We start from the raw sequence: 57,671 nt of genomic DNA on the forward strand, positions 1-57,671 counted from the left end.
CGCCGATGGTACTGCAGGGGGGACCCTGTGGGAGAGTAGGACGCCGCCGAACAATTCTTGAAAAGGGTTGGACCCCGAACTTCGGTTCGGGGTCCAACCCTTTTTTGTTCTGCGTCACTTGAAGTTCACGTTGCGCAACGAGCATCGTTCCCATGGGTACTGCTGCACTGCTCAGGGCCGCCGGTGTCGGAGTCGGTGACGAGGTGATCGTGTCCGCCTTCGGGAACGTGGAAGTTGCCGAAGCCGTCACTCTTGCAGGTGCGTTGCCGGTGTTCGCCGAGATAGATCCGGCGACCTACTGCCTCGCGCCGGCCGCTGTGGAAGCGGTCATAACCTCACGTACGGCGGCCGTCGTCGCCGTGCATCGCTTCGGCAGGCACGCCGACATCGCGCGGTTGCACGCTCTCGGACAGCGACACGGCCTGCTCGTGCTGGAACACGGGGAGTCCGAGGCTCCGTACGACGAGGTCGCCCGGCGCAGGGAGCGGGCCGCCTACCTCGACGCGAAGCTGCGGGGTGTGCGGACGCCCGACGGAGGCGCCGGGCACACCTACCAGCAGTACGTCGTGCGGATCCCCGGAAACGGACGACCTGACCGGGACGCCTTCGCACGAGCCGTGCGGGCCAAGGGAGTCGAGTGCAGGGTGCCGGTGAAGACACCTGTGCACCGGCTGCCGGAGTTCCGGCGGTGCGTGTCTCTGCCCGAGACCGAACGGGCTGCCGACGAGACGCTCGCCCTGCCCGTGGACGCCTCGTTGACCAAGCGGGACATGCAGCGCGTCGCGTCGGCGTGCAACGCGCTGGGCGGACTGCTGCAGCCGGCTGTTTGAACCGCGGCCGAGGACCAGTGGTTGGGAGCACGGGGCTGCTCAGGGTATGATCTACTCCGTTGCCAGGCGGGAAACCGCAGACGGCAACAGGCCCCTATAGCTCAGTCGGTAGAGCGTCTCCATGGTAAGGAGAAGGTCAACGGTTCGATTCCGTTTGGGGGCTCCGAACAGAAAGGCCCCGCCCTCCCGGGCGGGGCCTTTCCCATGTCCAGATCTGATCCAGCTCACTCCCGGTGAAGTCCCGGGACGCGCATGGCGAGGATCGCCATGTCGTCGGAGGGGGCGTCGGAGGCGAAGCGTTCCACTGCGCGCATGATGCGGGCGGCCACCGCGCCGGCGGTCAGGCCCGTACAGGTCGTCAGGACGTCGGCGAGACCGTCGTCGCCGAGCATGCGCGTGCCCTCACGGCGCTCGGTGACACCGTCGGTGACGCACAGCAGGACATCGCCCGGATCGAGCGTGACCGCCTGCTCGTACAGCTCCAGGTCCTCCAGGACACCGAGGAGGGGCTGGGGATCGGCCGCCGGTTCGACGGTGCCGTCCTGGCGCAGGCGCAACGGCAGCGGGTGGCCTGCGCACACCACCTTCAGGTCCGCGCTGCCGTCCTCCCGCGGGCGCAGCTCGCCGTAGAGCAGGGTGAGGAAGCGACTGCGGGCGCCCTCGTCGAGGATGGCGGAGTTCAGGCGCTCGAGGACCGCAGGACCGCTGAGGCCCTCGCGGGCCAGCAGCCTCAGCGCGTGCCGGGCCAGGCCGGTGACGGCCGCGGCGTTCGGGCCCGTACCGCAGACGTCGCCGATGGCGAAGCCGTAGGTGCCGTCGCTGATCGGGAACAGGTCGTAGAAGTCCCCACCGACCTCGTTGCCCTCGCCGGCCGCGCGGTAGATGACCTCGACCTCGACGCCGTCGATGTCGGGGAGCTCCGGCGGCAGGAGGCTGCGCTGGAGTGCCTGGCTGATGGCCGTGCGCTCGGAGTAGAGGCGGGCGTTGTCCAGGGCCAGAGCGGCCCTGCGGGAGAGGTCCTCGGCGAGTTCCAGGATCTCCTGGCGGAAGTGTTCGTCGGTCGGCTTGCCGAGCGTCAGCATGCCGATGACGCGGTTACGGGCGACCAGCGGGAGGACCACCGTCTCGCCACCGACCGCGGAGGCCGTGGTGAGGGTGGGGCCGATGCCGGAGGTGATCTGGCTGCCCGGACCGCTGGACAGACCCAGGCTGCGCATGGACGAGCGCAGGGCCGCCTGATGGGCCACCTCGCCGGGCGCCGACCAGACGCGGGCGCCGGGGGCGGGGACCGGATCGGGCGGGGCGATCTTCGAGAGCAGGGACTTGATGCCGTCGATGAGTTCCTCGTCCTCGTGCAGCACGTAGGAGAGGTACGGTTCGGATGCCTGGTCGGCGATCGTGTAGACGGCGCACCAGGTGGCCAGGGTGGGGACGGTCATCTGGGCCATGAGGGCCAGGGTCTGGTCGCGGTCCAGGGTGCCGGCCAGCAGGTCGGACGCCTCGACGAGGAAACTCAGCGAGCCCCGGCGCAGTCGCTCCAGCTCGCCCAGGCGGGCCGACTCGACGGCCAGGGCGATGCGGTCGGCGGCGAACTGGAGGCGTAGCGCCTCCTCGTTGGAGTACCGGCCGGCCCCCTCCGCGGCGACGCCGAGGGAGCCCGTGAGACGGCCCTCGACCTTGAGCGGGACCGTGACGACCGAGCGCATCCCGGTGCCGCTGAGGAGCGGGACCGCGCCGGGCAGGGAGGCGAGGTCGTCGTGGACGGCCGGCATGCGGGCGGAGCCGTAGCGCCCGGAGCCGGCCTCCACCGGGACGCGGGCGAAGCGTTGACGGGCAGAGGGCAGGCCGGTGGAGGCGCGTACCTCGAGTTCCGTCTCGTCATCGGTGGCGAGGAGCAGGAAGGCGGAGTCACCGTCGAGCATGTCGCGGGCGCGTTCCACCGTGCGCTGGAGGAGGCCGTCGAGGTCGTCCGGGGCGGGCGAGCCGATGAACACCTCGAAGGGGTCGGTGCTCTGGCTCTCGGAGGAGCCGGCCGAGTCGGCGGAGGTGACTCGCAACGGAGTCTGCAGGACCGCCCGTTCGTGGTCCCTGACGAGGAGGCACACGGTTGACGGATCGCCGTCCGTGTCGCGGACACGCAGGTGCGAGGCGTAGACGGAGATCACCCGGCCGCCGGCGTCCCGCACGCCGTAGCTGCCTTCCCAGCGGGAGAGTTGAAGCGCCTCCGCGATGCCGGTGCCGGTGCCGGGGGTGTGCGGCCAGGCGGCGAGGTCGGTGAGCGGCTTGCCGGTGACCTGGTCGGCCGTGTAACCGAAGAGTTCCTCCGCGTCTTCGTTCCAGGAGGAGATCGCGCCGATCCGGTCGATCTGCACGACGGCGACGCGGACCCGGGCGTCGGCGATCGGGAGGAGTTCGGACGGCAGCGCCGGCCCGGCCGAGCGGGCGCCCACCGGTCGGTCGGGGACGTCGAGTTGGAACCAGACGGTCTTGTGGGCGGGGGCGTACTCGACGCCCCAGCGGTTGGCCAGGGCCGCGCAGAGCTGAAGGCCGCGTCCGCCCTCGCGGTCGGGGCTGCCCATGACGGCGGCCGGGCCCTGAAGCGGGACCTCACGCTCCGGATACCGGTCGGTCACCTCGATCCGTACGCCGTCGTCGCAGCGCAGGCACAGCAGGTCGGCCCAGGTGCCGGCGTGGACCACGGCATTGGTCACGAGCTCACTGGTGAGGACCACGGCGTCGTCGATGATGTCGGCGAACCCCCATCCTTGGAGGGTGTCGCGGACGAAGGAGCGGGCACTCGCGACCGAGCGCCCGACGGGCTCGAAGCTGGCGGCCGCGCGCGCGGTGATCACAGAACTCCTCGACCGGTTCTCGACGGGCATGATTTCATGGCCGACCGGCTCGTGCCGCTGGTGCGGCAGGCCGCTCTTCGGCCGAGGGTCCGGGGGCTGTTCCCCCGGGATCAGTCCGGTGGTCATGTGTGCGGCCGCCCTCCGATGCCCGCTCGTCTCCGTGCCATCGCCCAGACCGGACGGACCGGTGTGGCTGGACAGCCGGATGCAAGGTTACTTACCTTCGCGGTCCGAGCGGATGCCGGTCTGCTGTGTTTCCGTCGGGAGGTGTCCGACGTCCAAAGGGCGTGCGGACGGTGTGTGAAGCTGCCGAACTGTTATGGCCTGGCTCGGCGGGGGTGAAACACTGGGCAGGCTGGTTGTTGCGAAGGCCGGACAGGGCGGGTGTCCTCCGGGCCGGGTGGGCGGCGGTCCGGGGTAGAGCTCTGGCAGGCAGGGCAGGTATCGCAGTGGTCACGCATATGCACGAGTAAGCAGAGCAGGCAGAAGCAGTCAGCAGTCACAGGTACACCGTGCGGTGGTACCCGAGCACAGCAGTAACGGTCGACCCCCGCGGGAGGGACACAGTGGAGTCTGGCGCAGCGACGCGGGGCACGAACACGCGCGCGAAAGGTGGACAGCCCCCTGGTAAGCAGGGCAGGTCCCGGGGCGGGACCACCATGGTGGACACCGCGGCCCTGAACCGCCTGATGACCGCCCTGGTGGCGATGCGGGACGGGAATTTCCGCAAGCGGCTCACGGTGTCCGGCGACGGCGCGATGGCGGAGATCGCGGCGGTCTTCAACGAGGTGGCCGACCGCAACCTCCATCTGACGGGTGAGCTGGCGCGGGTGCGGCGCACGGTGGGGCGTGAGGGGAAACTCACCGAGCGCCTGGAGACGGGTGCCTGTGAGGGCTCCTGGTCCAGCGCGATCGACAACTCGAACGCGCTGGTGGACGATCTGGTGCGGCCCGTCTCCGAGGTCAGCCGGGTGCTGTCGGCGGTGGCCGACGGTGATCTGTCACCGCGGATGGAGCTGCGGTCACAGCTGGGCGACGGACAGGGGCAGCCGCTGCGCGGCGAGTTCCTGAAGGTCGGACGTACCGTCAACAATCTGGTCGACCAGTTGTCGACCTTCACCGACGAGGTCACGCGGGTGGCCAGCGAGGTCGGCACCGAGGGCAAGCTGGGCGGTCAGGCCCGGGTGCGGGGCATGTCCGGTTCGTGGAAGGGCCTCACGGACTCGGTCAACACCATGGCGGAGCGGCTGACGGCGCAGGTGCGCGACATCGCGCTGGTGACGACGGCGGTCGCCCGGGGCGATCTGTCCCGCAAGGTCACCGTGCATGTCGAAGGCGAGATGCTGGAGCTGAAGAACACCGTCAACACGATGGTGGACCAGCTCTCGGCGTTCTCCTCCGAGGTGACCCGCGTCGCGCGCGAGGTGGGCACCGAAGGTGCGCTGGGTGGACAGGCGCAGGTGTCCGGCGTGGACGGCGTGTGGAAGGAGCTCACCGACTCCGTCAACACCATGGCCGGGAACCTGACGGCCCAGGTGCGCGGGATCGCGGAGGTGACGACCGCGGTCGCCAATGGTGATCTGTCGCGGAAGGTGACCGTTCCGGCACGTGGCGAGGTCGCGCAGCTGGCCGAGACGATCAACCAGATGACCGAGACGCTGAAGATCTTCGCGGATGAGGTCACCCGCGTCGCCAACGAGGTCGGCGCCGAGGGACAGCTGGGCGGCCAGGCGAACGTGCCCGGTGCCGCCGGTACCTGGAAGGACCTGACGGACTCCGTCAACACGGTGTTCCGGAACCTGACCACGCAGGTGCGGGACATCGCCGCGGTGACGACGGCGGTGGCCAACGGTGATCTGTCGCAGAAGGTCACCGTGGACGTGGCCGGCGAGATGCTGGAGCTGAAGAACACCGTCAACACGATGGTGGACCAGCTGTCCGCCTTCGGCGCCGAGGTCACCCGCGTGGCACGTGAGATCGGTGTCGAGGGCGAGCTGGGCGGCCAGGCGCAGGTGCCGGGGGCGGCGGGGACCTGGAAGGACCTCACCGACTCCGTCAACACCGCGTTCCGCAACCTCACCGGTCAGGTGAGGAACATCGCCCAGGTCACGACGGCGGTGGCCAACGGCGACCTGTCGCAGAAGGTCACTGTGGACGTGTCCGGCGAGATGCTCCAGCTGAAGAACACCGTCAACACGATGGTGGACCAGCTGTCGAGCTTCGCCGATCAGGTCACGCGTATGGCCCGGGACGTGGGCACGGAGGGGCGGCTGGGCGGTCAGGCCAGGGTGGACGGCGTATCGGGCACCTGGAAGGAGCTCACCGACTCGGTCAACTCGATGGCGTCCAATCTGACCGGCCAGGTGCGCAACATCGCCCAGGTCACGACGGCGGTCGCCCGGGGTGACCTGTCGCAGAAGATCGACGTCGACGCGCGCGGGGAGATCCTCGAGCTGAAGAACACCATCAACACGATGGTGGACCAGCTGTCGTCGTTCGCCGATCAGGTCACCCGGGTGGCGCGTGAGGTGGGCACGGAGGGCCGGCTCGGCGGCCAGGCCCAGGTGCCCGGCGTCGCCGGCGTGTGGCGCGACCTCACCGACTCGGTGAACGGCATGGCCGGCAACCTCACCGCGCAGGTGCGCAACATCGCCCAGGTGGCGACCGCGGTGGCCCGGGGCGACCTGTCGCAGAAGATCACCGTGGACGCCCGTGGGGAGATCCTCGAGCTCAAGAACACGCTGAACACGATGGTGGACCAGCTGTCGTCGTTCGCCGAGGAGGTCACCCGGGTGGCCCGCGAGGTGGGTACGGAGGGGATTCTCGGCGGTCAGGCCGAGGTGCAGGGCGTCTCCGGCACCTGGAAGGACCTCACCCAGTCGGTGAACGGCATGGCGAACAACCTGACCCTCCAGGTGCGCAACATCGCCGAGGTCACCACCGCGGTCGCCAAGGGCGATCTGTCGAAGAAGATCACCGTCGACGCCAAGGGCGAGATCCTCGAACTCGTCACCACCGTCAACACGATGGTGGACCAGCTGTCGTCGTTCGCCGAGCAGGTGACCCGGGTGGCCCGCGAGGTGGGCACGGAGGGGATCCTCGGCGGCCAGGCGCACGTGCCCGGGGTCACGGGCATCTGGAAGGACCTGAGCGACAACGTCAACCTGATGGCCAAGAACCTGACCACGCAGGTGCGGAACATCTCCGAGGTCTCGGCCGCGGTCGCCAGCGGTGATCTGACGCGGCAGGTCACCATCGAGGCGCGCGGCGAGCTGGCACAGCTCGCCGACACCATCAACATCATGGTGAGGACGCTGAGTTCGTTCGCCGAACAGGTCACCAAGGTGGCCCGCGAGGTGGGTACGGACGGCATCCTCGGTGGCCAGGCGCACGTACCGGGTGTGGCCGGTACGTGGAAGGACCTCACCGAGTCGGTGAACGGGATGGCGTCCAATCTGACCGGCCAGGTGCGCAACATCGCCATGGTGACCACGGCCATCGCCAAGGGCGACCTGACGAAGAAGATCGACATCGACGCGCGCGGGGAGATCCTCGAGCTGAAGACCACCATCAACACGATGGTGGACCAGCTGTCGTCGTTCGCCGAGGAGGTCACGCGGGTGGCCCGCGAGGTGGGCACCGAGGGCCAGCTCGGCGGGCAGGCACGCGTGCGTGACGTCGACGGAACCTGGCGGGACCTGACCGAGTCCGTGAACGAGATGGCGGGGAACCTGACCCGGCAGGTGCGTGCCATCGCACGCGTGACGACCGCGGTGACCCGGGGAGACCTGAACCTGAAGATCGATGTGGACGCTTCGGGGGAGATCAAGGAACTCCAGGACTCCACCAACAAGATGATCACCAACCTGCGCGACACCACGATCGCCAACAAGGAGCAGGACTGGCTGAAGGGCAACCTGGCCCGGATCTCCGCGCTGATGCAGGGCCGCCGGGACCTGGAGGACGTGGCCTCGCTGATCATGAGTGAGCTGACGCCCGTGGTCTCCGCGCAGCACGGCGCGTTCTTCCTCTCCCTGCCCCTGGTCGACGGGGAGGACGTGAGCGTTGCCGACGAAGACCAGTACGAGCTGCGCATGCTCGGTTCGTACGGCTACTCGCTGGGCTCCATGCCGACGTCGTTCCGGCCCGGTGAGGGGCTCATCGGGACGGCCGCCATGGAGAAGCGCACGATCCTGGTGGCGAACGCGCCCAGCGGTTACCTGAAGATCTCCTCGGGGCTGGGGGAGGCGCCGCCCGCCCAGGTGATCGTGCTTCCGGTGCTGTTCGAGGGGACCGTGCTGGGCGTCATCGAGCTGGCCTCGTTCACCCCGTTCACGCACATCCAGAAGGACTTCCTCAACCAGATCGCCGAGATGATCGCGACCAGCGTCAACACCATCTCGGTGAACACCAAGACGGAGTCGCTGCTGACGCAGTCGCAGGAGCTGACCGAGCAACTCCGGGAACGTTCGGCCGAGTTGGAGCAGCGGCAGAAGGCACTCCAGGCGTCCAACGCCGAGCTGGAGGAGAAGGCCGAGCTGCTGGCCCGTCAGAACCGCGACATCGAGGTCAAGAACACCGAGATCGAGGAGGCGCGGCAGGTCCTGGAGGAGCGCGCCGAGCAACTCGCGGTCTCCATGCGCTACAAGAGCGAGTTCCTGGCCAACATGTCGCACGAGCTGCGCACCCCGCTCAACTCGCTGCTGATCCTGGCCAAGCTGCTCGCCGACAACCCCGAGGGGAATCTCTCCCCGAAACAGGTCGAGTTCGCCGAGACCATCCACGGCGCGGGCTCCGACCTGCTGCAGCTGATCAACGACATCCTCGACCTGTCGAAGGTCGAGGCGGGCAAGATGGATGTCTCCCCGACGCGCATCGCGCTCGTCCAGCTCGTGGACTACGTGGAGGCCACCTTCCGTCCGCTGACCGCGGAGAAGGGCCTGGACCTGTCGGTGCGGGTCTCCCCGGAGCTGCAGGCCACGCTGCACACCGACGAGCAGCGGCTGCTGCAGGTGCTGCGCAACCTGCTGTCCAACGCGGTGAAGTTCACCGACTCCGGGTCCGTCGAGCTGGTCATCCGGCCGGCCCGCGACGATGTCCCGCAGGCCATCAGGGAGCAGCTGCTGGAGGCCGGTTCGCTGACCGACCCGGACGCCGACCTGATCGCGTTCTCGGTGTCCGACACGGGTATCGGGATCGCCGCCAGCAAGATGCGGGTGATCTTCGAGGCGTTCAAGCAGGCGGACGGCACGACCAGCCGCAAGTACGGGGGCACGGGGCTCGGGCTGTCCATCTCCAGGGAGATCGCCCAACTGCTCGGTGGCGAGATCCACGCGCAGAGTGAGCCGGGCCGCGGCTCGACGTTCACGCTGTACCTCCCGCTGCATCCGAGCGAGTTGCCGCCGCACGGCTACCCGCAGTCCATGCCGGCCCTGAAGAGCGGCGGCACTGCCGGGTCGGCCGATTCCCCCGGTGCGGCGGTGGAGGCACCGGCCGGGGTGACGTCGTACCGGGAGACCCAGAACGGTCCGGCCGCTCTGTTCCGGCGGCGCCGCAGGCCCCTGCCCGAGCTGGAGCAGCGGCCCGCGCCGCAGCAGCCGGAACAGTGGCCGGGCACGCCGGGCACGGAGCTGGAGCAGGATCCGGCGCCCCGGCCGCAGCGCACCATCCGGTTCGGCGGGCAGAAGGTGCTGATCGTCGACGACGACATCCGCAATGTGTTCGCGCTGACCAGCGTCCTCGAACAGCACGGCCTGTCCGTGCTGTACGCGGAGAACGGCCGCGAGGGCATCGAGGTGCTGGAACAGCACGACGACGTGGCGGTCGTCCTGATGGACATCATGATGCCCGAGATGGACGGATACGCGACGACGACGGCGATCCGTCGGATGCCGCAGTTCGCGGGGCTCCCGATCATCGCGCTCACCGCGAAGGCGATGAAGGGCGACCGGGAGAAGGCGATCGAGTCGGGGGCCTCCGACTATGTGACGAAGCCGGTCGACCCCGATCACCTGCTGTCGGTGATGCAGCAGTGGATGCGGGGGGTGTGACCGGGGTGCCCCGGGAGAGGGGGCGTGAGGGTGGCGCCCCGGGGCGTGCGATGGTGGAGGGGGCTTCGCCGTTCGCGTGGAACTGCTGACGCGGCGTGCGTGAAGTCGTGTAGAAGTACGGGATTCGGGGAACCTTCTGGTCTCGCTCCGCGTTTCTGCTATGTGCACAGTGACATCACGGTGACAGGGTGTGGTGACGGGCGGGGTGCGGCTACGATGACCGGCACAAGGACGGGCGGCGCAAGGGAGTCGTCCCCTGGGGCGGCACCCGCCGGTGCCCACCCAGGACCTGCGGACAGGGGAGGCCCCAAGCCGGGGCGAGGAGGGCGGGCCATGGTGCAGAAGGCCAAGATCCTCCTGGTCGATGACCGGCCGGAGAATCTGCTGGCGCTGGAGGCGATCCTCTCGGCGCTCGATCAGACGCTGGTACGGGCATCGTCCGGGGAAGAAGCACTCAAGGCACTGCTCACGGATGACTTCGCGGTCATCCTGCTGGACGTCCAGATGCCGGGCATGGACGGCTTCGAGACCGCGGCGCACATCAAGCGGCGGGAGCGGACGCGGGACATCCCGATCATCTTTCTCACCGCGATCAACCACGGCCCGCACCACACGTTCCGCGGGTACGCGGCGGGTGCGGTCGACTACATCTCCAAGCCGTTCGACCCGTGGGTGCTGCGCGCGAAGGTCTCGGTGTTCGTCGACCTGTACATGAAGAACTGTCAGCTGAGGGAGCAGGCGGCGTTGCTGCGGCTCCAGTTGGAGGGCGACGAGAAGGAGGCCGGGGAGCAGAAGGAGTCGGCCGGCCTGCTCGCCGAACTCTCCGCGCGGCTCGCGGCCGTCGAGGAACAGGCCGAGGCCCTGTCCAAGCAGCTCAACGACGAATCGACCGACGCGGCCGCAGTGGCCACGGCGGCCCATCTGGAGCGCAAGCTCACGGGGTTGCGAAGGGCGCTGGACGCACTGGAACCGGGTACGGGCGGCGCGTCACCGGTGCCGTCGCAGAACTGACCGACGGCGTGCGGGCCTTGCGGCTCATCCGGCACGGTTTTGGGTCGAATCCGCGTCAGTTCGGCGCCTCCGCGGCGGCGACACGAACGGGTGAAGCAGCTGGCACGCGTGTCCACCGGCGTCTCCACCGGTAACCTCACCCCCATGGCCTCACGTCCCTCCGCAGCCAAGAAGCCACCCGCGAAGAAGGCGGCTGCTTCCGCGAAGGCTCCGGCGAAGAAGGCCGCTGCCAAGAAGCCGCCCGCCAAGAGGCCGCCCGCCAAGAAGGCTCCGGCCAAGAGGGCCGCGGTGAAGAAGCCCGTGCCCCCGCCGGCTCCCAGTCCGACCGGCGGCGTCTACCGGCTCGTGCGCGCCCTGTGGCTGGGCCTGGCGCACGCCGTCGGAGCGGTCTTCCGGGGCATAGGGCGGGGCGCCAGGAACCTCGACCCCGCCCACCGCAAGGACGGCCTCGCGCTGCTCCTGCTCGGCATCGGACTCATCGTCGCCGCAGGCACCTGGGCCGACCTCGAAGGGCCCGTCGGCGACCTCGTGGAGATCCTGGTCACCGGCACGTTCGGTCGGCTCGACCTGCTGGTGCCGATCCTGGTCGCGGTCGTCGCGGTGCGCCTCATCCGGCACCCGGAGAAGCCGGAGGCCAACGGCCGTATCGTGATCGGCCTGTCCGCGCTCCTCATCGGTGTGCTCGGCCAGATCCACATCGCCTGCGGCTCGCCCGCCCGCAGCGACGGCATGCACGCCATAAGGGACGCCGGAGGACTCATCGGCTGGGGCGCGGCCACGCCGCTGTCGTACACCATGACCGATGTGCTCGCCGTGCCCCTGCTGGTGCTGCTCACCGTCTTCGGACTGTTGGTCGTCACAGCCACCCCGGTCACCGCCGTTCCGCAGCGGCTGCGGCTGCTCGGTACCAAGCTGGGACTCGTTCACGACCGTGAGCCGGAAGAGTTCGGCGAGGACGACGAGCGCTACGAGGAGCAGTGGCGCGAGGCGCTGCCCGCGAGCCGCCGAGGACGCGGACGGGCGCCCCAGGAGTACGGCCCCGACCTCGCGGAGCAGGAGGCGCTGTCCCGGCGCCGTGGCCGGCCGCGCAGGTCCGCGGTGCCCCAGCCCGACATGAACCGGCCGATGGACGCCGTGGACGTGGCCGCCGCGGCCGCCGCCGCCCTCGACGGCGCCGTCCTGCACGGGATGCCGCCCTCACCGATCGTCGCCGACCTGACCCAGGGCGTGCGTACGGGCGACCGTGAGCCGACCACCCCGACACCGGTGCCCGCCGCCCGCCCCCAGCAGGACGAGCCGAGGCCGGGCGTCAGGCAGAACGCGCCGAAGCGGGGCGGACGGGCCGGGCAGGACCGGGAGCGGGCGGACTCCGGCGTCCTGGACCTCACCAAGACCCCGTCCGAGCCCCGCGACCTCCCCCCGCGCGCGGAGCAGCTCCAGTTGTCCGGCGACATCACCTACTCCCTGCCGGCCCTCGACCTCCTCACGCGCGGCGGCCCCGGCAAGTCGCGCAGCGCCGCCAACGACGCCGTCGTCGACTCGCTCACCACCGTCTTCACTGAGTTCAAGGTCGACGCCCGCGTCACGGGCTTCACGCGCGGGCCCACGGTCACCCGCTATGAGGTGGAACTCGGCCCGGCCGTGAAGGTCGAGCGGATCACCGCGCTGACGAAGAATATCGCGTACGCCGTCGCCAGCGCCGATGTACGCATCATCAGCCCCATCCCCGGCAAGTCCGCGGTCGGCATCGAGATCCCGAACACCGACCGGGAGATGGTCAACCTCGGTGACGTACTGCGGCTCGCGGAGTCCGCCGAGGACGACGACCCGATGCTGGTCGCCTTCGGAAAGGACGTCGAGGGCGGCTACGTCATGCACTCGCTGGCGAAGATGCCGCACATGCTGGTCGCCGGCGCCACCGGTTCCGGCAAGTCGTCCTGCATCAACTGCCTGATCACGTCGATCATGATGCGGGCGACGCCGGAGGACGTCCGGATGATCCTGGTCGACCCCAAGCGCGTGGAGCTCACCGCCTACGAGGGCATCCCGCACCTGATCACGCCGATCATCACCAACCCCAAGCGGGCCGCCGAGGCCCTCCAGTGGGTCGTCCGCGAGATGGACCTCCGCTACGACGACCTGGCCGCCTACGGGTACCGGCACATCGACGACTTCAACCGCGCGGTGCGCGAGGGCAAGGCCAAATCGCCCGAGGGCAGCGAGCGGGAACTCCAGCCGTACCCGTACCTGCTGGTGATCGTCGACGAGCTGGCCGACCTGATGATGGTCGCCCCGCGGGACGTCGAGGACTCCATCGTGCGGATCACGCAGCTCGCGCGGGCGGCCGGCATCCACCTGGTGCTCGCCACGCAGCGGCCCTCGGTCGACGTCGTCACCGGTCTGATCAAGGCGAACGTGCCCTCCCGGCTCGCGTTCGCCACCTCCTCCCTCGCGGACTCGCGGGTCATCCTCGACCAGCCCGGCGCCGAGAAGCTGATCGGCAAGGGAGACGGCCTCTTCCTGCCGATGGGGGCGAACAAACCGACCCGTATGCAGGGCGCGTTCGTGACCGAGGAGGAGGTCGCCGTCGTCGTCCAGCACTGCAAGGACCAGATGACGCCCGTCTTCCGGGACGACGTCGTCGTCGGGACCAAGCAGAAGAAGGAGATCGACGAGGACATCGGCGACGACCTGGACCTGCTGTGCCAGGCGGCCGAACTGGTCGTCTCCACCCAGTTCGGTTCGACGTCCATGCTCCAGCGCAAGCTGCGGGTGGGCTTCGCGAAGGCGGGCCGGCTCATGGACCTCATGGAGTCCCGGAACATCGTCGGACCGAGCGAAGGTTCGAAGGCTCGTGACGTTCTTGTGAAGGCGGACGAGCTGGATGGCGTGCTCGCCGTGATCCGGGGGGAGTCTGAGGGGTAGGGATTCGGGACACAGTCGTCGCTCCGGCACACCCAGATGGCCGATCGTGACCCACCCGTAAGGGAGCAGTGCGCAACCGTTTCCCCCGGTCGCACGTCAAGTTGAGGGAAACGGCAAGCAGTAGTGCCATCATCGGTATGTCGGGCCATTCAGATGGCGTACAAAGTCCGACCGTCCGGTTGCCCCACCCTTTTGTCACCCCCCTAGACTGAACCTCCAGCACAGGTGGCTACACGCTCGAAAGGCGCCCCCGTGTCCATCGGCAACTCTCCTGAAGACGAGCGTCCGTTCGACGACGTATCCGATGTATCCGACGTGTTCGACGGTGCCTCCGAGGGAGCCCGTCCCTCCGTCGGACGTGCGCTGAAGCAGGCGCGCATCGCCGCCGGCCTCACCGTCGACGACGTCACCACCGCCACCCGGGTCCGTATCGCCATCGTGCACGCCATCGAGGCGGACGACTTCGAGTCCTGCGGCGGCGACGTCTACGCGCGCGGGCACATCCGAACCCTGGCCCGGGCCGTGCACCTCGACCCCGCCCCGCTGATCACCCAGTACGACGCCGAGCACGGAGGCCGTCCGGCACCCACCCCGGCCGCCCCCCTGTTCGAGGCGGAGCGCATCCGTCCCGAGCGGCGCGGGCCCAACTGGACCGCCGCCATGGTGGCCGCGATCGTCGTCGTCATCGGCTTCGTCGGGTTCACGATGGTCAACGGCGGCGACGGCGACAAGGCGAACGTCGCCGACGGCGACGCCACTCCGAGTGTGTCCGAATCGTCCACCCCCAAGTCCGGGAAGCCCGCCGCCCCCGAGCCGGAACCCTCCGACAGCGCCATCGCGGCCGCCCCGCAGGACAAGGTGATCGTCAAGGTGAGCGCCCCCGACGGGCGCAGCTGGATCTCCGCCAAGGACCACAGCGGCCGGCTGCTCTTCGACGGACTGCTCGCGCAAGGCGACTCCAAGACCTTCGAGGACAGCTCGAAGATCAACCTCGTGCTCGGTGACGCCGGCGTGATCGACCTCTTCGTCAACGGCAAGAAGATCGAGGACGACTGGCAGCCGGGCGCCGTGGAGCGCCTGACCTACACCAAGGGCGACCCGCAGGCCGGATAGCGGGACCGCACCCGGAAGGGCGCCTCGCCGACGGGGCCGGCCAAGATCGGTCAACCCCGTCGACGTGGGGTGTCAGCGGGACGAAGTAGTCTTGAGCCCATGCCTGATCGCCGCACCGTCGCACTCGTCACCCTTGGCTGCGCCCGTAACGAGGTGGACTCGGAGGAGCTCGCAGGCCGTTTGGAGGCGGACGGCTGGCAGCTCGTGGAGGATGCCGAGGACGCGGACGTCGCCGTCGTGAACACCTGCGGTTTCGTCGAAGCCGCCAAGAAGGACTCCGTCGACGCCCTCCTGGAGGCCAACGACCTCAAGGGCCACGGGAGAACGCAGGCCGTGGTGGCGGTGGGCTGCATGGCCGAGCGGTACGGCAAGGAACTCGCCGAGGCGCTTCCCGAGGCCGACGGCGTGCTCGGCTTCGACGACTACACCGATATCTCGGACCGCCTCCAGACCATTCTGAACGGCGGCATCCACGCCTCCCACACCCCGCGTGACCGGCGCAAGCTGCTGCCCATCAGCCCCGCCGAGCGGCAGGAGTCCGCCGCGTCCGTCGCACTCCCGGGACACGGTCCGGTGGACCTGCCCGCGGGTCTCGCCCCGGCTTCCGGCCCCCGCGCGCCTCTGCGGCGCCGGCTGGAGGGCACCCCGGTCGCCTCGGTGAAGCTCGCCTCCGGCTGCGACCGGCGCTGCTCCTTCTGCGCCATCCCGTCCTTCCGTGGCTCCTTCATCTCACGCCGCCCGAGCGACGTGCTGGGCGAGACGCGATGGCTGGCCGAACAGGGCGTGAAGGAGGTCATGCTGGTCTCCGAGAACAACACCTCCTACGGCAAGGACCTCGGCGACATCCGCCTCCTGGAGTCCCTGCTGCCCGAGCTCGCCGAGGTCGACGGCATCGAGCGGGTCCGCGTCAGCTACCTCCAGCCCGCCGAGATGCGCCCCGGCCTGATCGACGTGCTGACCTCCACACCCGGGGTCGTCCCGTACTTCGACCTGTCCTTCCAGCACTCCGCGCCCGACGTGCTGCGCGCGATGCGCCGCTTCGGCGACACGGACCGCTTCCTGGAGCTCCTCGACACCATCCGGAGCAAGGCGCCCGAGGCCGGTGTGCGCTCCAACTTCATCGTCGGCTTCCCCGGCGAGTCGGAGTCCGACCTCGCCGAGCTCGAGCGGTTCCTGACCCACGCGCGGCTGGACGCCATCGGTGTCTTCGGCTACTCCGACGAGGAGGGCACCGAAGCGGCGACGTACGGGCACAAGCTGGACGAGGACGTCGTGGCCGAGCGGCTGGCGCGGGTTTCCCGGATGGCCGAGGAACTCGTCTCGCAGCGCGCCGAGGAGCGGGTCGGCGAGACGGTGCGCGTGCTGGTGGAGTCCGTCGACGAGGAAGAGGGGGTGTACGGCCGGGCAGCGCACCAGGCTCCCGAGACCGACGGCCAGGTCCTGCTCACGAGCGGCAGGGGTCTGCGCCCGGGCCGTATGGTCGAGGCGAAGGTCGTCGGCACGGAAGGTGTCGACCTGGTGGCCGAGCCGCTGTTCCAGGGTTCGCCCGCGCTGAGCGAGGAGACGGGCAGATGACGGGTGTCCCGGCATCCGCGGCGGGAGGCCCCTCCGGCGCGAGGAGGGCGGCGGCGAGTCCGGCCGACCGTTCGCGGCCCGGCGGGACTCCGGGCGGTGAAGCCTCCCGGACCCGGACCCCGGCTTCCCAAGGCGCGACCGAGGGTGCCGCGGGCGGCATTCCTGGCAGCACGTCGCACAGTGCTTCCCACGACGTTTCGAGTGGCGACGGCCGTGACGGCGACGGCCGTGACGGCGACGGCCGTGACGGCGACGGCCGTGACGGCGACGGCCGTGACGGCGACGGCCGTGACGGCGACGGGCACCCGGCGCGGGGCAAGAAGATCGCGGCGGCAGCTGTCAACCAGGCCAGTGTCTGGAACATCGCCAACCTGCTCACCATGCTCCGGCTGGTCCTCGTTCCGGCCTTCGTCGCCCTGATGCTGGCCGACGGGGGATACGACCCGGCCTGGCGCTCGTTCGCCTGGGCCGCCTTCGCCGTCGCCATGATCACCGACCTGTTCGACGGTCATCTGGCGCGCACCTACAACCTGGTCACCGATTTCGGAAAGATCGCCGATCCCATCGCCGACAAGGCGATCATGGGAGCGGCGCTGATCTGTCTGTCCGCGCTGGAAGATCTCCCCTGGTGGGTCACCGGAGTCGTCCTCGGCCGGGAACTCGGCATTACGCTCCTGCGTTTCCTGGTCATTCGCTACGGCGTTATTCCGGCGAGCCGCGGGGGCAAGCTCAAGACCCTCACCCAGGGCGTGGCCGTCGGCATGTACGTGCTGGCGCTGACGGGGTGGCTGGCGACTCTGCGGTTCTGGGTGATGGCGGCGGCTGTCGTGCTCACGGTCGTGACCGGGCTCGACTATGTGAGACAGGCCATCGTGCTGCGCCGACAGGGAATCGCGGAGCGGAAGGCCGCGTTGGAAGAGACGAAGGCGTGAGTTCTCCGGCCGCCGAAGTGGTGCGACTACTCACCGTGAGGGGTATGACGCTGGCCGTCGCGGAATCGCTGACCGGAGGTCTGGTGGCCGCGGAGATCACCTCTGTCCCCGGGGCGTCCAAGGCATTCCGGGGCTCGGTCACGGCATACGCCACCGATCTCAAGCATGAACTGCTCGGCGTCGACGTCACCCTGCTGGCGCGGAGCGGAGCGGTGGATCCGCAGGTGGCGGCGGAGATGGCGGCCGGTGTCCGCAAGGCACTGGGCGCGGACTGGGGGATCGCGACCACGGGAGTCGCCGGCCCGGATCCCCAGGACGGACAGCCCGTCGGGACCGTCTACGTGGCCGTGCACGGGCCGTCGGCGACGGCTTCGGGCTCTGCCAGCGGCAGAAAAGTGGAGCGCCTGCGGTTGAACGGCGACCGGGCGGAAATTCGTATGGAGAGTGTACGGAGCGTACTCGCACTGCTTCTTGGAGAGCTTGCGGGCGAACAGACCGGGAATGAGCGGGCACAGGATACGGAACAGAACGGGGGGTTTTGATGCTTACAGCCCAGAGTGAACACGACATCGCTCCCCGCACGGCCGCAGCGCAAGGCGGTACGGTGGGGCGAGAAGGATCCCGATACACGGCCCGAGGAGGGAGCCACCGATGATTCTGCTCCGTCGCCTGCTGGGTGACGTGCTGCGTCGGCAGCGCCAGCGCCAGGGCCGTACTCTGCGCGAAGTCTCCTCGTCCGCCCGAGTCTCACTCGGCTATCTCTCCGAGGTGGAGCGGGGGCAGAAGGAGGCTTCCTCCGAGCTGCTCTCCGCGATCTGCGACGCGCTGGACGTACGGATGTCCGAGCTCATGCGGGAAGTGAGCGACGAGCTCGCCCTCGCCGAGCTGGCCCGGTCGGCTGCAGCGACCCCCAGTGAACCCGTACCCGCGCCGGTTCGTCCGATGCTGGGTTCCGTCTCGGTGGCCGGTGTGCCACCGGAACGGGTGACCATCAAGGCGCCCGCCGAAGCGGTGGACGTCGTCGCCGCCTGACGCGGTGTGACAGTGTGACAGGCCCCGGCCGGGGCTCTTCCGGGAGATCCGGAGGGGCGTCGCCGGGGTTTTCGCTTGCCCGCGTTCCGGGGCCGCGCCTTTTCGGTTGCCGCGTGTGTGTGCATTTGCCGGTCCGAGGCGTGACCGCCATGGTTGAGGGAACGAGGGACCATGCGGGGGATCAGCCACGGAGGTGCGGATGTACGTCGTGAAGAGCCCATTGTCCGACGAGAACCTGAAGACTGTGTCCGAGGCGCTCCAAGGAGCCCTTGTCGACCTGGTGGACCTCAGCCTGGTGGCGAAGCAGATCCACTGGAACGTGGTCGGGCAGCGCTTCCGTTCCGTGCACCTGCAGCTCGACGAGGTGGTGACCCTCGCGCGGAGGCACACCGACACCGTGGCGGAGCGCGCCGCAGCGCTGGGCGTCTCACCCGACGGGCGCGCCGCGACGGTGGCCGTCGGCAGCGGCATCGGGGTGACGCCCGAGGGCTGGGTCGACGACACGGCCGCGGTGGGTGCCATGGTGGACGCACTGGGCGCGGTGATCGCGCGGATGCGCGAGCGGGTCGACGCGACCGGTGAGGCGGACCCGGTGAGCCAGGACCTCCTCATCGCGGTGACGGGGGATCTCGAGAAGCAGCACTGGATGTTCCAGGCCGAGAACGGGTGACGTGGCCCCGGGCGCTGCCCTGAGCGGCAGCGAGCCGGGCCGGGTGGACGTGCGGCACGCGGGGGCCGCGGGAGCACAGGTGCGGCGATCGGTGCGGGGCGCGGTGCGCCCGTGTGCCGTCGGTGCGCCCTGGCCGCCCGGATGAGCGGCCTCATAGCGCCCGGCCGGAGGGGGAGGCCATGAGGGCGCAGGCGGTCCGCTGGGGTGCTCGGGGTGTTGCGCTGGGGCTCGGGATCCTGTGCTGGTGGGCCGTGGCGAGGCTGCTGCTCGTCCCCGACGCCGGAGTGCTGGAGGCAGCGGTCGCGGCCGGCGGCTGGGGACTGAGCCTGCTTCCGGTGCACTGCATGCCGAAGGGCCGCGCAGAAGCCGCCCTTGCGGACGGGCGGTGGCGGTGGGCCTGGAAAGCGGGCAGCGGTACTTCGGCCGCCGGCACCTCGGCGGCGGTCACTTCGCCGGGGGCCGTCCCCACGGCATCACCGCGTCCCCGTTCGGGCAAAGAATCCGGTCAGTGGTGAAGGCCGCCCCATCCGAGGCCAGGTGCAGGACGGTCCGTGCGACGTCCTTTGACCCGCTGATCCGCCCCAAGGGCGACAGCCGGGCCATCCGGGTCGGCGCGGCCTCGGCGCGGGACTGTCCCTTGTCGTCGTGGGGGCCGGTCATGGGCGTGCGGAGCGGGCCGGGGTGCCGGTGTCCATGGCGCCCGAGGCCATGGTGACGATGCTGTCGCCGGTGCCACGGGCGATCATCAGGCGGGCCGCCGACCGGCAGGCGTCCGGCACTCCCTTGAAGTTCACGTCCAGCACGCGGTCGAGGTCCTCGTCCCGGGTCTCGAGGACGGGGCTGCCGCGCATGATCCCCGCGACCGCGGCCAGCACGTCCGGACGACCCGGACGCGGGCGGTGCCGTCCACGCGGCGGCCCGTATCGCGGTCCGCGCAGTGCACGGTGGCCCCGCCTCGGCCGGCAGCAGTGCGCAGGCATGGCCGACGATGCCACTGACCGGCGGCACCGGTGACGAAGGCGGTGCGACCGGTGAGGTCGGACGGCGCGAGAGCCATTCGGGGAACGTACGAGCAGACCTGACGGGCCGCCGGTTCAGGAGCCGGGGGGCGGGGCCGGGCCCTGCTGGCAGACGGGGCACCAGTAGGTGGGGCGGTCGCGGGAGCCGTCGCCCTGGTCGGCCCGGCGGACCGTGGTGCGGCAGCGCAGGCAGGGGCGGGTCGCGCGGCCGTAGACGAACAGGTTCTGGTCGCGGCGTCCCGTGGTGCTGCGGACGGGGCGGTCGCGGTTGTGCTCCAGCAGCTTCTTCGCGAGTCCGGGCAGCTGTGCGGCACGGTCGGCGGGCAGTTCGCCGATGGGGAGCCAGGGCGTGACGCCGAGCAGGAAGCAGAGCTCGCTCTTGTACACGTTGCCGATGCCGGCGAGGTTGCGCTGGTCGAGGAGGGCCTCGCCAAGCGGGAGGGCCGGGTCGCGGAGCAGGTTGGCCGTTGCCAGGGAGGGGTCCCAGTCCGGGCCGAGGAGGTCGGGGCCGAGGTGACCGACCACGCGGTCCTCGTCGGTGGTGCGCAGGAGTTCGAGGACGGGCAGACGGTAGCCGACGGCGGTGCGGTCGGCGTTGCCCAGGATCGCGCGGATCTGGTGGGCGGGGCCACCGCTCCAGCGCTGCCCGTTCGCGTACACACGCCAGGAGCCGTCCATCCGCAGGTGCGAGTGCAGGGTCAGGCCGCCCTCGACACGGGTGAGGAGGTGCTTGCCGTGCGGAGTGACGTCCAGGACGGTGCGGCCGGTGAGGTCGGCCGTGGCGAACCGGGGCACCCGGAGGTCGCTGCGGGTCAGCACCGTGCCCGCGAGGGCGCTGTGCAGCCGCCTCGCGGCCTGCCGGACGGTATCTCCTTCGGGCATGGGTCAAGGGTGGCATGTCGTCGTACGGGTGCCGGGGGAGTGCGCGGCCGGGACTGAGGCGGGCCGGGGCGGGAAGGCCGTGCGTCAGGCGCGCAGGCGCAGGCCTCTGGGAGTGGCGACGAAGCCCGCGGCCTCCAGGAGTGCCCCGAGCGGGGAGGTCAGGGCCGGGGCACCGTTGACCCGCTCCACGGTGACCGTGCCGAGGGAGCCCGCGCGGGCGGCGGCGGCGAGGGCCTCCGCCGCGGCGGGAATGCGGGGGTCGTCGGCGGGTTCGCCGTCCGGGTCCGCGGGCCAGGCCAGCACCGTCTTGCCGCCGCGCTCCACATAGAGCGTCAGCTCACCGTCGACGAGGACCACCAGCGAGCCCGCCTTGCGCCCAGGCTTGTGCCCGGCGCCCGTCGGGGGCTCGGGCCAGCCCAGGGCCGCACCGTACGCGTTCGCGGGATCGGCGGCGGCCAGGACGACGGTCCGCGGGGCGCGCTCCGGGCCGGTGCGCCGGCCCGCGAAGGGGTCGTACGACGGGCGCGCCCCGCGCTGCCGGGACCCGGGAATCTGCGCGACGAGGTCGCGCGGGGAGACGTAGTCGCCCGGCGACGGCCGCGGATGCGACGCCCGGTCGGCGCCGTCCGGGAGGCGGGGGAAGCCGCCGTGGCCAAGGGCGGGCTCGTGGGAGCCGTCGGCGGGCGGGGCGAAGCGGTGGAGGGCGAGAGGATCGGGGCCGCCGGGGAAGTCAGGGCCGGCGCCGAAGGGGCCGCCCTCGAACGGGTCGTCCGGGCCGGGCCCGGGGAGGGCGTCGCCCCGCTCGCGGGCGTTGGCCGCCGCGCGGAGGCGGTCCACGGCGCCGTCCATGGCGAACTGCGCGGCCCCCAGGCCTTCCACCACGTAGCCGCGACGGGCCTGCCCGGTCTCCTCGAAAGCCGACAGAACGCGGTAGACCGCGGAGAAACCGCCCTCGACGCCCTCGGCGGCGACCGCGCCCCGGGTGACCACGCCGTGCCGGTCGAGCAGGGTCCGGGCCAGCGTGTGGGCGCGGACCGTGGGGTCGGTCTCCCGGTCCGGCAGCAGTGACCAGCGGCCGGCGACCGTCGGCGGGCCGGTACGGGAGGCACCGCGGGCGGCTGCAGCGAGTGAGCCGTAGCGTCCGCGGGGGACCTGGCGCTTCGCGCGGTGGGCGGTGGAGCCCGCGGTGCGGCCCGAGCCCAGCAGCGAGCGCAGGGGAGCGAGCGTGTCGTTGGTCAGCCGGCCGGACCAGGCCAGGTCCCAGACGGCGTCGGCCAGTTGGGGGTCGGTGACCTCGGGGTGGGTGGTGGCGCGGACCTGGTCGGCGATCTGGCGGAAGAACAGCCCGTAGCCGCCGGAGAGGGCATCGAGGACCGACTGGTGCAGGGCGGTCGTCTCCAGGGGGCGCGGTGGCGGCAGCAGCAGTGGGGCCGCGTCCGCGAGGTGGAGGGAGACCCAGCCGTCCTTGCCCGGGAGGGAACCGGCACCGGCCCACACCACCTCGCCGGTGGCCGTGAGCTCGTCCAGCATCGCGGGGGCGTAGTGCGCGACCCGGGAGGGCAGGACCAGCTTCTCCAGGGCGGACGCGGGCACGGACGCCCCCTGCAACTGCTCGATCGCGCGCACCAGACCATCGACGCCGCGCAGCGTGTGCCCCTTGCCGATGTGCTGCCACTGAGGGAGGAACTGGGCGAGCGCGGCCGGTGACACCGGTTCCAGCTCGTGCCGCAGGGCGGCCAGGGAACGGCGGCGCAGCCGGCGCAGCACGGCCGAGTCGCACCACTCCTGGCCGATCCCGGCCGGGTGGAACTCGCCCTGGACGACCCTGCCCGCCGCGGAGAGCCGCTGCAGGGCGCCCTCGGTGACCGCCACGCCCAGCCCGAAGCGGGCCGCGGCCGTGCCCGACGTGAACGGGCCGTGCGTGCGAGCGTACCGCGCGAGCAGGTCGCCGAGCGGGTCCTTGACCGGTTCGGTGAACGCCTCCGGTACGCCGACCGGCAGCGCCGTGCCCAGCGCGTCGCGCAGCCGCCCGGCGTCCTCGATCGCCGCCCAGTGCTCCGTGCCGGCGACGCGGGCCCGGATCGCGCGGCGTGCCGACACCAGGTCCGCCGCCCACCGCGGCTCGGCGCCCCGCTCCGCCAGCTCGGCCCCGGTGAGCGGGCCGAGCACGCGCAGCAGGTCGGCCACCCCCTCCGCGTCCTTGACCCGCCGGTCCTCGGTGAGCCACTGCAGCTCACGCTCCAGCTCGGTCAGCACCTCGGCGTCAAGCAGTTCGCGCAGCTCCGCCTGGCCGAGCAGCTCGGCCAGCAGCCGCGAGTCCAGCGACAGGGCCGCCGCGCGGCGCTCGGCGAGCGGGGAGTCGCCCTCGTACAGGAACTGGGCGACGTAGCCGAACAGCAGAGAGCGGGCGAAGGGGGACGGCTCGGGGGTGGTGACCTCGACGAGCCGCACCTTACGGGACTCCAGGTCGCCCATCAGCTCGACGAGACCGGGGACGTCGAAGACGTCCTGGAGACATTCGCGGACCGCCTCCAGGACGATCGGGAACGAGCCGAACTCGCCCGCCACCTGGAGCAGCTGGGACGCACGCTGGCGCTGCTGCCACAGCGGGGTGCGTTTACCGGGGTTGCGACGCGGAAGCAGCAGCGCGCGGGCGGCGCACTCGCGGAAGCGGGACGCGAACAGTGCCGAGCCGCCCACCTGGTCGGTGACGACCTGGTCGACCTCCCCCTTGTCGAAGACGACGTCCGCGGCGCCCAGCGGTGCCTGGTCCGCGTCGTACTCGGTGCCCGCCCGCACCGGCTCCTGGTCGAGCAGGTCCAGGCCCATCAGGTCGGCGTCCGGCAGGCGCAGCACGATGCCGTCGTCGGCGTGCATCACCTGGGCGTCCATGCCGTACCGCTCGGAGAGACGCGCCCCGAGCGCGAGCGCCCACGGGGCGTGCACCTGGGCGCCGAACGGGGAGTGCACGACGACCCGCCAGTCGCCGAGCTCGTCACGGAAGCGCTCCACGACGATCGTGCGGTCGTCCGGGACATGGCCGCAGGCCTGGCGCTGCTCGTCGAGGTAGGACAGCACATTGTCCGCGGCCCAGGCGTCGAGCCCGGCGGCGAGGAGCCGCAGACGCGCCTCCTCCCCGGCCAGCGAGCCGACCTCGCGCAGGAAGGCGCCCACCGCGCGGCCCAGCTCCAGCGGGCGGCCCAGCTGGTCCCCCTTCCAGAACGGGAGCCGGCCCGGTACGCCCGGGGCCGGGGAGACCAGCACCCGGTCGCGCGTGATGTCCTCGATGCGCCAGGAACTCGTGCCGAGTGTGAACACATCACCGACACGGGACTCGTAGACCATCTCCTCGTCGAGTTCGCCGACCCGTCCGCCGCCCTTCTTGGGGTCGACGCCCGCGAGGAACACCCCGAACAGGCCCCGGTCGGGGATGGTGCCCCCGGAGGTGACGGCGAGCCGCTGTGCCCCCGGGCGGCCGGTGATCTCGCCCGTGACCCGGTCCCACACCACGCGCGGGCGCAGTTCCGCGAACGCGTCGGAGGGATAGCGGCCGGCGAGCATGTCCAGTACGGCCGTGAAGGCCGACTCGGGCAGGGAGGCGAAGGGCGCGGCCCGGCGGACCATCGCCAGCAGGTCGTCGAACTGCCAGGTGTCCATGGCCGTCATGGCGACGATCTGCTGGGCCAGGACGTCCAGCGGGTTCGCGGGAACGCGCAGCGACTCGATGGAGCCCGTCCGCATCCGCTCGGTGACCACGGCGGCCTGGACGAGGTCGCCCCGGTACTTCGGGAACACCACGCCCGTGGAGACCGCCCCCACCTGATGCCCCGCGCGGCCGACCCGCTGGAGCCCCGAGGCCACGGACGGCGGCGACTCCACCTGGACCACCAGGTCGACCGCGCCCATGTCGATGCCCAGCTCAAGGCTGGAGGTGGCCACCACCGCGGGCAGCCGGCCCGCCTTGAGGTCCTCCTCGACTTGGGCGCGCTGCTCCTTGGACACCGAGCCGTGGTGCGCGCGGGCGATGACGGCGGGTGCGCCCTGGGCGGCTCCGGACCCGCCCATCAGCTCGGCGGGGGAGTGGTGCTCGCCCAGGGGCTCGCCGGTGGCCCGCTCGTAGGCGATCTCGTTGAGCCGGTTGCACAGGCGCTCCGCGAGGCGGCGGGAGTTCGCGAACACGATCGTCGAACGGTGGGACTGGACCAGGTCGGCGATCCGCTCCTCGACGTGCGGCCAGATCGACGGGCGTTCCGCTTCCCCAGCACCCTCCGAGGCGTCCGCCACGGGGGAGCCTCCCAACTCGCCCAGGTCCTCGACCGGGACCACGACGGACAGGTCGAACTCCTTGCCCGAATCCGACTGGACGATCTCCACCTTGCCGCGAGGGGACAGGAAACGGGCGATCTCGTCGACCGGACGGACCGTCGCCGACAGGCCGATACGGCGGGCCGGCCGGGGCAGCAGCTCGTCCAGCCGCTCCAGGGACAGCCCCAGATGCGCCCCGCGCTTGGTACCGGCGACCGCGTGCACCTCGTCCAGGATCACCGTCTCGATGCCCGTCAGCGCGTCGCGCGCGGCTGACGTCAGCATCAGGAACAGGGACTCCGGGGTGGTGATCAGGATGTCCGGCGGGCGGGTGGCCAGGGCCCGGCGCTCCGCGGGCGGGGTGTCGCCGGAGCGGATCCCGACCTTCACCTCGGGCTCGGGCAGCCCCAGGCGCACGGACTCCTGGCGGATGCCGGTCAGCGGGCTGCGCAGATTGCGCTCGACATCGACGGCCAGAGCCTTGAGCGGGGAGACGTACAGGACGCGGCAGCGCTTGTGGTGGTCTGCGGGCGGGGGCGTGGCGGCCAGCTGGTCCAGGGCCGCGAGGAAGGCGGCCAGCGTCTTTCCGGAGCCGGTGGGGGCGACCACCAGTACGTCCGAACCCTCCCGGAGGGCACGCCACGCGCCCGCCTGGGCCGCGGTGGGTGCCGCGAACGCCCCCGTGAACCAGCCGCGGGTCGCGGCGGAGAAGCCGTCCAGGGCCGGGTGCGGTGTACTGACCATGCGTCCATCGTGCACCCGGGCACTGACAACGGGGCTGGCCTGCGCGGATGCCCGGCCGCCGGCCGAGCGCGGTCCCCGGGGCCCCGGCAGGGAGCTCTGCCGGGGCGCGTGACAATGGCCGTATGACGGAAACGGGCAAGGAACGCGCGCGGCACTGGCAGTACGCCGAGCTGCCCGGCGTCGACCTGCTCCGGGCCCGCTACATCCGCAAGTCGTTCGTGCGGCACACCCACGAGAACTTCGTGATCGCCGCCATCGCCGACGGAGTGGAGGTCTTCCACCACGGTGGGGCCGACCAGTACGCGGGTGCCGGAACACTCGCGCTCGTGAACCCGGACACCCCGCACACCGGACGGGCGGGGGTGCCGGAGGGATGGCGGTACGGCGCGGTGTATCCGCCGCCCGAGGTGGTGGTGGCCATCGCCGCCGAGACCACCACATTGCGCGGCACCCCGGGATTCGTGACACCGGTGCTCGACGATCCGTACACCGTCCACCTGGTGCACCGGGTGCTGCGGGCCACCGACGAGGGCAACGCGCTCGCCGCCGACACCCTGCTGCGGGTGGCCGTGACCCGGCTGCTGCGGCTGAACGGCGGGTCGCTGCCCCGGCGCCGGGTACGCACGGCCGGTGTCCGGACCGCCGCACGCGCGCGTGCCCTGCTGGAGGAACGGATGGCCGCGCCGCCGACGCTGGAACAGCTGGCCGACGAACTCGGCACCAGTCCGTTCGCGCTGCTGCGGGCCTTCCGCGACACCTACGGAATGCCGCCGCACGCCTGGCTCACCGACGCACGGGTACGGCGGGCGCGCCGGCTGCTGGACGCGGGCACGATGCCGTCGGAGGTCGCCGTCGCGGTCGGTTTCACCGACCAGCCGCACCTGAACCGGCACTTCGGCCGGATCGTCGGCGTGCCGCCGGGCGCCTACCAGCGCGAGCGCAAGAACGTACAAGACACCCGGTGAGCGCTCCACGTACCGTCCGAGGTGTGGCAACAGAACAACAAGCAGCATTCGCACAGGTACGCGCCGGGGACGTCCCGGGAGAGAAACGGGACGGCGCGGTCGTCCGGGACGCCCTGGGGGTCGGGATCGCCGTCGGGCTCTCCGGATTCGCCTTCGGAGTGACCTCGGCGGGCAGCGGACTCACCCTGCTGCAGACCTGCACGCTCAGCCTGCTGGTGTTCACGGGGGCGTCCCAGTTCGCCCTCGTGGGGGCGCTGGCGGCCGGGGGAAGCCCTTTCACGGCCGCCGCCGGTGCGTTCTTCCTGGGCGTGCGCAACGCCTTCTACGGGTTGCGCCTGTCCCAGCTGCTGGCCCTCCCGCGCGCGGTGCGGCCGTTCGCGGCCCAGTGGGTCATCGACGAGACGGCCGCGGTCTCCCTCGCCCAGCCCACCCGGCGCAGCGCCCGGGTCGGCTTCCTGGTCACCGGGCTCAGCCTGTACGTCCTGTGGAACCTCACCACGCTGCTCGGCGCGCTGGGCGCCGAGGCCATCGGGGACACCGACGCCTGGGGCCTGGACGCGGCCGGCCCCGCGGTCTTCCTGGCCCTGCTCGCGCCGATGCTGAGGACCGGCACCGAACGGCTGGTCGCCGGGCTCGCCGTCCTGCTGGGTCTCGGCCTGCTGCCGGCCCTGCCCGCCGGTGTACCGGTTCTGGCGGCCGCGCTCGCGGCGCCGGCCGTCCTGTGGGCACAGGGCCGCCGCGGGGGCACACCGCGCGGTGACGTGAAGGAGCGGAGCGATGCGCCGGCGCGCGGCGACATACCGGAGGAGGACCGTTGAACATCTGGATCGCGATCGGTGTGACCGCCCTCGGGTGCTACGCCGTCAAACTGACCGGACTCCTGGTACCCGCCGGCGTCCTCGAACGGCCGCTCGTCCGGCGTCTCGCCGCCCTGCTGCCCGTCGCCCTGCTCGCTGCCCTGACCGCCCAGCAGACCTTCGCCGACGGCCGGACGCTCGTGCTGGACGCGCGGGCGGTGGGGCTCGCGGCCGCCGCCGTCGCGCTGGTGCTGCGCGCCCCGTTCCTGGTCGTCGTCGGGGCGGCCGTGGTGGTGACGGCGGGAGTCCGGGCCCTGGGCGGGTGAGGCGACGCCGACCGGGTGCCCGGGAGGTGCCCGGTCAGCCGATCGCGCGGCCGTACGCCGTGAGCGTGCGCAGTGCGTCGACGGTCACCATCGGCGGGCCTCCAGGGCGGGGGCGGGCGCCCACTGGCGCCGCCGTACGGGCCGGCCGCCGTCCTCCTGCTGCTCGGCCGTGAGGTGGTCCAGCGAGCGTGCCATCTCCTCGTCGGTGAACCACGCGCGTGCGAGGGAACCCGGTGTCCGCGCGTAGTCGTGCGGGAAGTGGTGCTCGCCCGGGGCGCAACCGGGTACGCGCCGAGGTCGTCGGGGTCGAGCGCCGCGAGCCGCCGGCCGCGTACCAGGCGGCCCAGCCGGTCGGCTGCGGCCTGCGCGCGCGGGCGGTCGGGGACCGAGTCCAGGAAGGTGACGGCGGCCCGGATCTCGTAGGGGCGGCTGTGCTCCAGCGACTCGACGGCCTGCCCGCAGAAGTCCGTGGCCCGGAACAGCCAGGCGTGCCACACGTCGTTGCGGTGCAGCAGCCCCACTGCCGGCCCGGTGGCCAGGAGTTCACCGGCCGGGTCGTCCACGACCGGCACGAAGGGGGCCGCCGGGTAGCCCCGCTGAGCGGGGAGGGTCACCGGCAGCGCGCCGTCCGCGGTGGACACCGACGTCAGGTAGTCGCACACGCGCTTCACGCGCGTGCCGCCGCAGCGGCTGACGGCGTCCAGGACGTGCAGGGCGTGGACGGTGTGCAGCGGCTGGCTGACCGGCCCCCGCAGGTCGGGCTCCAGTGCGTGCCCGTATCCGCCGTCCTCGTTGTGGTAGGCGTCCAGCGCCCGCTCCACCGGGTCGGCGCCGCCCTCGAGGAAGTGGTGGGCGAAGAGACGCTGCTCGACCACCCGTGCGGTGAGCCGGACGAACCGCTCCGCACGCGCGAGCGGGCTGTGCGCCGGGGTGTGCGGAGGGCGGGGGCGGGTCCGGGTGTGGGCATGGGGCCGACCGTAGGCGCACAGCGGTACCGGCAGGCGGTGCCCGCCCAGGCTCACCCCCGCGGGCGGGATACTGGGGGCATGCGGTTGACGGTCTTCTGGGAACGGATGGCGGAGCACTTCGGTACGGGCTACGCCGAGACCTTCGCGCGCGATCACGTCATGTCGGAACTCGGCGGGCGAACCGTGCACGAGGCACTGGGGGCCGGCTGGGCCGCCAAGGACGTCTGGCAGGTGGTCTGCACGGTGATGGAGGTTCCCCGGGAAAAGCGCTGATCGTCACAGAGACCGCCGGGAGGCAGACGGCTGCCCGTGACGTGGGCGAGACTTGCCCCGTGGCACCCACTGAAGAGACCGGGCAGGCAGCCCGGCATCCCTCCGCGACAGACACGCCGCCGCACCCCGGCTCTCCGGTGAGCCCCGCGGCCCCACGGCCCGGCTCCCGCATGCCGCGGTGGCTGCCGCGCGCCATGGTGCTCGCGCTCGCGCTGATCGCCCTGTTCCAGCTGGGCAGCTGGGCCTTCCACGAGCTCACCGGTCTGCTGATCAACATTCTCATCGCGTTCTTCCTGGCGCTCGCCGTCGAGCCCGCGGTGAGCTGGATGGCCGCGCGCGGGGTGCGCCGGGGGCTGGGCACCTTCCTGGTCTTCCTGGGGGTGCTGATCGCGGCGGCGGGCTTCGTCACGCTGCTCGGCTCCATGCTGGCGGGACAGATCATAAAGATCGTCGAGGACTTCCCGGAGTACCTCGACTCCGTCATCAACTGGATCAACACGCATTTCCGCACCGAGCTGCGGCGGGTGGACATCCAGGAGGGCCTGCTCCGCTCCGACTGGCTGCGCAACTACGTGCAGAACAGCGCCACCGGCGTCCTGGACGTCTCCACGCAGGTCCTCGGGGGCCTCTTCAAGCTGCTGACCATCGGGCTGTTCTCGTTCTACTTCGCCGCCGACGGCCCGCGGCTGCGCCGCGCCATCTGCTCCGTACTGCCACCCGCGCGCCAGGCTGAGGTGCTGCGCGCGTGGGAGATCGCCGTGAACAAGACCGGCGGCTACCTGTACTCGCGCGGGCTGATGGCGCTGGTCTCCGGCATGGCCCACTACGTGCTGCTGGAGATCCTCGAGGTGCCCTACGCGCCCGTGCTCGCCGTGTGGGTGGGCCTGGTGTCGCAGTTCATCCCCACCATCGGCACGTATCTCGCGGGCGCCCTGCCCATGCTGATCGCCTTCACGGTCGACCCCTGGTACGCGCTGTGGGTGCTGATCTTCGTGGTGATCTACCAGCAGTTCGAGAACTATGTACTGCAGCCCAAGCTGACCTCGAGGACCGTCGACATCCACCCGGCCGTTGCCTTCGGCTCGGTCGTCATGGGCACCGCTCTGCTCGGCGCCGTCGGCGCGCTGATCGCCATTCCCGCGGTCGCCACCCTCCAGGCGTTCCTGGGCGCGTACGTGAAGCGCTACGACGTCACCGACGACCCCCGCGTGCACGGTCACCGCGGGACAGGCCCCGATGGTGGCGGTTCCGGTTCCGGTTCCGGCTCCGGCTCCGGCGAGCGGCGGACCCTCGCCGTCCACGTCCGGCACCTCTGGGCGCACCGACCGGCCTCGGCACGCCCCCGGGGCGGGGAAACCGAGAACCCCTGAGCTTGGCAGACCGCTTCGGTATCTGCTCGGGGCCGACGGTGCGCACCGTCGGCCCCGAGCAGATACCGAAGGGTGAACGACTCGTGAGGGTGCCAGGGGATGCGCTTGACACTAAAATCGAACATCTATTCTTATGAGGGTGCTGGTGGTTCCCGAGCGTGGGTGTTATGGCCTGATTCGGGTATGGATGGGCCCTGGTTGTCCACAGGCTGGAGGTGCGTCGGGGCGCGTTGTCAGTGGCAGGAGCTAGCGTCATCGACGTGAAGCGATCGACTCAAGCAAATCGGGTGGAACCCATGGCAGGAACCGACCGCGAGAAGGCGCTCGACGCCGCACTCGCACAAATTGAACGGCAATTCGGCAAGGGCGCGGTCATGCGCATGGGTGACCGGACGAACGAGCCCATCGAGGTCATCCCGACCGGGTCGACCGCGCTCGACGTGGCCCTCGGCGTCGGCGGCCTGCCGCGCGGCCGTGTGGTGGAGGTCTACGGACCGGAGTCCTCCGGCAAGACGACCCTGACCCTGCACGCGGTGGCCAACGCGCAGAAGGCCGGCGGCCAGGTCGCCTTCGTGGACGCGGAGCACGCCCTCGACCCCGAGTACGCGAAGAAGCTCGGCGTCGACATCGACAACCTGATCCTGTCCCAGCCGGACAACGGCGAGCAGGCGCTGGAGATCGTGGACATGCTGGTCCGCTCCGGCGCCCTCGACCTCATCGTGATCGACTCCGTCGCGGCGCTCGTGCCGCGCGCGGAGATCGAGGGTGAGATGGGCGACAGCCACGTGGGTCTGCAGGCCCGGCTGATGAGTCAGGCGCTGCGGAAGATCACCAGTGCGCTCAACCAGTCCAAGACCACCGCGATCTTCATCAACCAGCTCCGCGAGAAGATCGGCGTGATGTTCGGCTCGCCGGAGACCACGACCGGTGGCCGGGCGCTGAAGTTCTACGCCTCGGTGCGTCTGGACATCCGCCGGATCGAGACGCTGAAGGACGGCACCGACGCGGTGGGCAACCGCACCCGTGTCAAGGTCGTCAAGAACAAGGTGGCGCCGCCCTTCAAGCAGGCCGAGTTCGACATCCTCTACGGCCAGGGCATCAGCCGCGAGGGCGGTTTGATCGACATGGGCGTGGAGCACGGCTTCGTCCGCAAGGCCGGCGCCTGGTACACCTACGAGGGTGACCAGCTCGGCCAGGGCAAGGAGAACTCCCGCAACTTCCTCAGGGACAACCCCGACCTCGCCAACGAGATCGAGAAGAAGATCCTGAAGAAGCTCGGCATCGGCGTGCAGGCCGAGGAGCCGGCTGGTGAGAAGAGCGCGGATGCCGCCGGCACCGCCGCTCCGGCCGAGGCGGCCGCGACTCCGACCCCGGCGGCCAAGGCCACCAAGCCCAAGGCCGCCGCGACCAAGGGCTGACCCGTGACCCGACGAACCGACTGGGCCGAGTACGAGTTCGCCGCTTCCGGCGCCCCACGGGGGGCAGGCACCGGAAACAGCGACGACCCGGCCGCGAACGGTGAAGGGACCTACGGGGACGCCAACGGCGGGGACGGCTTCCCCGGCGACTTCTCCAGTGAGGACCCGGATGGTGGTCGGCGCCGGGTCGGCGCCGGGTCCCGCCGGGCAGAGGGCTCACGGGGGAGCGGCTCGCGTGACGGCGGGCCGCGTGGCGGACGCGGACGCCGGACCTTCGGCGAGGCGGCCGCAGCGGACGGGGACGAATCCTCCTCACCGAGGGCCGAGCGGGAGGAGCCTCCAGGGGACCCGGTCGAGCGGGCGCGGGCGATCTGTCTGCGCCTGCTCACCGGGACCCCGCGCACCCGGAAACAGCTCGCCGACGCCCTGCGTAAACGGGAGATCCCGGACGAGGTCGCCGAGGAGGTGCTGTCCCGGTTCGAAGAGGTCGGACTGATCAACGACGGCGCCTTCGCGGACGCCTGGGTCGAGTCCCGGCACCACGGCCGGGGCCTGGCACGGCGCGCCCTTGCCCAGGAGTTGCGGACCAAGGGCATCGACTCCACGCTGATCGACGCGGCCGTCTCCCAGCTCGACTCCGAACAGGAAGAGGCCACCGCGCGCGAACTCGTCGACCGCAAGCTGCGCTCCACCCGCGGACTCGACCGCGACAAGCGGATCCGCCGCCTCGCCGGCATGCTCGCCCGCAAGGGCTACCCCGAGGGCCTCGCCCTGCGCGTGGTCCGGCAGGCGCTGGAGGCGGAGGGCGAGGACACGGAGTTCCTGGAGGGCGGCGGGTACTGAGAGCCCGCTCTACGCCAGCACCGGCAGCCCCGCCGCCCGCCAGGCCTGGAAGCCTCCGACCAGATCGGTGGCCCGGTGGAGCCCCAGCCGGTGCAGGGACTCCGCGGCCAGGCTGGAGGCGTAGCCCTCGTTGCAGATCACAACGACGCGCAGGTCATGGCCGGTCGCCTCGGGGAGGCGATGGCTGCCCCGGGGGTCGAGACGCCACTCCAGTTCGTTGCGCTCGACGACGAGGGCGCCGGGGATCGTCCCGTCCCTGTCGCGCAGGGCCGCGTAGCGGATGTCGACCAGCAGTGCTTCCCCGTCGCGGGCGGCCTGGTGGGCGGGGGCCGGCTCGATGCGTTCGTAGCCCGTGCGGACCCGCTCCAGCAGCTCGTCGATCCCCGGGGCGTCGGCGGCCCTCTCCGGTGCCCCGCTCACTGCCAGTCCGCCGGGCGCTCGACCTGCTCCAGGCGCAGTGTCGGGCCGGTGCGGCTGTACCGGCGCATCAGGGGGAGCGGCGGGTGGTAGGCGTGCACGGAGACCGCGTGCTGCTCCGGGGACTCGTTGAGCACCTCGTGCACGTGGTGCCGGCCGAAGGCGCGGCCCCGGCCGGCCGTCAGCCGGTGCTCCCGGTCCACGCCGTCGTTCAGCTCCAGCGTCTTCCAGCCATCGGTGGGGAGCCGCACGGAGAGCGAGTTCTCCCTCAGTTCACCCGACGCGGTCATGAAGGCCCCGAGGGACTCCCCGTGGTCGTGCCAGCCGGTGCCCGTGCCGGGGGGCCAGCCGATCAGCCAGGCCTCGCTGCCCGCGGGACCGGCGAGCCGTACCCAGGTGCGACCCTCCGGATCGAGCGGCAGTGAGGCGACCAGCTCGACGTCGGCGGCGACGCGTCGTACGAAGTCGAGGAGTTCCGCCTGCGAGGGGCCGGCGGCAGGGGTGGAGTCCGTATCCGGGGCAGCGGTAGGGCCGGGACCCGCACCGGATGCGGAGACCGCGGGAGACGTGGGGAGGGCAGGGGGGAGCACAGGGGAAGCAGACACGTGGCACCGTCCTGAAGAAAAGTTCGCGGAGCGCACACGGCAGCAGCGGCATGGAAGCGGTGCACGGTGCGCGGGGAGGGAAAACGCGAGTTCAGAAGGACGGGCGACACACGCAGCCCGCATAGCGGAGGAGGTCCATATGGACCCTCCGCCACAGGCGCACACAGGTGTCGGTCACGGGCCGGAGTACACCACGACGCCGCGCGCGGGATCAACCCGTCGTCAGCATGCGGACAGCCGCAGCCGTTGCGGTGACGACAGGCCAAGGGCCGACGAGGTGACGGGCCGACGAGGTAACAGGCCGACGAGGCGACGAGCCAAGACGCGACGGAACCGCGACGGGACGACCCGCACCGAAGCACGACGGGACGCGACGCGACGCCGGATCATCCGCGCCGCGTCACCCGACACAGCGTCCGCTCCTGATCTCCTCGTGCCGGACCACCAGCGCCCAGAACCTCAGCGCGAGCCAACGCCGGTACCGGCCCCCGCTCCCGCTTCCGCCCTTGCCCCGGCATCCGCCCCTGCGGCCTCTGCCTCCGCCGAAGCCGGTCCGCCGACCGCCGTCTCGGCCGCCGTGTACAGGGACGCCGGACGGACCCCGCTCAGTGCCGTGACCAGGTGCCCGTCGGGGCGTACCAGCAGCACGGTGTGGGCCGCCGCCCCCGGATAGCTCTCCGCGACCAGAAGCTCGGCCGGGCGCGGCAGCGCCGCCACCGCCGACGCGAGCCGGGGCATGATCCCGGCGGACACCCAGTGCCTGCGCTCCCACACCCCGGTGCCCGGCGCGATCAGCACCACCAGCAGTGCCCCCCGGCCGAGCCGGCCCCGCAGCCGGACGAAGGTGCCGTCCTCCGCCGTGACCCGTACATCGGCGACCGGGGCCCCGACCGGCGTGTCCACGGGGACCTCGCCCTCGAGAAGCGGGGGCGTGAGGGGCGAGTCGGTGTGCACGCCCGGCGCGCCCAGCGTCCCCTGCCCCAGGTGCCCCTCCACCAGGAACGCGTCATGACCACGGGCAGCACCGGGGACGTAGGAACGCAGGCCTTTGCCGCCCCGTACCAGCGGCAACGCCTGGTCGGCGGCGCGCAGCCGGGCGGCGACGATCGCCCTGCGCTCCGTCTGGTAACTGTCGAGCAGCGCTTCGTGTGGACCGTGGTGCCAGGCCAGGGCCAGTTTCCAGGCCAGGTTGTCGGCGTCGCGGAGCCCTTCGTCCAGCCCGTGCGTGCCCAGGGCACCGAGCAGATGCGCGGCGTCCCCGGCGAGGAACACTCGCCCGGCCCGCCAGCGCCGGGCGAGCCGGTGGTGGACGGTGTGCACCCCGGTGTCGAGCAGCTCGTACGGCGGTGTGGGGCCCTCGGCCCAGCCGGCCAGGGTCTCCCGGACCCTGTCGAGGAGCAACTCGGGGGTGACCAGTTCCTTGCCCGGCGGCATCAGCCAGTCCAGCCGCCACACGTCGTCCGGCAGCGGGCGCGCGCTGATCTCCCCGGCGAAGGGGCCGGAGGTGCGCCACGGCGGCATCCGGTGCAGCAACGCTTCTCCGGGCCGGGGCAGCTCCGTGCGCAGCGCGGCCACGGCGTGACGTTCCACCGCCGTGCGGCCGGGGAAGCGGATGTCCTGGAGCTTGCGCACGGTGGAGCGGGGACCGTCGCAGCCGACCAGATAGCTGCCGCGCCACCAGGTGCCCCCGGTGCCGCGGGTGTGCGCGGTGACGCCGGAGGGCTCCTGTTCGAGGGAGTCCAGACGGCTGTCCACGACGACCTCGACGAGCCGCTCGCCGACGAGAGCCGCGCGCAGGGCACCGGTCAGGACGTGCTGGGCGGTGTGCACAGGGCCGGGTTCGGTGTCGTCGAAGGCGATCTCATGTGTCACCTGCTTGCGCCGCATCGACCGCCATCCGGCCCAGAGCGAACCGGCGGCGGCGAGTGGCACCCCGGTCAGCCGTTTCATGAGTTCCGTGGTGTCCTCGCGGAGTACGACGGAGCGCGCGGGACGCGGTTCGTCCCTGCCCGGCCCCTCGTCGAGGACCACGCATGGCACCTCCTGGCGCGCCAGCGCCAGGGCGAGCGTGAGCCCGACGGGCCCCGCTCCGACGATGATCACCGGGTCCACGGCGCGACGCCCCCTGCTCGAAGTGACGCCCGAAGGGACGAGGAGGAACAGGACGATGGAGCAGGGTGCACGATCACAGAACGTATGCAACCTATTGCCGGTGCTTGCGTCAAGTGACCGAAGGCCCATGGCGATCATGATGGGGGCCAGGGGGCGTCACACCACTCGACTGCTCATCACATGAGTCCGGTTCGCCCCGTTCGTTCACCCCGTTCGTTCGCCCCGGTTGTGCGGACCGACCGGCCCCGGCATGACTGTGGCCCGCCGGGCGACGGCGGGCCACAGTCATGCCGGGTCGTGCTGCACGGCAGGCGCACGGGGGGCGTGCGTCAGATGGTGCCGCCCGCGCCGGTCCCGTGGGTGCCCCCGACCTCGGCCGCGTTGAGATCGCGAACGTCGTCGGGGCCGAGCACCGCACCCGTGCTGCGCTTGCTGCGGCGCAGCCGCGCCTCGAGCCGGGAGGCGAAGGAGGTGATGAGGAAGTTCAGGACGATGAAGATGATCGCCACGACGATGAAGCTCGGGATGACGTTGGCGTAGTTGGCCGCGAGCGTGCCACGCGCGTTCAGCAGCTCGGTGAAGCCGAGCATCGCGCCGCCCAGCGCGGTGTCCTTCACGATGACGACCAGCTGGGTCACGATCGCCGGGAGCATCACGGTGACGGCCTGCGGCAGCAGGATGCTGGACATCGTCTGACCCTTGCGCAGGCCGATCGCCTGGGCCGCCTCCGTCTGCCCCTTGGGCAGGGCCAGGATGCCGGCCCGGACCACCTCGGCGAGGACCGACGCGTTGTAGAGCACCAGACCGGTGACGACCGCGTACATGGGCCGGTCCGCGGTGCTGACGTCCGTGGAGCGGGCGAAGAACTCGTTGGCGAACAGCATCAGCAGCAGCACCGGGATGGCCCGGAAGAACTCCACCACCGTGCCGGCCGAAGCCCGCACCCACCGGTGGTCGGACATCCGGGCTATGCCGAGGACCGCTCCCAGCGGCAGCGCCATGACCATGGCCAGTCCCGCGGCCTTGAGGGTGTCGCCGAGACCGGGCAGCAGATACGTCGTCCAGGCCGCGGACTCGGTGAACGGCTTCCACAGGGCCCACTCCAGCTGGCCCTTGTCGTCCATCGTCCGGTAGACCCACCACAGGACGAGGGCCAGGAGGACGACGAACACGACCGAGAAGATGACATTGCGCCGCTTGGCCCGGGGGCCGGGGGCGTCGTACAGAACGGAGGTCACCGCTTCACCGCCAGTCGCTTGCTCAGCCAGCCGAGGAACAGGCCGGTGGGCAGGGTCAGTACCACGAATCCGAAGGCGAAGACCGCGCCGATGAGCAGCGTCTGTGCCTCGTTCTCGATCATTTCCTTCATCAGCAGAGCGGCCTCCGCCACACCGATCGCGGCCGCCACCGTCGTGTTCTTGGTCAGCGCGATCAGCACGTTCGCCAGCGGTCCGATGACCGAGCGGAACGCCTGCGGCAGCACGATCAGCCCGAGCACCTGGGAGAAGTTCAGACCGATGGCGCGGGCCGCCTCGGCCTGCCCGACGGGCACGGTGTTGATGCCGGAGCGCAGCGCCTCGCAGACGAAGGCCGCCGTGTAGGCGGACAGACCGAGCACCGAGAGGCGGAAGCCCTGGAGCGCGAAGTCGTCGGGCGCGCCCATGGTCATGCCGAAGATGTCGGCGAGGCCGAGCGAGGTGAAGATGATGATGACCGTCAGGGGGATGTTCCGGACGATGTTCACATAGGTGGTGCCGAACCCTCGCATCAGGGGGACGGGGCTGACTCGCATCGCCGCCAGCAGGGTGCCCCAGACCAGGGAGGCGATGCCCGAGAACACGGTGAGCTTCACCGTCATCCAGAAGGCACCCAACAAGGTTGGATCGTTGTAGTCAGAAATGAAGTCGAACACGATCTCCCGCGCTTCCGGGTGTGTGGCGTACGTGGCGGACGCGGCGCGCCGCCGCCCTGATCGCGACGGACGGCGGCACGCCTTCAAGACCCCGCGTTGCGGACGGCCCTGGGCTTACTTGACGAGGTCACCGATCTTCGGGGCCGGCTCGTTCTTGTACTCGGCCGGGCCGAAGTTCGCCTCGACCGCCTTGTCCCAGGCCTTGTCGCCGACCATCTTCTCCAGCGCGTCATTGATCTTGTTCACGGTCTCGGTGTCGCCCTTCTTGACACCGATGCCGTAGTTCTCGTTGCTCAGCTTCAGACCGGCGAGCTTGAACTTGCCCTTGTACTGGTCCTGCGAGGCGTAGCCGGCGAGGATCGAGTCGTCGGTGGTCAGCGCGTCCACGGCGCCGCTCTGCAGGGCGGCGACGCACTCCGAGTAGGTGGGGAGCTGCTTGAGCTTGGCCTTCGGAGCGAAGTCCTTCTTGACGTTCTGCGCCGAGGTCGAGCCGGTCACGGAACACAGCTTCTTGTCGTTCAGGTCCGTGGCGTCGGTGATGTCCGAGTCGCTCTTGACCAGCAGGTCCTGGTGGGCCAGCAGGTAGGGGCCGGCGAAGTCGACCTTCTGCGCGCGCTCGTCGTTGATGGAGTAGGTCGCCGCGATGAACTTCACGTCACCGCGCGCGAGGGCGTTCTCGCGGTCGGCGCTCTTCGTCTCGACCCACTCGATCTTGTCGGCCTCGTAGCCGAGCTCCTTGGCGATGTAGGTCGCGACGTCCACGTCGAAGCCGGCGAAGGAGCCGTCCGGCGTCTTCAGGCCGAGGCCGGGCTGGTCGTACTTGATGCCGACCTTGATCTTGCCGCCGCCCCCGGAGGAGGACGAATCGCTGTCGCCGCTGTCGTCGCCGCCGCAGGCGGTGGCGGTCAGGGCGAGGGCGAGCACGGCGGCCGAGGCGGCGGTGACCTTGCGGAGCTTCATGGTGCACATCCTTTTGACTGGTGAGGTGATGCGGCCCGTTTGCGGGTGAGGTGATGCGGCCCCGACCATCCGGTGACGCACGTCGTCCGAGCGCCAGGCGCAGGACGTCAGTGGTGCAGGATCTTCGACAGGAAGTCCTTGGCGCGGTCGCTGCGCGGGTTGCTGAAGAACTGGTCCGGCGTCGCCTCTTCGACGATGCGGCCGTCCGCCATGAACACCACACGGTTGGCGGCGGAACGGGCGAATCCCATCTCATGGGTCACGACGATCATGGTCATGCCGTCGCGGGCGAGCTGCTGCATGACCTCCAGGACCTCGTTGATCATCTCCGGGTCGAGCGCCGACGTCGGCTCGTCGAAGAGCATGACCTTGGGCTCCATCGCCAGGGCCCGTGCGATGGCGACACGCTGTTGCTGGCCGCCGGAGAGCTGCGCGGGGTACTTCTCGGCCTGCGCACCCACGCCGACCCGGTCGAGCAGGGCGCGGGCGCGCTCCTCGGCGGCCTTCTTGTCCTTCTTGCGAACCTTGACCTGGCCCAGCGCCACGTTCTCGAGCACGGTCTTGTGCGCGAAGAGGTTGAAGGACTGGAAGACCATGCCCACGTCGGCTCGTAGCCGGGCGAGTCCTTTGCCCTCGTGGGGCAGGGGCTTGTCGTCGATGGTGATCGACCCGGAGTCGATCGTCTCCAGACGGTTGATGGTGCGGCACAGGGTGGACTTCCCGGACCCGGAGGGCCCGATGACGACGACCACTTCGCCGCGGGCGATCGTCAGGTCGATGTCCTGGAGTACGTGCAACGCGCCGAAATGCTTGTTGACGCTCTTCAGGACGACCAGATCGTCGGTTGCGGCCACATCTTCCTTGGCCACCGATACTTCGGTCATCGCTCTCAGGCTCCGTCCTCCTCGGTTTGGGAGGACAGTAGTAATCCATCCGACCTGCGTCATTACATCTGAGGGGAATCTGAGCATCACGATCCGGTAGCAATCGGATACATGTCGTAGCACTTGTGAGCAGGGCTCATTTCGGCCGGGTAACGGTACCGAAGAGCAACCGGAACCCTCTTGACGCGGTCCTCGTTCATCGGCGTCACTGCAAGGTGCGCACGCGCGTGCACCTGTTTTTCTACGCACACGGACCGTACGGCCGATGAACCGAAGGGGGACCGGATGAGACTGCTTCTCGTCGAGGACGACAACCACGTCGCCGCAGCCCTGTCGGCCGTACTGGCGCGGCACGGGTTCGACGTCACCCACGCGCGCAGCGGCGAGGAGGCTCTCCAGGCGCTCGTCCCCGACGCCGACGGCTTCGGTGTCGTCCTCCTCGACCTCGGCCTGCCCGACCAGGACGGCTACGAGGTGTGCGGCAAGATCCGCAAACGCACCGGCACCCCGGTCATCATGGTCACCGCCCGCGCCGACGTGCGCTCCCGCATCCACGGCCTCAACCTCGGCGCCGACGACTACGTGGTCAAGCCCTACGACACGGGCGAACTGCTCGCCCGGATCCACGCCGTCAGTCGGCGCACCGTCCAGGAGGACGCCCCCAGCGGCGGCGAGACCGAGCTGCTGCTCGGCTCCGTGCGCATCGAACTGCCGACCCGGCAGGTCAGCGTGAACGGTGGGGTCGTCCCACTGACCCGCAAGGAGTTCGATCTGCTGGCCCTGCTCGCCCAGCGCCCCGGGGTCGTCTTCCGCCGGGAACAGATCATCAGCGAGGTGTGGCGCACCAGTTGGGAGGGGACCGGGCGCACCCTGGAGGTGCACGTCGCCTCCCTGCGCGCCAAGCTGCGCATGCCGGCCCTCATCGAGACCGTACGCGGAGTCGGCTACCGGCTCGTCGAGCCCGCGGCCTAGGGCGGGCCAGTCCGGGTGCACACACGTCTGCTTCCGCTGCTCATCGTCCTGATGGCGGCCGTCCTGCTCGCTCTCGGCGTCCCGCTCGCGGTCAGCCTGGCGCGCGCGCAGCAGCAACAGGTCATCGTCGACCGGATCGACGACACGGCGCGCTTCGCGGCCCTCGCCCAGTTCGTCACCGAACCCGCGGGCCCCGGCACCGGAGACGTCGACGAGCGCCGGGAGACCCTCAGCAGCGAACTCCGCAGCTACTACGAGGTGTACGGCATCCGGGCCGGCGTCTTCCACCGCAACGACGTCCCGATGGCACACGCGCCGGACGACTGGTTCCTGCCCAGCACGGGTGAGGTGCGCGACGCCTTCCAGGAGGCGCTGCTCAGCCGCCGCAGCCACGACCCCGAGCAGGTGTGGCCCTGGGAGCGGCGCAGCCTCGTGGTGGCCTCGCCGGTCATCCGGGACGGTGACGTCGTCGCCGTCGTCGTCACCGACTCGCCCACCGGGCACATGCGGTCCCGCATCCTGCGGGGCTGGCTGCTCATCGCGGCGGGCGAGGCGGCCGCGATGCTGCTGGCCGTCGGCGCGGCCCTCCGGCTGGCCGGCTGGGTGCTCAAGCCCGTACGGGTCCTGGACGCCACCACGCACGACATCGCCACCGGGCGGCTGAAGTCCAGGGTCGCGGCGGCCGGCGGACCGCCGGAACTCCGCAGACTCGCCCGGTCGTTCAACGAGATGGCGGACAACGTCGAGAGCGTGCTGGAGCAGCAGCGCGCCTTCGTCGCCGATGCCTCCCACCAGCTGCGCAACCCGCTCTCGGCGCTGCTGCTGCGCATCGAACTGCTCGCCCTGGAACTGCCCGAGGGCAACGAGGAGATCGCCTCGGTCCAGGCCGAGGGCAGGCGTCTGGCACAGGTCCTGGACGACCTGCTCGACCTGGCGCTGGCCGAGCACAGCGAGGCCCAGCTCCAGATCACCGACATCGGCGCCCTGGCCGCCGAACGCGTGGCGGCGTGGTCGCCCACCGCCGAGGCCAAGGGCGTCCTGCTGACCGGGGACTGCCCGCCGACCACGGCATGGGCCGACCCGGTCGCCCTGTCCAGCGCGCTGGACGCGGTCATCGACAACGCGGTGAAGTTCACGCCCGAGGACCGGACCGTCGAGGTGACCGTCGCCTCCAACGGCGACACCTCCACCGTCGTCGTCACCGACCACGGCCCCGGTCTGACCGACGAGGAGCTGGCCCGCGTCGGCGACCGCTTCTGGCGCAGCTCACGGCACCAGAACATCAAGGGCTCCGGCCTCGGCCTGTCCATCTCCCGCGCCCTGCTCACGGCGGGCGGCGGTGCGATCGCGTACGACCGGCACGAGCCGCACGGGCTGACGGTGACGGTGACGGTGCCCAGGAGTGCGCCCACGGGCGAGACAACGGTTCAGGGCTTGACGGACCGGTAGTACCGGCGCGCGCCGTCGTGCAGTTGGAGCGGATCGGTGTAGATCGCGGTGCGTACGTCGACGAGCTGGGCGGAGTGGACATGCGCCCCGATGCCGTCCCGGCTCTTGAGCACGATCCGGGTCAGCCACTCGGTGATCCGCGGGTCCGTGTCCGCCCGGGTGATCAGCAGATTGGACACGGCCATCGTCGGGACGGTCGAGCCATGCTGGCTGCCGGGGTAGGCCGACTCCGGCATGTTGGTGGCACGGTAGTAGCGCGTGGCTCCGCCCTGCTTGTGCAACCGGGCGACCAGGTCGGCCGTGATCGGCACGAACCGGAGGCCGGCGTCCTCGGACAGCGTGCGCAGGCCGTCGGTGGGCAGCCCGCCCGACCAGAAGAACGCGTCCAGCCCCTGCCCGAGCCGTCCGGGGCCGGTGTCGATGCCGTCCGCGAAGGGTCTGATGTCCTGCTCCGGGTCGATGCCGGCGGCTCTGAGCACCCGGTTGGCGATGAGCCGGACACCCGACTTGGGCGGCCCTATGGCGACCCTCTTGCCCCGCAGATCGGCGACGGAGCGGATGCCGGACCCGGGCGGGACCACGAGCTGCACGTAGTCGTCGTAGAGACGGGCGACCCCGCGCAGCCCGTCGGCTCCCCGCGCCCCGCTCAGTTTGTACGTCTGCACCGCGTCGGCGGCGGCGATCGCGAAGTCCGCCTGACCGGTCGCCACGCGCCGCACGTTCTCCTGCGAACCGTCGCTCGTCAGCAGCCGCACTTCGAGATCGGGCATGTGTTTACTCAGCGACGTGCGCAGAAGCTCCCCGTACTTCTGGTAGACCCCCGCGCGTGTGCCCGTACTCAGCGTGACCGTCCCGCGCGGCGGATCCTCGCTCCAGGGCGTCAGCCACCACAGCAGCAGCCCGAGCACCACGAGGCCGGCGACCGCGCCCCGCAGGACCCGGCGCCCGCCGATACGGGACAGCGCGATGGACATGGGCGCGATCCTGCCAGCCCGTGCGCTCCTGTGACCAGGCCGGGAGAGGGCCGGAGGCGGCCGCTACCGTCATGGCATGAGTTCTTCGCCCGCCCACCTGGTCCGTGAGTTCCACCGTGCCTTCGGGCTGGACGCGCGCGAGACACCGACCGAGGTCCCACCGGAGCTCGCCGCCCACCGCGGCGACCTGCTCGCCGAGGAGGCCGCCGAGGTCGCGGAGGTGGCGGTGCACGGACCCCTCGACCGGCTCGCGCACGAACTCGCCGACGTCGTCTACGTCGCCTACGGCACGGCGCTCGTCCACGGCATCGACCTCGACGCGGTGATCTCCGAGATCCACCGCGCCAACATGAGCAAGCGCGGCCCCGACGGCACGATCGCCCGCCGGGCCGACGGCAAGGTCCTCAAGGGGGACCACTACGAGGCGCCCGACGTGTCCGAGGTGCTGCGCCGGCAGGGGTGGACGCCGGGTACGGAGTCCCGGGCGGAGGCCTGAGCGGAGCCCCGGGCGCGGGCCCGAGCCCGATCCCGAACGGAGTCCCGGGGGTGTCGTGGCGACCGCCTACCCTGTAGGGCATGAGCAGCATCGACCGGAGCCAGTCAGTGGGCGGCACGCGCACCTATGAAGTACGCACCTACGGGTGCCAGATGAACGTCCACGACTCCGAGCGATTGTCCGGGCTGCTGGAGGACGCGGGCTACGTCCGCGCTCCCGAGGGCGCCGACGGCGACGCCGACGTCGTCGTCTTCAACACCTGCGCCGTGCGCGAGAACGCCGACAACAAGCTCTACGGCAACCTCGGCCACCTCGCCCCCAGGAAGGCGCAGCGCCCCGGCATGCAGATCGCGGTCGGCGGCTGCCTCGCGCAGAAGGACCGCGACACCATCGTGAAGCGGGCCCCCTGGGTGGACGTCGTCTTCGGCACGCACAACATCGGCAAGCTGCCGGTCCTCCTGGAGCGCGCCCGCGTCCAGGAGGAGGCCCAGGTCGAGATCGCCGAGTCGCTGGAGGCATTCCCGTCCACGCTGCCGACCCGCCGCGAGAGCGCCTACGCGGCCTGGGTGTCCATCTCCGTCGGCTGCAACAACACCTGCACCTTCTGCATCGTCCCCGCGCTGCGCGGCAAGGAGAAGGACCGGCGTCCCGGGGACATCCTCGCCGAGATCGAGGCGCTGGTCGCCGAGGGCGTCTCGGAGGTCACCCTGCTCGGCCAGAACGTCAACGCCTACGGCTCCGACATCGGTGACCGGGAGGCGTTCAGCAAGCTGCTGCGGGCCTGCGGGACGATCAAGGGTCTGGAGCGCGTCCGTTTCACCTCCCCGCACCCGCGCGACTTCACCGACGACGTCATCGCCGCCATGGCCGAGACCCCCAACGCGATGCCGCAGCTCCACATGCCGCTCCAGTCCGGCTCGGACACGGTCCTCAAGGCCATGCGCCGCTCCTACCGGCAGGAGCGCTACCTCGGCATCATCGAGAAGGTCCGCGCCGCCATCCCGCACGCGGCGATCAGCACCGACATCATCGTGGGCTTCCCGGGCGAGACCGAGGAGGACTTCGAGCAGACCCTGCACGTGGTGCGCGAGGCCCGTTTCGCCCAGGCCTTCACCTTCCAGTACTCCAAGCGGCCGGGAACCCCGGCCGCCGAGATGGACGGCCAGATCCCCAAGAAGGTCGTCCAGGAGCGCTACGAACGGCTCGTCGCCCTCCAGGAGGAGATCTCCTGGGAGGAGAACAAGAAGCAGGTCGGCCGAACCCTGGAGCTGATGGTGGCCGAGGGCGAGGGCCGCAAGGACGGCGCCACCCACCGTCTCTCCGGCCGCGCCCCGGACAGCCGTCTGGTGCACTTCACCATGCCGGAGCAGGAGGTCCGTCCCGGCGACGTCGTCACCGTCAAGATCACGTACGCGGCCCCCCACCACCTCCTTGCCGAGGGCCCCACCCTGGACGTGCGCCGCACCCGCGCGGGCGACGCCTGGGAGAAGCGCAACGCCGCCGGGGCCGTCGAGCGGGCGGGTGTCATGCTCGGCCTGCCCACGGTGGGCGTGCCCGAGCCGCTGCCCGCGGCCACCGGGGGCTGCGCCATCGACTGACCGGGCCGCGACAGACCGAGACGGGGCGCATGGCTCATCGGGTCGTTGCGGAGGAGCTGGAGGACGCACCCCGGCCGATCGCACGTTCCGAAGGCACGCGGGACGAGGCGCGCTGCAGGCTGTACGAGACGGCGTGCACGCACGGGTCCGGCGGGGCCTGCCGCAACAGCGTCGCGAGGTGTACGGCGTGGACGACGGCACGTACTTCGTGGAGATCAAGGGCGGACCAGGCACCTACCACCTGCGGTACTGCCTCGCGGAGCGCGTCCGGAGCACGGACGCCCCGTGAGACGGGGACGCCGTCTCGGGCCGCAGCAGTAGGCTGCTGATCATGCTTGTCGCCGCCGCAGTCTGCCCGTGCCCGCCGCTGCTCGTGCCCGAGGTCGCCACTGGTGCCGCCCCCGAGCTGGACACCGTGCGGGCCGCATGCACGGACGCGGTCGGCGTGCTCGCCGCCGCCCGGCCCGACCTGCTGGTGGTGGTCGGCCCGGTGCGCGGCGACGTGGGGCTCGAGCGCTACCCGGAGGGCAGCACGGGGTCCTTCCACGGCTTCGGCGTCGGCCTCGACGTACGGCTCGGAGCGGACCGGGACACGTCGACCGGCCGGGCACTGCCCGGTGCACTCGCGGTGGGCGCCTGGCTGCTGGAGCGGACCGGATGGGCAAACGCACCCGTCGAGGGACTCGGCGTGGGGGAGTCCCTCGCAGCAGGGCGGTGCGCCGAGCAGGGACGGGACATCGCCGCCGAGGCGGAGCGGGTCGCGCTGCTGGTGATGGGCGACGGCAGCTCCTGCCGCACGCTCAAGGCGCCGGGCTACCTCGACGAGCGGGCGGCGCCCTTCGACGCGGCGGCCGCGCGGGCGCTGGGAGCGGCCGACACGGTGGCCCTGCAGGCGCTGGACGGCGGCCTGGCGCGCGAACTCAAGGCGTCCGGCCGGGCACCCTGGCAGGTCCTGGCGGGGGCGGCCGAAGCCGCAGGGACCGCTCTGCGGGGCACGCTGCTGTACGAGGACGCTCCGTACGGGGTGGGCTACATGGTGGCGACCTGGTCGTAGGAGCCGGTTCCTGTGCGACGCCCGCCCGGCACCTCGGGCGGCCCGGAACGGACGAAGGCCGGGAGCGCCATGCGTGATGTGCGTTCCCGGCCTCATGCCGATCCAGTGCTCAGTGCTCAGTGAGCGGGCGGCGGTCCCGCCGGGGGAGTGGTGCCCCCCGCGTCCGGACCGGCTTCGTTCTTGTGGGCGAGCCGGTCCATGGCGTGCTTGGCCTTGCCGGTGCCCTTCTGGATCCTGTCGCTGTACTTGCCCTTGGTCCGCTCGTCGGCGGTCTTCGCGGCCTTGTCCAGCCCGTGCTGGATCTTGCCCCCGTGCTGCTGCGCGAGGTCCGAGACCTTGTCCTTGGCAGGCCCCAGCCTGGCCTTCATGTTGTCCAGGAGACCCATGGTCCACCTTCCCTCGCGGTGCGGCTCGCGCGCACTCATGTACAAAAACTCCCATATCCACTCCATACGGTACTCGCGCGGACGTGGCCCCGCCCTGCTGCACGGTCCTTCCGTGGCCGAAACCCGAACACGAGCGCAGCCCCGCGCCCGTCGCGTCACACAACTCGCTGGAGGGCCGACTGCAAGGTTTGCGAGACTGGACCGGTGAGCAGCACACCCCCCACCCCCCGGGTCATCGCCGTCGTCGGCCCCACCGCAGCCGGAAAGTCCGATCTGGGCGTTTTCCTGGCCCGAGAGCTTGGCGGTGAAGTAGTCAACGCCGACTCCATGCAGCTCTACCGGGGGATGGACATCGGAACCGCCAAGCTGGCGCCCGAGGAGCGCGGGGGAATCCCGCACCACCTCCTGGACGTCTGGGACGTGACCGTCACCGCGTCCGTCGCCGAGTACCAGCGCCTCGCCCGGGAGCGGATCGACGCCCTGCTCACCGCCGGGCGCTGGCCCGTGCTGGTCGGGGGCTCCGGCCTCTACGTCCGCGGGGCCGTCGACCATCTCGAGTTCCCGGGCACCGACCCCGCCGTACGGTCGCGCCTGGAGGGCGAACTCACGCTGCGCGGATCCGGCGCGCTGCACGCCCGCCTCGCCGCCGCCGACCCCGAGGCCGCGCGGGCCATCCTGCCGAGCAACGGCCGCCGTATCGTCCGGGCGCTCGAAGTGATCGAGATCACCGGCCTGCCCTTTACCGCCAACCTCCCCGGCCATGACTCGGTCTACGACACCCTCCAGATCGGTGTCGACGTCGCCCGCCCCGAGCTGGACGAGAGGATCGCCGGCCGGGTCGACCGGATGTGGGACGCGGGGCTCGTGGACGAAGTGCGCGCACTGGAGGCGCAGGGGTTGCGCGAGGGGCGTACGGCCTCGCGCGCGCTCGGCTACCAGCAGGTGCTCGCCGCGCTCGCCGGAGAGTGCACCCTGGAGGACGCGCGGTCCGAGACCGTCCGCGCCACCAAGCGCTTCGCGCGCCGTCAGGATTCATGGTTCAGGCGCGACCCGCGGGTGCATTGGTTGAGTGGGGCCGCGGCGGACCTGACGGAACTTCCGCAGCTCGCGCTGTCGTTGGTCGAACGACCGGTTACAGCCTGATCACGTCATGGCATCGGGACGCCCAGGCCGTCATCCGGGCCTCTGGCGCCGTGCCATCATCGAGCTTCGATCGACCAAGTGGAGTCCAAGTTGGGAGGGCGCGTGGCGATGGAGGCCGGCCCTCGCGACACCGCACATGGCACCGAACACCTCACCACCGAGCGGGGTGTACCGGAGCAGGACCCTGACCGTCTCAGCCCCGACGGGCCGGACGAGACACAGGGCGGAGTGACCGACGACGGCCCCGAGCCGGACGAGATGTTCGCGGGCGGCGACGAGGTCGAGGTCGAGCTGCGCCCGCAGCGACGGCTGCGCATCTGGCAGCTCGCACCCATCGTCGGCCTGGCCGCGATCGGCTCCCTGATGTTCGCGTTCCCGCTCGCCTTCGACTTCGGCGACAGCGGCGCCGTGATCGCCATGCTGGGCCTGCTGATCTGCTCCTGCGCGGCCGGCTGGGGCATGATGGCCGCCCGCAGGGTGGGCTACACCTGGCCCGGCCTGCCGGCCCGGAGCTCCGGTCGCAGACCCGACTGGCGGGTCGTGATCGCCTACGCCGTCCTGGTCGCGGTGGTGGTGGCCCTGGCCGTCTGGCGGGTCGCCCGCCTCCGCTGACGGCCGCCCCCTCACCGACCCCGTGCGCTGCGAGGGCCGGGGCACGGTGTCGTGAGCACCCCGTACGATCGAGGGATGAGCACGCGGATCGCCTTCCTCAAGGGGCACGGCACCGAGAACGACTTCGTGATCGTTCCGGACCCCGAGAACGCCATCGACCTGCCCCCCGCCTCCGTCGCGGCCCTCTGCGACCGCCGCGCGGGCATCGGTGGCGACGGGCTGCTGCACGTGGTGCGGTCCGCCGCGCACCCCGAGGCGCGGCACCTGGCGGCCGAGGCCGAGTGGTTCATGGACTACCGCAACGGCGACGGCTCGATCGCCGAGATGTGCGGCAACGGAGTGCGTGTGTTCGCGCGCTACCTCCAGCGTGCGGGACATGTGGCCGAGGGAGACATCGCGATCGCCACGCGCGGCGGTGTGAAGACGGTGCACATCGCCAAGACCGTGTCCGACAGCGGCTTTGCCGCGGGTGACATCACCGTCGGCATGGGCCGGGCGCTGCTGCCCGGCGACGACGTCACCGTGAGCGTCGGCGGGCGCAGCTGGCCCGCGCGGAACGTGAACATGGGCAACCCGCACGCCGTGGCCTTCGTGGACGACCTCGACCACGCCGGCGACCTGTTCACCGCACCCCCGTTCAGCCCCGCCTCGGTCTATCCGGACGGCGTCAACGTGGAGTTCGTGGCCGACCGGGGCCCGCGGCACGTGGCTCTGCGCGTCCACGAGCGGGGGGCCGGCGAGACCCGCTCGTGCGGTACGGGCGCCTGCGCGGTCGCCGTGGCCGCGGCCCGCCGGGACGGCGTCGACCCGCGAGTCACCGGAACCCCGGCGACGTACACGGTGGATGTGCCCGGCGGCACTCTGGTGATCACCGAACGGCCCGACGGGGAGATCGAGATGACCGGACCCGCGGTGATCGTCGCCGAGGGCGTGATCGAGAGCGAGTGGCTGGAGAACCTGCCCCGCTGAGCCCGGTACCGGCTTGGCATCCAAGAGCAGCGCGTGCCGGCCGACCGCATTCGCGGGGTGCGGGGCCCGGTTCGGCTTCGAGAGCATGGCGCGCCTCTGGTCCCATGGCGTGAAATCGCCGCTGTGACGGTCTTCGCTCGAAGGAGTGATCCGTTTCACGCTCGGCGGGAGGCGGTCGGTCGCACGTGCTGGGCTCGGTAGCATCAAGCACCGGCCCGGACGGGGGACGAACACCGTCTCCTGAGCCCGAGTCCGCCCTGGGCATGCGTCCGCCGGTCAACGCCGCCGGAGGTGCCCATGAATGCGGAGGCCGCGAAACCTGCGACCCCAGATCCTGTGACATCAGGGTCTGCGACATCAGGTCATGTCACGCCCACAGGGACACGGAAGAAGGCACGCTCCCGGCTCGACCTGCGTCGGCTGGGCCGCGCCGCGCTCCTCGGCCCCGCCTCCCGCGACCGGCTCCCCGACGCCATCGGCCATGTGGTCGACGCCCACCGCGCCCACCATCCCGACGCCGATCTCGACCCCCTGCGCCGCGCCTATCTCCTGGCTGAGTCCTCGCACCGGGGGCAGATGCGCAAGAGCGGCGAGCCGTACATCACCCATCCGCTCGCCGTGACCCTCATCCTCGCCGAACTCGGCGCCGAGACCACGACCTTGACGGCCTCCTTGCTTCACGACACCGTCGAGGACACGGATGTGACGCTCGATCAGGTCCGCGAGCAGTTCGGCGAGGAGGTGTGCTACCTCGTCGACGGCGTCACCAAGCTCGAGAAGGTCGACTACGGTGCCGCGGCCGAGCCCGAGACCTTCCGCAAGATGCTGGTCGCCACCGGCAACGACGTCCGCGTGATGTCGATCAAACTCGCCGACCGGCTGCACAACATGCGCACCCTCGGGGTGATGCGCCCCGAGAAGCAGGAACGCATCGCCAAGGTGACCCGGGACGTCCTCATCCCGCTCGCCGAACGGCTCGGCGTCCAGGCGCTCAAGACGGAACTCGAGGACCTGGTCTTCGCGATCCTGCATCCCGAGGAGAACAAGCACACGCGCGAGCTGATCATCCGCAACGCCTCCCGCGCGGACGACCCTCTCGCCGAGGTCGCCGACGAGGTGCGCAAGGTACTGCGCGAGGCGGACCTCGCCGCCGAGGTCCTCATCCGCCCCCGCCACTTCGTCTCCGTGCACCGCGTGTCCCGCAAACGCGGCCGGCTGCGCGGCGCCGACTTCGGCCGGCTGCTGGTGCTGGTGAACGAGGACGCCGACTGCTACGGCGTCCTGGGCGAGCTGCACACCTGCATGACACCCGTCGTCTCGGAGTTCAAGGACTTCATCGCGGTACCCAAGTTCAACCTGTACCAGTCGCTGCACACCGCCGTCGCGCGCGACGACGGCCAAGTCGTCGAAGTCCTCATCCGTACGCACCTGATGCACAAGGTCGCCGAGGCAGGTGTCGTCGCCCTCGGCAACCCCTATGCCGCCCCGGGGGAGGAGCAGTCGACGAGCGACGGCGAACGCGTCGACCCGACCCGGCCCGGCTGGCTCTCCCGGCTCCTGGAGTGGCAGCGCGGCGCGCCCGATCCCGACACTTTCTGGTCCACGCTGCGCGAGGACCTCGCCCAGGACCGCGAGATCACCGTGTTCCGCCCGGACGGTGGCACGATCGGCCTGCCCGAGGGGGCGACCTGTGTGGACGCCGCATACGCGCAGTACGGCGAGGACGCGCACGCGTGCATCGGCGCCCGCGTCAACGGCCGCCTGGCGACGCTGCGCACCGTGCTGAAGGACGGGGACACCGTCCAGCTCCTGATGGGCCAGGACCCTGCCTCCGAGCCCTCCAGGGAGTGGCTGGAGCACGCCCACACCCCGGCCGCCCGGATCGCCATTCAGCGGTGGCTGACCGCCCACCCCGCGCCCCCCGTCGATCCCGCCGATCAGTCCGAGGGCGACCGGGCCGGGTCCGAGGAAGCCCAGGCGGCCACGCGTCCCGCCGCGGGCGGGTCCGCCGCCGCACCGGCTCCCGGGGCGGGGTCCGGCTCTTTCGGCGGGGCCCAGGTCCTGGCTGACCGGCCCGGCGCGACGGTACGGCTCGCCGGCTGCTGTACGCCCGTACCGCCCGACGAGGTGACCGGATTCGCCGTGCGCGGGGAAGCGGTCGCCGTGCACCGGGTCGAGTGCGCCACCGCGGCACGCATGAAAAGCGCGGGGCGTGCGGAGGTCGGCGTGCGCTGGGGGGAGGGCACCGAATGCCGGGTCACCCTGGTCGCCGAATCGTTCGTCCGCCCCCATCTGCTCGCCGACCTCACCGAGGCCATGGCCGTCGAAGGCGCCGAGATCGTCTCCGCGACCGTCGAACCCCCGACCCATCAGCAGGTGCGGCACACGTACACCGTGCAGCTGCCGGACGCCGCCCACCTGCCCGCCCTCATGCGCGCGATGCGCAAGGTGGCGGGTGTCTACGACGTGAGCCGGGCCAAGCCGCAGACCCAGGGCACCTGACAGCGGGGCGCGCGGGGCGCCACCCGGCCGGGGACCTCGTCGGGCATCCGCTCGGCCATCGGCCCACCCGATCGGGTGGGCCGGGAGCGCGCCGCCGTAACCGCGTACGCGCGCGCTGATAGCCGTGGGCCCATGCTGCGCACTCCCCACGGCCCGGCCGTCCCCGAACCGGCCTCCGAACGTCCCGCCACGCACGGCCCGGCCTCCGGCCATCCGGCCGCTCTCGCACCGGCCGTCCCCGTACCGGTCGTCCGCACGCCGATCCCCTGGGGCCGCCGTCGGCGGACGTCCGCGGCGCTGCTCGCGTCGGCCGTTTCCGTCTGCCTCCTCGCCGCGAGCGCCCCCGCCACGCCGCTGGGCATCGGCGACCGTCTCTTCCCGCACCTGGGCAACCCCGGGTACGACGTGGCGTCGTACCACCTCTCCTTCAGCTACTCCGGCACCAACGACACACCGCTGCAGGCCACTACGAGGATCGACGCCCGGACGACCACGGACCTGGACCGGATCAACCTCGACTTCGCCCACGGCACGGTCCATTCGGTCGAGGTCGACGGCGTCCCCGCCACCTTCACCACCGCCGGTGAGGACCTCGTGATCACGCCCGTGGGCGGCCTGGACGCCGGCGAACGGACCCGTATCACCGTGCGTCACACCAGCGATCCGGTGGCCGCCGACGGCCGCGACGGCGGCTGGGTGCGCACCGCGGACGGTCTCGCCATGGCCAACCAGGCCGACGCCGCGCACCTGGTCTTCCCGTGCAACGACCACCCGTCCGACAAGGCTTTCTTCACCTTCCGCATCACCGCCCCCGACGGTCACAGGGCCGTCGCCAACGGCCTGCCGATCCATGTCGTCCGCACGCGCGCGGCGACGACGACCTGGACGTACCGCACCCGGCATCCCATGGCCACCGAACTCGCCCAGGTGTCCATCGGCCGTTCCACGGTCCTGCACCGCACCGGCCCGCAGGGGCTGCCGCTGCGCGACGTCGTCCCCACGGCCCACCGCGAACAGCTCGAGCCGTGGCTGGCGAAGACCCCGGACCAGATCGCCTGGATGGAGGACAGGGTCGGCCGCTACCCCTTCGAGACGTACGGCCTGCTCATGGCCGACGTCTCCACCGGCTTCGAACTCGAGACCCAGACGCTGTCCCTCTTCGAACGGGAACTCTTCACGGATCCGGCCTACCCCGCGGGGTACATCGAGTCGATCATGGTGCATGAGCTCGCCCACCAGTGGTTCGGCAACAGCGTCAGCCCCAGCACCTGGTCCGACCTGTGGCTCAACGAGGGCCATGCCACCTGGTACGAGGCGCTGTACGCGCAGGAGAAGGCCGGCCGGTCCCTGGAAACCCGGATGAAGGACGCCTACGCGGCCTCCGACCGCTGGCGCGCGGCGGGCGGACCACCCGCCGCTCCCGAGGTTCCGCAGCCCGGCCAGAAGATCAGCATCTTCCGGCCGATCGTCTACGACGGTGCCGCGCTCGTGCTGTACGCCCTCCGTGAGGAGATCGGCCGCACCGCGTTCGACCGCCTGGAACGGCGCTGGGTGACCCAGCACCGGGACGGCACGGCCTCCACCGCCGACTTCGTCCGGCTCGCCTCCGACATCGCGGGACGCGACCTGAGCGGATTCCTGAACGCCTGGCTCTACGACGTGAAGACCCCGCCGATGCCCGGCCATCCGGACTGGAAGTCCACGACGCAGGCACCGGACAAGTCCACGGCCTACAAGTTCACGGCCCACAGGCCCACGGCCCCCGCGTCCGCATCACAGCCCACGGGACGTTCCGGCCCGGCCGTGCATCGACCGGGCGTGAGCCGGGAACAAACACGGTGACGAGACGTGCCGTGTCGTGCCACCATCGTCAGGACGCCGCCGCACGGGTCACGGGAATCTCCCGGGAGGCTCGTGCGTTGTGAAAGGCGACGGGCGTACTCCGTCACCCCTGCGATCCCCCATCGACGTATCGACGTAAGGACCCAATGACCTCCTCTTCTTCCCCTTCCCAGGACACCAAGCGCTTCGCGCGGACCTACCCCGAGGGCCTCCGGGCCGATGCCCTGATGGAAGCGGACGTCGCCTGGAGCCTCGAGATCGACGGAGAGCGGGACGGCGACCAGCTCGACCGCTCCGAGCGCGCGGCCCTGCGCCGCGTCGCCGGCCTCTCCACCGAGCTCGAGGACGTCACCGAGGTCGAGTACCGGCAGCTCCGCCTGGAGCGCGTCGTACTCGTCGGCGTGTGGACGTCGGGAACCGTGCAGGACGCGGAGAACTCCCTCGCGGAGCTCGCCGCCCTGGCGGAGACGGCGGGCGCCCTCGTGCTCGACGGCGTGACCCAGCGCCGCGACAAGCCCGACGCGGCGACCTTCATCGGTTCCGGCAAGGCCCAGGAGCTGCGTGACATCGTGCTCGAAACGGGCGCGGACACGGTCGTCTGCGACGGTGAGCTGAGCCCCGGCCAGCTGATCCATCTCGAGGACGTCGTCAAGGTCAAGGTCATCGACCGTACGGCTCTGATCCTGGACATCTTCGCCCAGCACGCCAAGTCCCGTGAGGGCAAGGCGCAGGTCGCGCTCGCGCAGATGCAGTACATGCTGCCGAGGCTGCGCGGCTGGGGCCAGTCGCTGTCCCGGCAGATGGGCGGCGGCTCGGGCGGCGGACTCGCCACCCGTGGCCCCGGTGAGACCAAGATCGAGACCGACCGGCGCCGGATCCGCGAGAAGATGGCGAAAATGCGCCGGGAGATCGCGGAGATGAAGACCGGCCGCGACATCAAGCGCCAGGAGCGCAGGCGCCACAAGGTGCCGTCCGTCGCCATCGCGGGCTACACCAACGCCGGCAAGTCCTCCCTGCTCAACCGCCTCACGGGCGCGGGCGTCCTGGTCGAGAACGCCCTGTTCGCGACCCTCGACCCGACCGTGCGCCGGGCCGAGACGCCGGGTGGACGGCTGTACACGCTGGCCGACACCGTCGGCTTTGTCCGGCACCTGCCGCACCACCTCGTCGAGGCGTTCCGCTCCACGATGGAGGAGGTCGGTGACGCCGATCTGATCCTGCACGTGGTGGACGGTTCGCACCCCGTCCCGGAGGAGCAGCTGGCCGCCGTGCGCGAGGTGATCAGGGACGTCGGCGCCACCGACGTACCCGAGATCGTCGTGATCAACAAGGCCGACGCGGCGGACCCGCTCACGCTCCAGCGGCTGCTGCGGGAGGAGAAGCGCTCCATCGCGGTCTCCGCCCGGACCGGCCAGGGCATCGACGAACTGCTCGCCCTCCTCGACAACGATCTGCCCCGCCCGGCCGTCGAGATCGAAGCGCTCGTGCCGTACACCCACGGCAAGCTGGTCGCCCGCGCCCACGACGAGGGCGAGGTGATCTCCGAGGAGCACACCCCGGAGGGCACCCTGCTCAAGGTGCGGGTGCACGAGGAACTGGCGGCGGAGCTCACGCCGTTCGTGCCCACGCCGACCGCCGGCTGAGCCCACGGCCCGCGGTTTCGCACGCGACGGAGACGGCCCGCCCTCTGCTCATGGCAGGGAGCGGGCCGTCGGCGTGCCCGGATCAGTGAACGCCGTGATCACATACCGCCGTGATCACCGGTCGCCGTAGGTCCTGCTCATGTTCTGGTACAGCGCTTCGGCGTCCCGGCCCAACTGCGGGCCCGCGAGCCAGGTGTTGTCGATCGGGCCGATCGAGGTGTTCGACATCAGCACGGTCTCGCCGTCCACCACCCGGAACCAGCCGCCACCGGACGAACCACCGGTCATGGTGCAGCCGATGCGGTGCATCGAGGGCAGATCCGAGGCGAGCGAGAACCGGCCCGGAGCGTCCAGGCACTTGAACGTCCGCAGTCCGTTGTAGGGCGCCGCCGCCGGGTATCCCCAGGCACCTGTCCGGCCCGCCCCGGCCGCGGACGGGGCCGAGAAGTCCACGGCCAGGGCGGTACCGACCGTCTCCTCCAGGGACTTGTCCCCCTGCTCCGGCTTCACGTGCAGGACGGCGTAGTCGTACGGTGCTCCGGCGCCACCGGTCTGCACGCCGCCCTCGATCCAGCCGGTGGAGGTCGAGGCCCGGTCCGCCCACCAGTTGCCGTACGGGGCGATCTCCGAGGCGTTCGCGTTGCTCAACTCCGCCTCGGACCTGCCCAGGTCGTTGTACGCGGGGACGAAGACGATGTTGCGGTACCAGCCGCCGTCGCCGCCCGCGTGCACGCAGTGACCGGCGGTCCGGACGAGGTTGGACCTGCCCGGGTGGTTCACGTCCTTGACGACCGTGCCGGAGCAGACGCTCGTGCCCTCGGGGGAGTCGAAGAAGACCTTGCCGACCGGGGCCGCGTTGGCGTGGTACGGCGTCTGCTCGGCCTGCGCCTCAACCGGTCCCGGCTCCGGGTCGCCGACGCCCTGGGCGACGGTCGCGTCCTTGGTCGAGAGGGTCTTGTCGGCCTCCTCGGCGGAACGCATCCGCTCCGGCTTCCACAGGCCCTCGATCACCGGGTTGACGTAGTTCCCGGCCTCACTGAGCCACTTGCCCTTGTCCCAGTCCTGCCAGCCGCCGGCCTTCCACTTGTCGACATCGATCCCGTGTTCCTCGAGGTTGTCCGCGATGCCGGCCGGGATCTGGGCCTTGCCGGCCCCGCCGTCCGCGGCCTGCGAGGCGCCAAAACCGGGCTTCTTCGGATCGGCCTTGTCGTCGGTGGAACCGCCGCACGCGGTCGCGGTGAGCGCCAGGGCGGCGACGAGCCCGGTGGCGGCGGGGGTACTGCGACGGCCCCGCCGGCGTGGAGCGGACGTACGTATGGAGCGCATGGTGCGATGCCCCCCGGTGCTACGAATGAGTGTCCTGCTGTTGGGCGTGGAGGGCGCACGGGCGGGCCGGCGGATTAGTGCTGTCGGCGCCGCCGCCCGTGTGCCGTTACCGCGCTTCCGTTCCCGCCCGGGCGGGGCCCGTGGGAACGGAAGCGCCGCTGCCGAAGCGGCCGACGGTCACTGGTCGGCGAACTTGTCGCTGACCGCCTTGTACACGCCCTTGGCCTCGTCCCCCAGTCGCGGGCCGGCGAGCCAGCCCGACGTCACCGGGCCGATGGAGGTGTTGGACACCAGCGCCGGCTTGCCGTCGGAGCCCTCCGCGACCCAGCCGCCGCCGGACGAACCGGCGGTCATGCTGCAGCCGATGCGGTACATCGTCGGGTCGGAGGCACTGAGCGAGAGCCGGCCCGGCCGGTCCTCGCAGCTGAACAGCTTCTGGCCGTCGTACGGCGCGCCGGCCGGGTAGCCGGTCGCGGTCAGGCTTTCCACGTCCGGTGCGGCGGGAGCCTGGAAGTCCACCGGCAGCGCCGAACCGACCGTCTCCTCCAGCGACTTGCCGTCGCCGTCCTTCTCCGGCGTCACATGGATGACGGCGAAGTCGTACGGGGCGCCGTCACCGCCGGTCGCACCGCCCTGCTCGATCCACTGGTCGGAGGTCTGCGCCCAGTCACCCCACCAGACGCCGTGCGGAGCGACCTCGTCCTTGGCGGCGCCTTCGAGTTCACTGGTCGGCCTTCCCGCGTCGTTGTACGACGGAACGAAGACGATGTTGCGGTACCAGCCGCCCTTCTTGCCGGCGTGCACGCAGTGTCCGGCCGTCCACACCATGTTGGACTTGCCCGGGTCGGCGGGGTCCTGCACCACGGTCGCGGAGCACACCATCGTGCCCTCCGGGGAGTCGAAGAACACCTTGCC

General features: G+C 71.1%; 43 protein-coding genes, 1 tRNA gene and 2 pseudogenes (1 of these 46 running past the window's edge). 29 read left to right on the forward strand and 17 right to left on the reverse strand.

Annotated elements, in window-relative coordinates; all coding sequences use genetic code 11:
* Positions 1-167 precede the first annotated feature (167 nt).
* Together ACFP2V_RS33045 and ACFP2V_RS33050 are read left to right on the forward strand one after the other, a co-directional pair.
* A complete protein-coding gene (locus tag ACFP2V_RS33045) occupies positions 168-830 on the forward strand; it encodes a DegT/DnrJ/EryC1/StrS family aminotransferase (RefSeq protein WP_381219004.1) in 663 nt (220 codons plus the stop codon).
* A gap of 90 nt (positions 831-920) precedes the next feature.
* Positions 921-993, forward strand: a tRNA-Thr gene (locus tag ACFP2V_RS33050).
* 61 nt (positions 994-1,054) lie between these two features.
* Here ACFP2V_RS33050 and ACFP2V_RS33055 read toward each other — a convergent pair.
* Entirely contained in the window at positions 1,055-3,808 is a 2,754-nt protein-coding gene (locus ACFP2V_RS33055; protein ID WP_381218966.1) for a SpoIIE family protein phosphatase, read from the reverse strand.
* 440 nt (positions 3,809-4,248) lie between these two features.
* On the opposite strand from ACFP2V_RS33055, the gene ACFP2V_RS33060 reads away from it, so the two are divergent.
* The 9 genes from ACFP2V_RS33060 to ACFP2V_RS33100 all read left to right on the forward strand — a co-directional run bounded on the left by ACFP2V_RS33060 (position 4,249) and on the right by ACFP2V_RS33100 (position 18,990).
* Positions 4,249-9,732: a HAMP domain-containing protein gene (locus tag ACFP2V_RS33060; protein WP_381218967.1), complete on the forward strand. Its 5,484-nt coding sequence runs from the start codon at positions 4,249-4,251 to the stop codon at positions 9,730-9,732.
* Positions 9,733-10,065: 333 nt separating this feature from the next.
* The gene (locus ACFP2V_RS33065; RefSeq protein WP_381218968.1) at positions 10,066-10,743 is read left to right on the forward strand and encodes a response regulator; all 678 of its coding nucleotides are present in this window, start codon (positions 10,066-10,068) and stop codon (positions 10,741-10,743) included.
* 144 nt (positions 10,744-10,887) lie between these two features.
* Positions 10,888-13,668: a DNA translocase FtsK gene (locus tag ACFP2V_RS33070; protein ID WP_381218969.1), complete on the forward strand. Its 2,781-nt coding sequence runs from the start codon at positions 10,888-10,890 to the stop codon at positions 13,666-13,668.
* 252 nt (positions 13,669-13,920) lie between these two features.
* Complete coding sequence (locus ACFP2V_RS33075; protein WP_381218970.1) at positions 13,921-14,781, forward strand: helix-turn-helix domain-containing protein; 861 nt, start codon at positions 13,921-13,923, stop codon at positions 14,779-14,781.
* Between the two features lie 99 nt (positions 14,782-14,880).
* Positions 14,881-16,356, forward strand: coding sequence for a 30S ribosomal protein S12 methylthiotransferase RimO (gene rimO, locus ACFP2V_RS33080; protein ID WP_381218971.1), 1,476 nt, complete (start codon positions 14,881-14,883; stop codon positions 16,354-16,356).
* Complete coding sequence (gene pgsA, locus ACFP2V_RS33085) at positions 16,353-17,288, forward strand: CDP-diacylglycerol--glycerol-3-phosphate 3-phosphatidyltransferase (RefSeq protein WP_381218972.1); 936 nt, start codon at positions 16,353-16,355, stop codon at positions 17,286-17,288. Before rimO ends, pgsA begins: the two co-directional genes overlap by 4 nt.
* The gene (locus tag ACFP2V_RS33090) at positions 17,285-17,830 is read left to right on the forward strand and encodes a CinA family protein (protein ID WP_381218973.1); all 546 of its coding nucleotides are present in this window, start codon (positions 17,285-17,287) and stop codon (positions 17,828-17,830) included. Before pgsA ends, ACFP2V_RS33090 begins: the two co-directional genes overlap by 4 nt.
* 109 nt (positions 17,831-17,939) lie before the next feature.
* A complete protein-coding gene (locus ACFP2V_RS33095; protein WP_065001703.1) occupies positions 17,940-18,320 on the forward strand; it encodes a helix-turn-helix domain-containing protein in 381 nt (126 codons plus the stop codon).
* 199 nt (positions 18,321-18,519) lie between these two features.
* Positions 18,520-18,990, forward strand: a complete 471-nt coding sequence (locus ACFP2V_RS33100; protein ID WP_381218974.1) for a Dps family protein — start codon at positions 18,520-18,522, stop codon at positions 18,988-18,990.
* 444 nt (positions 18,991-19,434) lie between these two features.
* On the opposite strand, the pseudogene ACFP2V_RS33105 reads toward ACFP2V_RS33100, so the two are convergent.
* The 3 genes and pseudogenes from ACFP2V_RS33105 to ACFP2V_RS33115 form a co-directional block, all read right to left on the reverse strand.
* Positions 19,435-20,047, reverse strand: a pseudogene (locus ACFP2V_RS33105) (SDR family oxidoreductase).
* A gap of 37 nt (positions 20,048-20,084) precedes the next feature.
* Entirely contained in the window at positions 20,085-20,891 is an 807-nt protein-coding gene (locus ACFP2V_RS33110) for an Fpg/Nei family DNA glycosylase (RefSeq protein ID WP_381218975.1), read from the reverse strand.
* 84 nt (positions 20,892-20,975) lie between these two features.
* Positions 20,976-25,940 carry an ATP-dependent helicase gene (locus ACFP2V_RS33115; RefSeq protein WP_381218976.1) on the reverse strand — a complete coding sequence of 1,655 codons (4,965 nt, stop codon included), beginning with the start codon at positions 25,938-25,940 and terminating at the stop codon, positions 20,976-20,978.
* Positions 25,941-26,062: 122 nt separating this feature from the next.
* Here ACFP2V_RS33115 and ACFP2V_RS33120 point away from each other — a divergent pair, with 122 nt between their 5' ends.
* Genes ACFP2V_RS33120 through ACFP2V_RS33130 form a run of 3 tightly spaced genes read left to right on the forward strand, consistent with a single transcriptional unit; the run spans position 26,063 to position 28,028 of the window.
* Positions 26,063-26,905 (forward strand): AraC family transcriptional regulator, encoded by an 843-nt coding sequence (locus ACFP2V_RS33120; protein ID WP_381218977.1) that lies wholly within the window; start codon positions 26,063-26,065, stop codon positions 26,903-26,905.
* Between the two features lie 23 nt (positions 26,906-26,928).
* Positions 26,929-27,723: an AzlC family ABC transporter permease gene (locus ACFP2V_RS33125; RefSeq protein WP_381218978.1), complete on the forward strand. Its 795-nt coding sequence runs from the start codon at positions 26,929-26,931 to the stop codon at positions 27,721-27,723.
* Positions 27,720-28,028: an AzlD domain-containing protein gene (locus ACFP2V_RS33130; protein ID WP_381218979.1), complete on the forward strand. Its 309-nt coding sequence runs from the start codon at positions 27,720-27,722 to the stop codon at positions 28,026-28,028. Before ACFP2V_RS33125 ends, ACFP2V_RS33130 begins: the two co-directional genes overlap by 4 nt.
* A gap of 34 nt (positions 28,029-28,062) precedes the next feature.
* On the opposite strand, the pseudogene ACFP2V_RS33135 reads toward ACFP2V_RS33130, so the two are convergent.
* Positions 28,063-29,029, reverse strand: a pseudogene (locus tag ACFP2V_RS33135) (hypothetical protein).
* A 45-nt stretch (positions 29,030-29,074) separates the two neighbouring features.
* Here ACFP2V_RS33135 and ACFP2V_RS33140 point away from each other — a divergent pair.
* From ACFP2V_RS33140 to recX, 4 genes are all read left to right on the forward strand, one after another.
* Positions 29,075-29,269 carry a DUF3046 domain-containing protein gene (locus ACFP2V_RS33140; protein ID WP_381218980.1) on the forward strand — a complete coding sequence of 65 codons (195 nt, stop codon included), beginning with the start codon at positions 29,075-29,077 and terminating at the stop codon, positions 29,267-29,269.
* Positions 29,270-29,328: 59 nt separating this feature from the next.
* The gene (locus tag ACFP2V_RS33145; RefSeq protein ID WP_381218981.1) at positions 29,329-30,639 is read left to right on the forward strand and encodes an AI-2E family transporter; all 1,311 of its coding nucleotides are present in this window, start codon (positions 29,329-29,331) and stop codon (positions 30,637-30,639) included.
* A 296-nt stretch (positions 30,640-30,935) separates the two neighbouring features.
* Positions 30,936-32,057 (forward strand): recombinase RecA, encoded by a 1,122-nt coding sequence (gene recA / locus ACFP2V_RS33150; protein WP_381218982.1) that lies wholly within the window; start codon positions 30,936-30,938, stop codon positions 32,055-32,057.
* A 3-nt stretch (positions 32,058-32,060) separates the two neighbouring features.
* On the forward strand, positions 32,061-32,900 hold the full coding sequence (gene recX, locus ACFP2V_RS33155; RefSeq protein ID WP_381218983.1) for a recombination regulator RecX: 840 nt from the start codon (positions 32,061-32,063) through the stop codon (positions 32,898-32,900).
* 9 nt (positions 32,901-32,909) lie between these two features.
* Here the strand turns inward: recX and ACFP2V_RS33160 are convergent, their stop codons facing one another.
* The 8 genes from ACFP2V_RS33160 to ACFP2V_RS33195 form a co-directional block, all read right to left on the reverse strand.
* Positions 32,910-33,320 (reverse strand): rhodanese-like domain-containing protein, encoded by a 411-nt coding sequence (locus ACFP2V_RS33160; RefSeq protein ID WP_381218984.1) that lies wholly within the window; start codon positions 33,318-33,320, stop codon positions 32,910-32,912.
* Complete coding sequence (locus ACFP2V_RS33165) at positions 33,317-33,922, reverse strand: cupin domain-containing protein (RefSeq protein WP_381218985.1); 606 nt, start codon at positions 33,920-33,922, stop codon at positions 33,317-33,319. The genes ACFP2V_RS33160 and ACFP2V_RS33165 overlap by 4 nt, the downstream gene beginning before the upstream one ends.
* 91 nt (positions 33,923-34,013) lie before the next feature.
* Positions 34,014-34,061, reverse strand: a complete 48-nt coding sequence (locus ACFP2V_RS33170; protein ID WP_351127296.1) for a hypothetical protein — start codon at positions 34,059-34,061, stop codon at positions 34,014-34,016.
* A gap of 320 nt (positions 34,062-34,381) precedes the next feature.
* Positions 34,382-36,034, reverse strand: a complete 1,653-nt coding sequence (locus ACFP2V_RS33175) for an FAD-dependent monooxygenase (protein ID WP_381218986.1) — start codon at positions 36,032-36,034, stop codon at positions 34,382-34,384.
* 329 nt (positions 36,035-36,363) lie between these two features.
* Positions 36,364-37,272: an amino acid ABC transporter permease gene (locus ACFP2V_RS33180; protein ID WP_381218987.1), complete on the reverse strand. Its 909-nt coding sequence runs from the start codon at positions 37,270-37,272 to the stop codon at positions 36,364-36,366.
* Positions 37,269-37,946, reverse strand: a complete 678-nt coding sequence (locus tag ACFP2V_RS33185; RefSeq protein ID WP_381218988.1) for an amino acid ABC transporter permease — start codon at positions 37,944-37,946, stop codon at positions 37,269-37,271. The genes ACFP2V_RS33180 and ACFP2V_RS33185 overlap by 4 nt, the downstream gene beginning before the upstream one ends.
* Positions 37,947-38,060: 114 nt before the next feature.
* Positions 38,061-38,906: a glutamate ABC transporter substrate-binding protein gene (locus ACFP2V_RS33190; protein ID WP_381218989.1), complete on the reverse strand. Its 846-nt coding sequence runs from the start codon at positions 38,904-38,906 to the stop codon at positions 38,061-38,063.
* A gap of 107 nt (positions 38,907-39,013) precedes the next feature.
* On the reverse strand, positions 39,014-39,790 hold the full coding sequence (locus ACFP2V_RS33195; protein ID WP_381218990.1) for an amino acid ABC transporter ATP-binding protein: 777 nt from the start codon (positions 39,788-39,790) through the stop codon (positions 39,014-39,016).
* 285 nt (positions 39,791-40,075) lie between these two features.
* Between ACFP2V_RS33195 and ACFP2V_RS33200 the strand changes: the two genes are divergently transcribed.
* Both ACFP2V_RS33200 and ACFP2V_RS33205 read left to right on the forward strand, forming a co-directional pair.
* Positions 40,076-40,762 carry a response regulator transcription factor gene (locus ACFP2V_RS33200; protein ID WP_381218991.1) on the forward strand — a complete coding sequence of 229 codons (687 nt, stop codon included), beginning with the start codon at positions 40,076-40,078 and terminating at the stop codon, positions 40,760-40,762.
* Between the two features lie 15 nt (positions 40,763-40,777).
* Positions 40,778-42,211, forward strand: coding sequence for a sensor histidine kinase (locus tag ACFP2V_RS33205; protein WP_381218992.1), 1,434 nt, complete (start codon positions 40,778-40,780; stop codon positions 42,209-42,211).
* Here ACFP2V_RS33205 and ACFP2V_RS33210 read toward each other — a convergent pair.
* The gene (locus ACFP2V_RS33210; RefSeq protein ID WP_381218993.1) at positions 42,190-43,185 is read right to left on the reverse strand and encodes a TAXI family TRAP transporter solute-binding subunit; all 996 of its coding nucleotides are present in this window, start codon (positions 43,183-43,185) and stop codon (positions 42,190-42,192) included. The genes ACFP2V_RS33205 and ACFP2V_RS33210 overlap by 22 nt on opposite strands.
* A gap of 76 nt (positions 43,186-43,261) precedes the next feature.
* Between ACFP2V_RS33210 and ACFP2V_RS33215 the strand changes: the two genes are divergently transcribed.
* The 3 genes from ACFP2V_RS33215 to ACFP2V_RS33225 all read left to right on the forward strand — a co-directional run bounded on the left by ACFP2V_RS33215 (position 43,262) and on the right by ACFP2V_RS33225 (position 46,333).
* Positions 43,262-43,681, forward strand: coding sequence for a pyrophosphohydrolase domain-containing protein (locus ACFP2V_RS33215; protein ID WP_381218994.1), 420 nt, complete (start codon positions 43,262-43,264; stop codon positions 43,679-43,681).
* An 80-nt stretch (positions 43,682-43,761) separates the two neighbouring features.
* The gene (miaB, locus tag ACFP2V_RS33220) at positions 43,762-45,279 is read left to right on the forward strand and encodes a tRNA (N6-isopentenyl adenosine(37)-C2)-methylthiotransferase MiaB (RefSeq protein WP_381218995.1); all 1,518 of its coding nucleotides are present in this window, start codon (positions 43,762-43,764) and stop codon (positions 45,277-45,279) included.
* Between the two features lie 331 nt (positions 45,280-45,610).
* Positions 45,611-46,333 carry a class III extradiol dioxygenase subunit B-like domain-containing protein gene (locus ACFP2V_RS33225; RefSeq protein WP_381218996.1) on the forward strand — a complete coding sequence of 241 codons (723 nt, stop codon included), beginning with the start codon at positions 45,611-45,613 and terminating at the stop codon, positions 46,331-46,333.
* A gap of 116 nt (positions 46,334-46,449) precedes the next feature.
* On the opposite strand, the gene ACFP2V_RS33230 is transcribed toward ACFP2V_RS33225, so the two are convergent.
* Complete coding sequence (locus tag ACFP2V_RS33230) at positions 46,450-46,719, reverse strand: antitoxin (protein ID WP_381219005.1); 270 nt, start codon at positions 46,717-46,719, stop codon at positions 46,450-46,452.
* A 204-nt stretch (positions 46,720-46,923) separates the two neighbouring features.
* Between ACFP2V_RS33230 and miaA the strand changes: the two genes are divergently transcribed.
* From miaA to hflX, 6 genes are all read left to right on the forward strand, one after another.
* Positions 46,924-47,862 (forward strand): tRNA (adenosine(37)-N6)-dimethylallyltransferase MiaA, encoded by a 939-nt coding sequence (miaA, locus tag ACFP2V_RS33235; protein WP_381218997.1) that lies wholly within the window; start codon positions 46,924-46,926, stop codon positions 47,860-47,862.
* Between the two features lie 108 nt (positions 47,863-47,970).
* The gene (locus tag ACFP2V_RS33240; protein ID WP_381219006.1) at positions 47,971-48,474 is read left to right on the forward strand and encodes a hypothetical protein; all 504 of its coding nucleotides are present in this window, start codon (positions 47,971-47,973) and stop codon (positions 48,472-48,474) included.
* Between the two features lie 75 nt (positions 48,475-48,549).
* Positions 48,550-49,443 carry a diaminopimelate epimerase gene (gene dapF, locus ACFP2V_RS33245; RefSeq protein ID WP_381218998.1) on the forward strand — a complete coding sequence of 298 codons (894 nt, stop codon included), beginning with the start codon at positions 48,550-48,552 and terminating at the stop codon, positions 49,441-49,443.
* A 297-nt stretch (positions 49,444-49,740) separates the two neighbouring features.
* A complete protein-coding gene (locus ACFP2V_RS33250) occupies positions 49,741-51,945 on the forward strand; it encodes a RelA/SpoT family protein (protein WP_381218999.1) in 2,205 nt (734 codons plus the stop codon).
* A gap of 132 nt (positions 51,946-52,077) precedes the next feature.
* Complete coding sequence (locus tag ACFP2V_RS33255) at positions 52,078-53,787, forward strand: M1 family metallopeptidase (protein WP_381219000.1); 1,710 nt, start codon at positions 52,078-52,080, stop codon at positions 53,785-53,787.
* 146 nt (positions 53,788-53,933) lie between these two features.
* The gene (gene hflX / locus ACFP2V_RS33260) at positions 53,934-55,430 is read left to right on the forward strand and encodes a GTPase HflX (protein ID WP_381219001.1); all 1,497 of its coding nucleotides are present in this window, start codon (positions 53,934-53,936) and stop codon (positions 55,428-55,430) included.
* Positions 55,431-55,544: 114 nt separating this feature from the next.
* Here the strand turns inward: hflX and ACFP2V_RS33265 are convergent, their stop codons facing one another.
* Complete coding sequence (locus ACFP2V_RS33265; protein WP_381219002.1) at positions 55,545-56,756, reverse strand: trypsin-like serine peptidase; 1,212 nt, start codon at positions 56,754-56,756, stop codon at positions 55,545-55,547.
* Between the two features lie 177 nt (positions 56,757-56,933).
* Positions 56,934-57,671: the 3' portion of a trypsin-like serine peptidase gene (locus ACFP2V_RS33270; RefSeq protein WP_381219003.1), read on the reverse strand. Its footprint extends 483 nt past the window's final position; only the last 738 of its 1,221 coding nucleotides appear in the window; its start codon lies beyond the right edge, outside the window; its stop codon occupies positions 56,934-56,936.

Source organism: Streptomyces incanus, from assembly GCF_042656345.1.
Lineage (GTDB): Bacteria > Actinomycetota > Actinomycetes > Streptomycetales > Streptomycetaceae > Streptomyces > Streptomyces incanus.

Excerpts from the sequence above, each read along its gene's own strand:
- ACFP2V_RS33065 (WP_381218968.1), top strand. The coding sequence starts at position 10,066 with ATGGTGCAGAAGGCCAAGATCCTCCTGGTCGATGACCGGCCGGAGAAT.
- ACFP2V_RS33215 (WP_381218994.1), top strand. The coding sequence starts at position 43,262 with ATGAGTTCTTCGCCCGCCCACCTGGTCCGTGAGTTCCACCGTGCCTTC.
- ACFP2V_RS33230 (WP_381219005.1), bottom strand. The coding sequence starts at position 46,719 with ATGGGTCTCCTGGACAACATGAAGGCCAGGCTGGGGCCTGCCAAGGAC.
- ACFP2V_RS33140 (WP_381218980.1), top strand. The coding sequence starts at position 29,075 with ATGCGGTTGACGGTCTTCTGGGAACGGATGGCGGAGCACTTCGGTACG.
- rimO (WP_381218971.1), top strand. The coding sequence starts at position 14,881 with ATGCCTGATCGCCGCACCGTCGCACTCGTCACCCTTGGCTGCGCCCGT.
- pgsA (WP_381218972.1), top strand. The coding sequence starts at position 16,353 with ATGACGGGTGTCCCGGCATCCGCGGCGGGAGGCCCCTCCGGCGCGAGG.
- ACFP2V_RS33195 (WP_381218990.1), bottom strand. The coding sequence starts at position 39,790 with ATGACCGAAGTATCGGTGGCCAAGGAAGATGTGGCCGCAACCGACGAT.
- hflX (WP_381219001.1), top strand. The coding sequence starts at position 53,934 with ATGACCTCCTCTTCTTCCCCTTCCCAGGACACCAAGCGCTTCGCGCGG.
- ACFP2V_RS33255 (WP_381219000.1), top strand. The coding sequence starts at position 52,078 with ATGCTGCGCACTCCCCACGGCCCGGCCGTCCCCGAACCGGCCTCCGAA.
- ACFP2V_RS33055 (WP_381218966.1), bottom strand. The coding sequence starts at position 3,808 with ATGACCACCGGACTGATCCCGGGGGAACAGCCCCCGGACCCTCGGCCG.
- ACFP2V_RS33070 (WP_381218969.1), top strand. The coding sequence starts at position 10,888 with ATGGCCTCACGTCCCTCCGCAGCCAAGAAGCCACCCGCGAAGAAGGCG.
- ACFP2V_RS33095 (WP_065001703.1), top strand. The coding sequence starts at position 17,940 with ATGATTCTGCTCCGTCGCCTGCTGGGTGACGTGCTGCGTCGGCAGCGC.
- dapF (WP_381218998.1), top strand. The coding sequence starts at position 48,550 with ATGAGCACGCGGATCGCCTTCCTCAAGGGGCACGGCACCGAGAACGAC.
- ACFP2V_RS33100 (WP_381218974.1), top strand. The coding sequence starts at position 18,520 with ATGTACGTCGTGAAGAGCCCATTGTCCGACGAGAACCTGAAGACTGTG.
- ACFP2V_RS33110 (WP_381218975.1), bottom strand. The coding sequence starts at position 20,891 with ATGCCCGAAGGAGATACCGTCCGGCAGGCCGCGAGGCGGCTGCACAGC.
- ACFP2V_RS33200 (WP_381218991.1), top strand. The coding sequence starts at position 40,076 with ATGAGACTGCTTCTCGTCGAGGACGACAACCACGTCGCCGCAGCCCTG.
- ACFP2V_RS33120 (WP_381218977.1), top strand. The coding sequence starts at position 26,063 with ATGACGGAAACGGGCAAGGAACGCGCGCGGCACTGGCAGTACGCCGAG.
- ACFP2V_RS33250 (WP_381218999.1), top strand. The coding sequence starts at position 49,741 with ATGAATGCGGAGGCCGCGAAACCTGCGACCCCAGATCCTGTGACATCA.
- recA (WP_381218982.1), top strand. The coding sequence starts at position 30,936 with ATGGCAGGAACCGACCGCGAGAAGGCGCTCGACGCCGCACTCGCACAA.
- ACFP2V_RS33240 (WP_381219006.1), top strand. The coding sequence starts at position 47,971 with ATGGAGGCCGGCCCTCGCGACACCGCACATGGCACCGAACACCTCACC.
- ACFP2V_RS33225 (WP_381218996.1), top strand. The coding sequence starts at position 45,611 with ATGCTTGTCGCCGCCGCAGTCTGCCCGTGCCCGCCGCTGCTCGTGCCC.
- ACFP2V_RS33115 (WP_381218976.1), bottom strand. The coding sequence starts at position 25,940 with ATGGTCAGTACACCGCACCCGGCCCTGGACGGCTTCTCCGCCGCGACC.
- miaB (WP_381218995.1), top strand. The coding sequence starts at position 43,762 with ATGAGCAGCATCGACCGGAGCCAGTCAGTGGGCGGCACGCGCACCTAT.
- ACFP2V_RS33190 (WP_381218989.1), bottom strand. The coding sequence starts at position 38,906 with ATGAAGCTCCGCAAGGTCACCGCCGCCTCGGCCGCCGTGCTCGCCCTC.
- ACFP2V_RS33265 (WP_381219002.1), bottom strand. The coding sequence starts at position 56,756 with ATGCGCTCCATACGTACGTCCGCTCCACGCCGGCGGGGCCGTCGCAGT.
- ACFP2V_RS33210 (WP_381218993.1), bottom strand. The coding sequence starts at position 43,185 with ATGTCCATCGCGCTGTCCCGTATCGGCGGGCGCCGGGTCCTGCGGGGC.